Source organism: Streptomyces sp. NPDC051677, assembly GCF_044453465.1.
Taxonomy (GTDB): Bacteria; Actinomycetota; Actinomycetes; order Streptomycetales; family Streptomycetaceae; genus Streptomyces.
On the sequence record NZ_JBITCT010000027.1, the window covers coordinates 1 to 57671 of the forward strand.

At 69.7% G+C, this 57671-nt stretch carries 44 protein-coding genes and 1 pseudogene (1 of these 45 running past the window's edge); 30 read left to right on the forward strand and 15 right to left on the reverse strand.

The window, feature by feature from the left end; all coding sequences use genetic code 11:
* The first annotated feature begins 572 nt into the window (after positions 1-572).
* The 11 genes from ACIBAF_RS28345 (at position 573) to ACIBAF_RS28395 (ending at position 12131) form a co-directional block, all read left to right on the forward strand.
* A complete protein-coding gene (locus tag ACIBAF_RS28345) occupies positions 573-1004 on the forward strand; it encodes a hypothetical protein (RefSeq protein WP_399466721.1) in 432 nt (143 codons plus the stop codon).
* Entirely contained in the window at positions 1004-2584 is a 1581-nt protein-coding gene (locus ACIBAF_RS28350) for a translation initiation factor IF-2 (RefSeq protein ID WP_399466722.1), read from the forward strand. The genes ACIBAF_RS28345 and ACIBAF_RS28350 overlap by 1 nt, the downstream gene beginning before the upstream one ends.
* Before the next feature lie 29 nt (positions 2585-2613).
* Positions 2614-3975 carry a type VII secretion-associated serine protease mycosin gene (mycP, locus tag ACIBAF_RS28355; RefSeq protein ID WP_399466724.1) on the forward strand — a complete coding sequence of 454 codons (1362 nt, stop codon included), beginning with the start codon at positions 2614-2616 and terminating at the stop codon, positions 3973-3975.
* Positions 3976-4122: 147 nt separating this feature from the next.
* Positions 4123-4590, forward strand: coding sequence for a hypothetical protein (locus tag ACIBAF_RS28360; protein WP_399466725.1), 468 nt, complete (start codon positions 4123-4125; stop codon positions 4588-4590).
* Positions 4591-4598: 8 nt separating this feature from the next.
* On the forward strand, positions 4599-6422 hold the full coding sequence (locus ACIBAF_RS28365; RefSeq protein WP_399466726.1) for an alpha/beta hydrolase: 1824 nt from the start codon (positions 4599-4601) through the stop codon (positions 6420-6422).
* A complete protein-coding gene (locus ACIBAF_RS28370; RefSeq protein WP_399466728.1) occupies positions 6419-6973 on the forward strand; it encodes a hypothetical protein in 555 nt (184 codons plus the stop codon). Before ACIBAF_RS28365 ends, ACIBAF_RS28370 begins: the two co-directional genes overlap by 4 nt.
* A 259-nt stretch (positions 6974-7232) precedes the next feature.
* Positions 7233-7994 carry a class I SAM-dependent methyltransferase gene (locus ACIBAF_RS28375; protein WP_399466730.1) on the forward strand — a complete coding sequence of 254 codons (762 nt, stop codon included), beginning with the start codon at positions 7233-7235 and terminating at the stop codon, positions 7992-7994.
* The gene (locus tag ACIBAF_RS28380; protein ID WP_399466732.1) at positions 7991-9478 is read left to right on the forward strand and encodes a hypothetical protein; all 1488 of its coding nucleotides are present in this window, start codon (positions 7991-7993) and stop codon (positions 9476-9478) included. The genes ACIBAF_RS28375 and ACIBAF_RS28380 overlap by 4 nt, the downstream gene beginning before the upstream one ends.
* Positions 9403-10644 carry a formylglycine-generating enzyme family protein gene (locus ACIBAF_RS28385; protein WP_399466733.1) on the forward strand — a complete coding sequence of 414 codons (1242 nt, stop codon included), beginning with the start codon at positions 9403-9405 and terminating at the stop codon, positions 10642-10644. The genes ACIBAF_RS28380 and ACIBAF_RS28385 overlap by 76 nt, the downstream gene beginning before the upstream one ends.
* Entirely contained in the window at positions 10641-10907 is a 267-nt protein-coding gene (locus ACIBAF_RS28390; RefSeq protein ID WP_399466734.1) for a hypothetical protein, read from the forward strand. Before ACIBAF_RS28385 ends, ACIBAF_RS28390 begins: the two co-directional genes overlap by 4 nt.
* 798 nt (positions 10908-11705) lie before the next feature.
* On the forward strand, positions 11706-12131 hold the full coding sequence (locus tag ACIBAF_RS28395) for a hypothetical protein (protein ID WP_399466735.1): 426 nt from the start codon (positions 11706-11708) through the stop codon (positions 12129-12131).
* Between the two features lie 137 nt (positions 12132-12268).
* On the opposite strand, the gene ACIBAF_RS28400 is transcribed toward ACIBAF_RS28395, so the two are convergent.
* Entirely contained in the window at positions 12269-13024 is a 756-nt protein-coding gene (locus ACIBAF_RS28400) for an HNH endonuclease (RefSeq protein WP_399466736.1), read from the reverse strand.
* The gene (locus tag ACIBAF_RS28405) at positions 13021-14394 is read right to left on the reverse strand and encodes an AAA family ATPase (RefSeq protein ID WP_399466737.1); all 1374 of its coding nucleotides are present in this window, start codon (positions 14392-14394) and stop codon (positions 13021-13023) included. Before ACIBAF_RS28405 ends, ACIBAF_RS28400 begins: the two co-directional genes overlap by 4 nt.
* 203 nt (positions 14395-14597) lie before the next feature.
* Between ACIBAF_RS28405 and ACIBAF_RS28410 the strand changes: the two genes are divergently transcribed.
* From ACIBAF_RS28410 to ACIBAF_RS28425, 4 genes are all read left to right on the forward strand, one after another.
* Positions 14598-17531, forward strand: coding sequence for a DEAD/DEAH box helicase family protein (locus ACIBAF_RS28410; protein ID WP_399466738.1), 2934 nt, complete (start codon positions 14598-14600; stop codon positions 17529-17531).
* A complete protein-coding gene (locus ACIBAF_RS28415) occupies positions 17528-19081 on the forward strand; it encodes a hypothetical protein (RefSeq protein ID WP_399466740.1) in 1554 nt (517 codons plus the stop codon). The genes ACIBAF_RS28410 and ACIBAF_RS28415 overlap by 4 nt, the downstream gene beginning before the upstream one ends.
* A complete protein-coding gene (locus ACIBAF_RS28420) occupies positions 19078-20664 on the forward strand; it encodes an N-6 DNA methylase (protein WP_399466741.1) in 1587 nt (528 codons plus the stop codon). Before ACIBAF_RS28415 ends, ACIBAF_RS28420 begins: the two co-directional genes overlap by 4 nt.
* 751 nt (positions 20665-21415) lie before the next feature.
* Entirely contained in the window at positions 21416-21565 is a 150-nt protein-coding gene (locus ACIBAF_RS28425; RefSeq protein ID WP_399466892.1) for a hypothetical protein, read from the forward strand.
* Positions 21566-21869: 304 nt separating this feature from the next.
* Here the strand turns inward: ACIBAF_RS28425 and ACIBAF_RS28430 are convergent, their stop codons facing one another.
* Positions 21870-23360, reverse strand: a complete 1491-nt coding sequence (locus tag ACIBAF_RS28430; RefSeq protein WP_399466742.1) for an RICIN domain-containing protein — start codon at positions 23358-23360, stop codon at positions 21870-21872.
* A 343-nt stretch (positions 23361-23703) separates the two neighbouring features.
* Here ACIBAF_RS28430 and ACIBAF_RS28435 point away from each other — a divergent pair, with 343 nt between their 5' ends.
* On the forward strand, positions 23704-24030 hold the full coding sequence (locus tag ACIBAF_RS28435; RefSeq protein WP_399466743.1) for a hypothetical protein: 327 nt from the start codon (positions 23704-23706) through the stop codon (positions 24028-24030).
* Positions 23979-24194 (forward strand): hypothetical protein, encoded by a 216-nt coding sequence (locus ACIBAF_RS28440; protein ID WP_399466745.1) that lies wholly within the window; start codon positions 23979-23981, stop codon positions 24192-24194. The genes ACIBAF_RS28435 and ACIBAF_RS28440 overlap by 52 nt, the downstream gene beginning before the upstream one ends.
* Positions 24195-24371: 177 nt before the next feature.
* Here ACIBAF_RS28440 and ACIBAF_RS28445 read toward each other — a convergent pair whose 3' ends face one another.
* Together ACIBAF_RS28445 and ACIBAF_RS28450 are read right to left on the reverse strand one after the other, a co-directional pair.
* Positions 24372-26792 carry an FtsX-like permease family protein gene (locus tag ACIBAF_RS28445; protein ID WP_399466747.1) on the reverse strand — a complete coding sequence of 807 codons (2421 nt, stop codon included), beginning with the start codon at positions 26790-26792 and terminating at the stop codon, positions 24372-24374.
* Positions 26789-27481: an ABC transporter ATP-binding protein gene (locus ACIBAF_RS28450; RefSeq protein WP_399466749.1), complete on the reverse strand. Its 693-nt coding sequence runs from the start codon at positions 27479-27481 to the stop codon at positions 26789-26791. Before ACIBAF_RS28450 ends, ACIBAF_RS28445 begins: the two co-directional genes overlap by 4 nt.
* A 219-nt stretch (positions 27482-27700) precedes the next feature.
* On the opposite strand from ACIBAF_RS28450, the gene ACIBAF_RS28455 reads away from it, so the two are divergent.
* The 5 genes from ACIBAF_RS28455 (at position 27701) to ACIBAF_RS28475 (ending at position 41685) form a co-directional block, all read left to right on the forward strand.
* Positions 27701-29023: a sensor histidine kinase gene (locus ACIBAF_RS28455; RefSeq protein WP_399466750.1), complete on the forward strand. Its 1323-nt coding sequence runs from the start codon at positions 27701-27703 to the stop codon at positions 29021-29023.
* The gene (locus ACIBAF_RS28460; protein ID WP_399466751.1) at positions 29008-29703 is read left to right on the forward strand and encodes a response regulator; all 696 of its coding nucleotides are present in this window, start codon (positions 29008-29010) and stop codon (positions 29701-29703) included. Before ACIBAF_RS28455 ends, ACIBAF_RS28460 begins: the two co-directional genes overlap by 16 nt.
* Positions 29704-29951: 248 nt before the next feature.
* Positions 29952-34574 carry a LamG-like jellyroll fold domain-containing protein gene (locus ACIBAF_RS28465; protein ID WP_399466754.1) on the forward strand — a complete coding sequence of 1541 codons (4623 nt, stop codon included), beginning with the start codon at positions 29952-29954 and terminating at the stop codon, positions 34572-34574.
* A gap of 114 nt (positions 34575-34688) precedes the next feature.
* On the forward strand, positions 34689-41150 hold the full coding sequence (locus tag ACIBAF_RS28470; protein WP_399466755.1) for an RHS repeat domain-containing protein: 6462 nt from the start codon (positions 34689-34691) through the stop codon (positions 41148-41150).
* Positions 41151-41244: 94 nt separating this feature from the next.
* Positions 41245-41685 (forward strand): hypothetical protein, encoded by a 441-nt coding sequence (locus ACIBAF_RS28475; protein WP_399466756.1) that lies wholly within the window; start codon positions 41245-41247, stop codon positions 41683-41685.
* 33 nt (positions 41686-41718) lie between these two features.
* Here ACIBAF_RS28475 and ACIBAF_RS28480 read toward each other — a convergent pair whose 3' ends face one another.
* From ACIBAF_RS28480 to ACIBAF_RS28490, 3 genes are read right to left on the reverse strand one after another with little or no spacing between them, the layout of a single operon-like run.
* A complete protein-coding gene (locus ACIBAF_RS28480; RefSeq protein WP_399466757.1) occupies positions 41719-42555 on the reverse strand; it encodes a serine hydrolase domain-containing protein in 837 nt (278 codons plus the stop codon).
* Positions 42525-42731: a DUF397 domain-containing protein gene (locus tag ACIBAF_RS28485; protein ID WP_399466758.1), complete on the reverse strand. Its 207-nt coding sequence runs from the start codon at positions 42729-42731 to the stop codon at positions 42525-42527. The genes ACIBAF_RS28480 and ACIBAF_RS28485 overlap by 31 nt, the downstream gene beginning before the upstream one ends.
* 8 nt (positions 42732-42739) lie before the next feature.
* A complete protein-coding gene (locus ACIBAF_RS28490; protein ID WP_399466759.1) occupies positions 42740-43585 on the reverse strand; it encodes a helix-turn-helix domain-containing protein in 846 nt (281 codons plus the stop codon).
* Positions 43586-43773: 188 nt separating this feature from the next.
* Between ACIBAF_RS28490 and ACIBAF_RS28495 the strand changes: the two genes are divergently transcribed.
* From ACIBAF_RS28495 to ACIBAF_RS28505, 3 genes and pseudogenes are all read left to right on the forward strand, one after another.
* Positions 43774-44199, forward strand: a complete 426-nt coding sequence (locus tag ACIBAF_RS28495) for an ATP-binding protein (protein WP_399466760.1) — start codon at positions 43774-43776, stop codon at positions 44197-44199.
* Positions 44200-44232: 33 nt separating this feature from the next.
* Positions 44233-45104, forward strand: a pseudogene (locus tag ACIBAF_RS28500) (hypothetical protein).
* Positions 45088-45408, forward strand: a complete 321-nt coding sequence (locus ACIBAF_RS28505; protein ID WP_399466762.1) for a hypothetical protein — start codon at positions 45088-45090, stop codon at positions 45406-45408. Before ACIBAF_RS28500 ends, ACIBAF_RS28505 begins: the two are co-directional and overlap by 17 nt.
* A gap of 21 nt (positions 45409-45429) precedes the next feature.
* Here ACIBAF_RS28505 and ACIBAF_RS28510 read toward each other — a convergent pair whose 3' ends face one another.
* Entirely contained in the window at positions 45430-46389 is a 960-nt protein-coding gene (locus tag ACIBAF_RS28510; RefSeq protein ID WP_399466763.1) for a D-2-hydroxyacid dehydrogenase family protein, read from the reverse strand.
* A gap of 165 nt (positions 46390-46554) precedes the next feature.
* Here ACIBAF_RS28510 and ACIBAF_RS28515 point away from each other — a divergent pair, with 165 nt between their 5' ends.
* Positions 46555-47463: a glycosyltransferase family 2 protein gene (locus ACIBAF_RS28515; RefSeq protein ID WP_399466886.1), complete on the forward strand. Its 909-nt coding sequence runs from the start codon at positions 46555-46557 to the stop codon at positions 47461-47463.
* Positions 47464-47867: 404 nt separating this feature from the next.
* Positions 47868-51410: a BTAD domain-containing putative transcriptional regulator gene (locus tag ACIBAF_RS28520; RefSeq protein ID WP_399466887.1), complete on the forward strand. Its 3543-nt coding sequence runs from the start codon at positions 47868-47870 to the stop codon at positions 51408-51410.
* Here ACIBAF_RS28520 and ACIBAF_RS28525 read toward each other — a convergent pair whose 3' ends face one another.
* Both ACIBAF_RS28525 and ACIBAF_RS28530 read right to left on the reverse strand, forming a co-directional pair.
* Entirely contained in the window at positions 51411-53123 is a 1713-nt protein-coding gene (locus tag ACIBAF_RS28525) for a bifunctional 3'-5' exonuclease/DNA polymerase (protein ID WP_399466764.1), read from the reverse strand.
* Positions 53124-53158: 35 nt separating this feature from the next.
* Complete coding sequence (locus tag ACIBAF_RS28530; RefSeq protein WP_399466765.1) at positions 53159-53926, reverse strand: Clp protease N-terminal domain-containing protein; 768 nt, start codon at positions 53924-53926, stop codon at positions 53159-53161.
* A 99-nt stretch (positions 53927-54025) separates the two neighbouring features.
* Between ACIBAF_RS28530 and ACIBAF_RS28535 the strand changes: the two genes are divergently transcribed.
* The gene (locus ACIBAF_RS28535) at positions 54026-55198 is read left to right on the forward strand and encodes a DUF2786 domain-containing protein (RefSeq protein WP_399466766.1); all 1173 of its coding nucleotides are present in this window, start codon (positions 54026-54028) and stop codon (positions 55196-55198) included.
* A 124-nt stretch (positions 55199-55322) separates the two neighbouring features.
* On the opposite strand, the gene ACIBAF_RS28540 is transcribed toward ACIBAF_RS28535, so the two are convergent.
* From ACIBAF_RS28540 to rpmB, 4 genes are all read right to left on the reverse strand, one after another.
* Positions 55323-55880 carry a DUF4232 domain-containing protein gene (locus ACIBAF_RS28540; RefSeq protein WP_399466767.1) on the reverse strand — a complete coding sequence of 186 codons (558 nt, stop codon included), beginning with the start codon at positions 55878-55880 and terminating at the stop codon, positions 55323-55325.
* Between the two features lie 93 nt (positions 55881-55973).
* Entirely contained in the window at positions 55974-56504 is a 531-nt protein-coding gene (locus tag ACIBAF_RS28545; protein WP_399466769.1) for a hypothetical protein, read from the reverse strand.
* 198 nt (positions 56505-56702) lie between these two features.
* Positions 56703-57008, reverse strand: a complete 306-nt coding sequence (gene rpsN / locus ACIBAF_RS28550) for a 30S ribosomal protein S14 (protein ID WP_399466770.1) — start codon at positions 57006-57008, stop codon at positions 56703-56705.
* Positions 57008-57244: a 50S ribosomal protein L28 gene (rpmB, locus tag ACIBAF_RS28555; RefSeq protein WP_399466772.1), complete on the reverse strand. Its 237-nt coding sequence runs from the start codon at positions 57242-57244 to the stop codon at positions 57008-57010. Before rpmB ends, rpsN begins: the two co-directional genes overlap by 1 nt.
* A gap of 74 nt (positions 57245-57318) precedes the next feature.
* Here rpmB and rpmG point away from each other — a divergent pair, with 74 nt between their 5' ends.
* Positions 57319-57483 carry a 50S ribosomal protein L33 gene (gene rpmG / locus ACIBAF_RS28560; protein ID WP_399466773.1) on the forward strand — a complete coding sequence of 55 codons (165 nt, stop codon included), beginning with the start codon at positions 57319-57321 and terminating at the stop codon, positions 57481-57483.
* A 9-nt stretch (positions 57484-57492) separates the two neighbouring features.
* On the forward strand, positions 57493-57671 hold the 5' portion of the coding sequence (locus ACIBAF_RS28565) for a type B 50S ribosomal protein L31 (protein ID WP_399466775.1). Its footprint extends 88 nt past the window's final position; only the first 179 of its 267 coding nucleotides appear in the window; the start codon lies at positions 57493-57495; the stop codon falls past the right edge of the window.

Here is a 57671-nt window from a genome sequence, read left to right on the forward strand (position 1 = left end):
AGGACCTAGACAATCCTCATTCTCGCTGGTCAGAGGCACTTTCTGCTTTCCTGACCGCCTGCCGGACAGCCCACCTCATGAAAGCGCGAGGTTAACAGCTCATCTCATTCGGCGGTTGGTCTCTCCTGGCGCGGATGCCAGCCGGGCCCGAATGCCTCGGCGTGCCGGATACCGCAGCGGGTCAGCTGTCCCACACCTGGTCAAGGGGCGGCTCTGCGCCACCCACGGTTTTTTATCGGCCATTCGGAGCGGGTGTCCCGCTCCATCTGAGTACAAGTGCTCATGCACTTGGTCGTGCTTCGGTGTTGGGTGGGCTCATGCTCTACGAGCCGAACCTGGGCGCGGGCAAGTGATAAGCGCATGTGGCCTGATCTCGATCGCTCCTCGCGACAGGGTGACTGCGGAATGTCACTGCCGGTAGTTAGAGTTACAGGTACGGCTTCGGGTGTTCGATTGTTCTGGCGGCAGGGGGAGGCGCTGTGTTGCTGAGCGACGGCGGGTCCGCGTCGGGGGCGTCGTGGTTGCCCAGTGCGTTCGAAGCAACGCGGGACGCTGTCGGGGCGCAGGCTGACATGGCCACAGAGTTGTCGTCGTTCACGAAGTTCCGGACGCGCGTCGACGAACTGATCCGTGACCTGAAGGGATCAGACGCAGGGCCGAACAAGATCGGGCAGGAGCAGCTCGTACGCCATCAACTTGGTGGCGGCGACGGGGCGTGGGCGGAGGCAGCCGGGCTGTTCACGGCGTACGGGACGGTGATCAGCGAGCTGGAGACGCTGTCGAAGCTGTTGTCGGACTCCATGGAGGGCATGGGCATCGCCGTGCTGGCCTCGCACAAGGGCTACCAGAACATCGACCTGGACATCCGCGACCGCATGGCCGCGATCAGCGCGGAGACCACCGAGCACTACGGCAGTAGTTACCATCCCGGGCTTCCGCAGCAGAACCAGACGAGCGGTGGTGGCCAGGCATCGGTGAGCGGCGACGCGGGAGGCTCGATCTGATGTCCGGCAAAGAGACCGGTGGCGGTACGTCCTTCGAGGACATGAGCCACGAGCAGATGCTGGCTTGGCTGGATCAGGCGAACTCGGGGACCGTGCAGGCCGCCGCCGACCGGCTGGTGGCAGCGACGGAGGAGATCCGGAAGATCGCCGAGGAACTGAAGGTCCGTCCGCAGTGGGTGGAGTGGAAGGGCGAGGGCGCGGACGCCTTCCGTACCTGGGCCGACGACCTGGCCAACTCCACGCTGAGGCTGGGAGATTTCAGCGAGGGCGCTGCGAAATGGCTGGGCGAGACGTCCGGAGCAATCGCACAGGCGCAGGCGTCGATCCCTCGGGATGCCGAGAGCGCGCAGGCGAATCTGGACGCGGCGCGCTCCGCACGCAACGATCCAGACGCGGCAGCAGTGGGGGCCAAGTCCGCGAGTGAGCTAGCGGCGCTGGCGGCGCACAAGGAGGAGGTGCGCCAGCAGGCGGCGGCGCAGATGCGGAAGCTGGGGCAGACGTATGCGTGGTCGGCCACACAGATGGATGCGTTGGAGCGGCCGAAGTTTCCGCCACCGCCCAAGGCGTTTGTGCCGACGGACAGCCGCTCGATCGGCTACGACGACACAGAGACCCGCCCCGGCAGTTCAGTGACGAGCGCCTCCGTCTCCAGCACCATCTCCTCCGCACACCCGACGCAAGGCCGAGAGGGTTCCGCTGGTGCTCCGGACCTGAGGCAGTCCCCTGAGGTGGAATCATTCGCGCACCACACGCCGGTGGAAGTGGAGCAGCCCACTCGGATGGGTGTCGACTCTGTGGCCACGTTGCCTCAGAGTTTGCCGTCTCCGTCGGTCGCGGCATTCGGCCAGCCCGGCCCGGAACTGGTTCATGGCGGAGCGACTCCGCAGACCGGCATGGCTCCGCTGGTGTTCGGCAGCAGAGCCAGCGCTCCGGTCAACACGCCGGCGGTGCAGGGGCGGGCACCTGGCATGGTCCGGATGCCGTCCCAAACCGGCCAAGGCCCGACGCCGAATCCCGTGCGAATGCCGAGTGGTCCCAGTGCTGTCGGCAGCAGTCACGGCATCGTCGGCGGCCGCCCTGTCACGCCGCCCACGGGCAGGCCGGCCGGGGCCATCCCGCGCGGCACGGTCGTAGGCGGGGAGAGCGCGGCCCCGCGCGGCCCGATGGGCCCGGCCGCTGGCACGTCAAGTCCAGCGGGACGCGTGGTGGGCCAGCAGAACCTGGTTCCCGGCCGTCGTCCCCAGTTCTCGAATGGTGGGATCATCGGTGGCCGTCCGGTCCCGAACGACGCTGCGGGAAGCGGCCGTCCACAGCAGCCCGGGCGTGCGGGAACGGTGTCGTCCGGACCCAGCAGCTCAGGTACGGCGGGTGGTTCCGGCTTGGCGGGCCGCGGAGTCATGGGCGGCGCGTCCGGCGTGGCGAGCCCAAGGCAGGGTCAGGGCGTTGGTGGTGCCCATGCACCCCAGCCGACTTCCCCCACCAGCCCTGGCAGCAGGAACGGACGACCGCGCCTCGCCGTCGAGGACGAAGAGACCTGGCGGCACGGTTGCCGCCGCGCCGTGCCGCCGGTTGTTGACTGACGTATCCAGGAACGGAGACAGCGAAGTTCATGCGCACCGGCACTCGACACAGGGGCCACTATGCCGCTGCATCGGCGGTTCTCGGCCTGCTGCTGGTGACCGCCGCAGGCACGCCGGCCCACGCGGAGTCGACCCGCGAGGAGCAGTGGTTCCTCGACGCGATGAAGGCCGAGCAGATGTGGCAGACCAGCACCGGCGAGGGCGTCACGGTGGCCGTAATCGACACCGGCGTGAACCCCGACAACCCCGACCTGAAGGGGCGCGTCCTGCCGGGCAAGGACCTTGCACCGGACCAGCCCGGCGATGAACACACCGACTATGAGGGCCACGGCACTGGCATGGCCGGCCTGATTGCCGGAACCGGCGCGTACGGCGGCGGCAACGGCGCCTTCGGACTGGCCCCCGGCGCGAAGATTCTCCCGATCCGTCTGCCCAATGCGGACACGGCAGCCAACCTGGCTGAGGCCGAGGAACGTTTCAACAAGGCAGTCGCACCGGCGATCCGCTACGCCGCCGACAAAGGTACGAAGGTCATCAACATCTCCCAGGCGGCTACGGAAGGCTCACCGCAGCTGACCGCAGCGGTGAAGTACGCACTCGGCAAGGGATCGCTGATCTTCGCCGGCGTCGGGAACAACGGAGGCGGGGCCAACGAGGTGATGTACCCGGCCGCCACGCCGGGAGTGGTCGGCGTGGCGGCTGTGGGCAAGGATCTGCGCAGGACCGCCGAGTCGGAGCACGGGCCGCAGGTGGACATGGCCGCCCCGGGCGAGGACATGGTGCACGCCTGTGACAGCGAAACCGGGCTGTGCCGGGGCCACGGCACCAGCGACGCCACCGCCCTCGCCTCCGCCAGCGCCGCCCTGATCTGGGCCGAGCACCCGAGCTGGACCAACAACCAGATCCTGCGAGTCATGCTCAACACCGTCGGCACCCCCACCGATGGCGCCGAGCGCAACGACTCCATCGGCTACGGCATCGTCCGCCCCCGCGTTGCCCTGCAAGACCCCGGTGACCCGGGACCCGCCGACGCGTACCCGCTCCCCGATCTCGCAGCTGCCGCATCGAAATCACCGTCCCCCCAGACCTCGGAGACCGCAGGCACCGATGCTCCGGTAAAGGACGACGACTCCGTCGCGACGGCATCCGCGGCTACGGAGGGCAGCACCCTCTGGGTCGCGGTGGGCACCGGAGCTGTCGTACTCCTTGGAGCCGCAATCGCGGTCTTTGCTGTCGTCCGTAGGCGTCGGGCACGTTCGGCTGCCCTCCCGACCTCCACGCCCGCCGCCGATCAACTCACCCGTGCGCCAATAGGGTTCACGCCGCATTCGCACACGCCTCCGGGAACATCGGACAGCGCACCATCCGATCGAGGACCGGGCGCCACCTGAGTACAGATACTCAGACGTCATGGTGGCCGATACGGATGGGGCACGAGATGTAGGGGCGTTACGGTACGTCTCGGCCACGACAACGCTGCGGTCACAGGTTCACATTCGCTCGGTGACGCACGACCAAGACACGGGGAGGGACCGCGCATGGCGTGGGAGGAATGGGAGCAGCTCAAGGCCGCAGCCGCCGAACGGCACACCACGCAAATGCAGCTCAACCAACTGCCCGCCGACCAGGGCGCCACCAGCTCCGGTGCCAGTGCCGGCGGTGTCCTCAAACTGAGGTCCGACAAGGCGGCGTGGACCAAGGCGGGGGAAGACGTCGGGTCGTTACGGGGGGACCTCGACAAGGCGTGGGTGAAGATGGAGTTGGGCCAGACGGGACTCGGGAAGGGAACCGGGTGCCTGACCGCGGCAGCTCAGCAGGATGTCTACGACTCCTGGAAGCGCTACGTCAAGGACGTGGGCGAGGTGTGCGACGGGCTTGCCGGCGTGCTGGAGAAAGCGGGCAACGACCAGCTACGGACTGACGAGGCCATCGAGGCCGAGATTGCCAAGCTGAGGACCGACTACTACGGGGACCCGCCCGCCGACGTCCTGGTCAAGGGGCGGTGACCGGACGCATGGACCACCTGACTCTCCAGGCCCTCAAGCCGACCGAGTACGCGGAGGCAGCGGACGGGTACCGCGCGATGAGCGGTATGGCCGATGCGGCCATGGACCGCATCGACAAGCAGATCACCGCGGCCATGCAGAAGGCCAACGAGGGTGAGGCCGCGGACGCGGCACTCAAGCAGCTGCGGAAGCTGTCGGAGAACCTCCACTACACCCAGGTCGAGTGCGGACTGATCACTGGAGCTCTCGACGGCTTCTCGTCCGAGATCACCGCTCCCAAGCGGCGTCTGACTGAGGCACTGGACGATGCGGCGGCGCTGGGATACACCGTCAACACGGACGGCACCATCACGTATCCCGCCGGCGGTGAGAACGAGCTCACCGGTGAGCCGATTCCCGGTGGCACAGTCCTGGGCAACAACGGCCTGATCACCGGCAACGACACAGGATTTCAATCACCGGGGCTGGTGCCGAACAACCCTCAGCTCAAGAACCCGAATCCGCATCACACCAAAGCCGTGGACATCGCCGACCGCATTGCCCACGCCGTGCGGGAAGCCCAGGAGATCGATGATCGGTACAGCAAGGCGCTGAACAAGCTCAAGGCGGTGCCGGGGCTGAACGTCGACGCAAAGACATGGGCGGACGTGGCATCCGATGTCGATGCTGTGAGTTCAGCGGCCACTGAGTATCTTCAGGACCATATCCCGTTGGACAAGTCGCCCGCCGACCGCAAGGAGTGGTGGGACAGCCTCAGTGACGAGGAGCGCGAGGAGTACAAGACGGCCTTCCCGGAAATCATCGGCAACTTGGACGGGGTCCCGTCAACGGTCCGGGACGAGGCGAACCGGGAGAATATCCACCTGCTCATCGCACAATTGGAGGGCGAGCACGACGCAGCGTCCAAAGAGAAGCTCGAAGGACTGAAAGGTATCCAGACCAAGCTCAACGCGGGAAGCCAGCCACCAATGTTCCTCCTGGGCGTTGGTCTCGAAGGGAACGGGAGGGCGATCGTTGCCTACGGGAACCCTGACACCTCAAAGAACGTCTCGGCTTATGCACCTGGCTTGGGCACCAAACTCAACTCTGAATTTGCCGACGGTACAGTGAAGCGCGCCTACTATACGGCTATGGAAGCCCAGAAGTTCGATCCATCCTCATCGTCGATCGTATGGCTCGGCTACGATGCCCCTCAGTCGCTCGATGTGATGACTGCCACCGACGCTGAGCGAGGCGCCCCGGCCTACAACAGCTTCATGAGTGGAATTTCGGCAACCAATGAGAATGTCGATCCTCACATCACCGCCATCGGACATTCCTATGGTTCTCGGCTGGTTGGGGGCGCCACGCAGGAGGCGGGAGGGATTCCGGGCGCTGATGACATCATTCTCGTCGGAAGTCCCGGCGTCGGAGTTGACAAGGCGGCGGACCTGGGGGTGGGAAAGGAGCATGTCTGGGTGGGCGCGGCTGAGAACGACATCGTCACCAAGCTCCCATCGAAAAAGGAAGCTGTGGCAGGAACCATGGGATTCTTCGGGGGAGGGCCGGCTGGTGCGTACCTCGGAGGAGAGGTCGCTGACCAGGGTGACGACGACATCTGGTTCGGCAAGGATCCGGCGAGCAAAGCGTTCGGCGCCAACAGATTCGAGACCATGCCCGGACCGGAGCTTGTTCAGCCGTCCTTCCCCAACGTGTTGGATTCGAAATTGGATATCGAGGCCCACAGTAATTACTTCTCTCCGGAAGAAGGAAAGGATAGGGTCTCTGCGCAAAACATCGGCGCCATTGTTGCAGGGCATCCGGAATACGTCATAAGGGAGACGCCGCGATGAGGGAAAGGGTTGCAGTGGCCGCAGTAGTGGCACTGTTTCTTGCCGGATGCGGCACGACGGATTCCGCGTCCTCAAGTAAGGAAAGCCAATCGAAGATGAACCTGCAAGAGGCCGCTGATAGGGCGGATAAGATCCTGGACGAGGCGTTTGCGGCCATCAAGCCTCCCGTTGAGTGGACACATAGGTACTCCATGCCGGGTGACTGCTATGTAGACCGCGATCGTGCCGTCATGACGATCATCTCTGCCGAGCGGCGTGGCAGCTTTCTCGGCGTGCTGGAACGCCACTGGAAGAGCAAGGGCTACAAGCTTGTCGCCACGAGTCCGAACGGGCTCGTGGCCCACTTCAAGACGCAGGACAGCTTCCAGCTCGAAGTTCTGATCGGGCCCAATGGCCAAGCACACCTGAGTGTTACCACCCCGTGCGTGGAGGAGTCCGAGGTTGCTCAGCCGACCAGCAAGCCGAACGGCCCCGACTACTCAAAGCAGGAGTTGCCGGCGCCGAACGTGAAGTCGACGTTCTGGTCGAGCGACGAGCTCCTCTCGAGCTGACGCACGCGTCCGGAAGCCAAGAGTTCGGCGGAATCTTGAGGCTGCTCGGCTGTGAGAGGCACAGAGTGTCGGTGGCTCGCTTTGAGTGAAGACCCGACGGGTGAACTGGCCAGGACGAGCGCGTTCGTGACACTTCGTCGCACTGGGCACGTCCGCGTCCGATTACAGCCTGTTGTCGATCAAGTACTCGCGATAGCCTGTCCTGTGCCCTGTACGGCACAACCGGCGACACGCGAGGGGGATCGTGGAGGGGCGCGATGTGCGCGGGCACTACGAAGAGTTGGCAGGCGAGTACGACGAGCACTGGGTCTACGATCCGGGCTACGTTCCCTGGATGTCAGGCCGGATCGTCGAGACGCTGAGGCTCGGTGAGACGGACCGGATCGCTGACATCGGCTCCGGCACGGGCCTGTTCGCCAGGGAAGTGGCCCAGCAGCTCAAGCCTCGCCATCCCATCTTGTGCGTCGACCCTTCCGAGGCGATGCTCTGTCAGCTCGGGGCGCCGCCTCCGGCCGACCTGACGCCGATCGTTGCTTCTGCCGAGGACGTCGCCGAAGGACGTGCGCGTCTGCCGTACGAGCAGCTCGATGCGATGTGGCTGAAGGAGTCGGTGCACCATGTAGCCGATCCGGCGCACACGCTTCGCGGCTTGGCCGACCGGCTGGCGCCCGGAGGGCGGCTGCTGGTGGTGATGCTTCCGGCCACTATCCAGTACCCGCTGTTCGAGGCGGCCCTCGCGCGCTTCGAGGAGCTGCAGCCGGACCCGGCCGTCATCGAGGGGCACTTGCGAGCTGCCGGGCTGAAGGCCGGTCTCAGCTATGTCGAGCATGAGCTGCGCATCGACCGGGACAAGTACCTCGGCATGGTGCGAGCCCGCTACATGTCTCTGCTCTCCACGTTCAGCGACAGCGAGATCGAGAAGGGCATCGAGGAGATGCGAGTCGCTCATCCGGAGCCTGTACTGGTGTTTCCGGACCGGTTCGCGTTCGTCCTCGGTCGGCGAGGTGGGGAGTTCGAGTGAGCACCATGGTCGATGAACGGCTGCGGCGCCTGCGGAGTGAACTCGACGACCACTCGCGGATCGCCGATCGGCTGGGGCTTGATCTGGAGCGGCCGTTACGGTCCCTCAACGACGGCTATCCCGAGAACGCGGTCGCCCTGGTCGGGAAGCTGACCGAGAAGCTGCTCAAGGAGCTGTGGCGCCACCATGGCGTCGAGGGCGACCCGTCGACGAAGGCCCTGAACGACCTGGTCAAGCGCTGCCGTCCGTACATCCGCAGCAGCACGGTTCTGGATGCGCTCGACGATATCCGACGGCTCCGCAACCGGTCCACGCACGACGGGTACGACATCAGCGACGAGGACGGGTTGCTGGCGGTCCGCAGGCTTGTCGACGTGCTGGTCTGGTTCACCCATACCGGGAGTGCGGCCCTTCTCGGGGGCGAGCCCGACATGGCGCCCGAGGTGGCGCGCCGTTGCGAGTTCCTGGCCGGGCTGTACGTCACTCTCGGCTACCGGCAGGCGAAGCGGTTCGTCCTCAGCCCGGACACGGTGTACCAGCTGTTCTGCCGCGAGGCGGGGATGCGGCTGGAGTACGTGGAGTTGATGCTCTCCAGGGACGCCGACGACCTGAGTACCGTCCTGGCCTCCAGCGGTGGGGAGCTGTTGCGTACCCGGCTGCCCAAGCTCACCCGGTTCGTCGTCCTGGACGACGACGGAGGTGCGGCACCCGGCGCCCTCCATTCCATGCTGGGGCTGGACTTCCGGATCGTGCGTTACGACGGCTTCGTCGACACCCTAGTCAGTCTCGACGCCCACCTCGCCGATCTCACCTGCGCCGGCAGCCCGGAGGAGGCGAGATCGGCTGTCGCCGCCGCGGTGCTGACCACCGACCCGCGTACCGGCGAGCCGAGGATGGAGCAGTCCGGCGACGCGGCGGAGCTCCTGACGAGGATTGCGCGTGGCAGCGCGAACGTCCTGGTCACTGGGCGTCCGGGGAGCGGCAAGAGCACGCTCCTGCGCTCGCTCGCCGTCAACCCTGAGATCCGTCGCTTCCGCTTCTACTTCGACCTTGGCCTCAAGCCGAAGGACGAACCGTTCTCCGAGTACGCGGCCCGTCTTCTCGCGCCGGCCATGACGGCGGACCGCTCGCGCGCTTATGAGCTCTTCCTCTACCTCATCCGTTCGGGGACCGCGCTGTGCGTGCTGGACGCCGTCGACGAGGGCGTCGACGAATCGAGTCCGGCTGGTTTCCTGCGGCTCTTCACCGATCTCGCGGCTGTCCTGTCCGCCGAGTCAGCCGTGGTCATGAGTTCACGGGTGGCCTTCCTCGCGGACTCGCCCCAGGTACGTCAGCTGCTGGACAGCGGCGCGGGCCGCTCCGAGCAGTTGGTCGAGCAGAGTACGCGAACGGCGTCGACCCGTCACGAGTGCCGCACTTCCATGTCGTACGCCTGGCCGAACCCGAGGCAACCCCACTTGAGACGCGCCTCACCACGGCGCTGAACCTCCCTCCGGGGCAGCCGCTCGCGGACATCCTCGGCGCGCACATCGAGCGGACGCTGGCTGTGCGTGGCCGGCCCGAGCTGGAGCAGCGGCTGCCCTCCGCATTCGGACACGCTTTCCTCACCGACCGCACTGTGTTCTCCCTCCTCGACATCCACCGGCAGCTGGGGGGCGACGCGTTCACGGACGGTCGCCTCGATCTCGGCGCGTGTGTCCTCGCTCCGATGCTGCGGCCCGCCGGGCCCGAGCACGTCGCCTTCGTGCACACGGCGTACCAGGAACTGCTGGCTGCCAGGTTTCTTGCCGACCCGGCGAACCGGGACCGGGCGGCGGAGCTCCCCGGGGATGCCTTCCTGACTGAGCAGGTGCGCGCATTCCTCGCCGGTATGCGCCGCAGCCGGGAGGCCGACGACTGCGTGCTGCCCGCCGGGGCGTACGTGGTCGGTCCGGCCGAACGGCTGCTGATCCGCCGCGTCGGGCGCCCCGTGCGCTTCGACCGCCATGCCGTAACCGTCGCACGCTACCGTCGCTTCCTCAACGCCCTCGACCCGGACGGCACCTCGCAGTGGGACCATCCCGACCAGCCGGCCGATGTCACACACCGCCCCTGGACCGATCGGCTGCGGCAGCCCGACTACTACGACAATCCGCGCTACGACGCCCACCTTGCCATCTGCGTCAACTGGTGGAGCGCATATGCCTTCGCCGCGTTCGAGGGAAAGCGGCTACCGACCTCCCTTGAGTGGGAGGCCGCGGCGCGTGGCACTGATGGGCGTCTTTTTCCCTGGGGCGACACGCCTGACACCGCCCGCGTCAACTGTGCGGACAGGTGGGTCGGCCGACCTGTCGTGACGTATCAAGCGTGGTACCAGGACTTCGCAGGCGACGCTGTCCGGCGGGCAGGGGCGACACCTGCCGATGAACGGCCGGGCAACTGCTCCCCGTTCGGCATCCTCGACATGGTGGGCAACTGCTGGGAGTGGACATCCACCAGCCTGGACGACCCCGGCGAGGCGGTCATCTGCGGTGGCAGCTACGACAACCCGATGCGTGCGGTGCAGACCAGCAGCAAGGGCATCTACCGGAAGCGCGGCGGAAGTAACGCGGTCGGTTTCCGGTGTGTGCAGGACCTCGACACACCCGGGTCAGAGGGGGCGACGGCATGAGCATCGGCGGGCCGCGTCACGGAACCATCGTGGACAGGCGCCCAAGTGGCGGCGGGCTGAGTGGCGCGCTCGGCTCCTACATCGTCCGCGACGACGAGGACGAGCGGTACTACGGCTTCGACTACCGGCAGATCGTGACCGAGGGATTCCGCACCATCCGGACGGGCGAACGCGTTCGCTTTCATGTAAGTGCCGAGAGCCCTGACCGGGCGGAGTTCGTCATTCGCCTCGACCAGCCCGACCCAGCCGAGTACTACCGGTGAACACTCCTGCAGTCCCACTGCTCGAGAACGTAACAGGGGCGCGCCAGGAGCTGACCGTCGTCCTGCCGGTGCGGCTGCTCCGCGTTCCCGGCTGGTCTGAAGGCCCCTTCCCGTTCGAGCTGGGCAGCCGCCGTACCGACGCCCGGACCCGGTCCACCTACTTCGCCCCCGCCTCCGCCCGGGCACTGTACGGGGCACCCGGACGACCGCGCCGCTGGCACCTGCCGCTGGACGTCAAGAACGACGGGCTGCACCTGCTGGGCATGGAGCTTCTCCGCGCGGCCACCGCCCGGAATCCCGAACACGCCCTCGTCGTCCTGCACTTCAGTGTGGAAAGACCGCTGCTTCCCGTTCTGCGGGCCCTCGCCGGACGTCGGCCGAACCCCACCGGCGAGCTGCTCACCGGGCCCTTCGACCCAGCCGGACTTCTCGCCGGCGTTGCCGCCGTCCGCGACCCCGACACGCCGTTCGCCATAGCCCGGCCCTACACCATCGCCTTCATGACCCCCACGGCGCGGCACACCCCCGCTCTCAGAGAAGGCGGCGACGGGGCACTGCCCGCAAGCGCGGGCCAATGGCTGTGGCAATTGGCCTCACGCTCCACACCGGAGGACTTTCCTCTGCCTCCGGAGACTGTCGGCGAACAGCTCAAGGACACCGTCAGGATCTCAGCAGACTGGAGCGCCCTGGTGCTGCGCCAAGGGGCCGCTGCACTCCCGTACCGTCTACCTCGACGCCCTGCTCCTCGGCTCGCTCCAGCGCGATCACATCGACGAGCTCACCGACGAACTCTCCGAGGTGTTCAACTCCTCTCGGATCGCGCGTCGCGTCGCCACGCTGGAGCGGAACATCGCCGTCTTCCGCAGCACCTACTGGCGACAGCACCTCACGGCACACGGCGCAGCCAACGATCTGCTCCTCGCCTTCCAGAACCAGCACCGGCTGTCCGCCCGTTTCGACGAAATCCTGGCCGAAGCAGCCGACTACAGCAGGCTCGTGCAGACCCAGGAGAGCCAGCAGATCAGCGGGGCCCTGGGCGTCCTCACCATTCTCGGCCTGCCACTCGGCACCGCCCTCAGTATCCTGCAAGTCCTCGATGACCACTCCACGACTCACCTGCTCATCTCGCTCGGGCTGTCGGTCGCCGCCACAGCCGCAGCCCTCACCACACGGTATGGGCGCCTGGTTCTGTCATCCCTGCGGGGCGGGGGTGGCAAGGCGTAATAGCTGCGATCGGGAATTCCGCTGCGGTCCGGCCGCGCCTCGGAGGGGCGCGGGGCCGTATCGATTGCAGCTCCGCCACGTGGGCGCGACCGGCCACGACGGTGCCGCAGACGAAAAACGATCCGGCTACCCTGCGCTCAGGCCAGCAGTGCGGCCCGTAGTTCCGGGTCGCGCAGATGGTGGAGAGTCTCCTCGCCGAGGTCGAAGGCGAAAGCGGCGGACGCTCTTGGCAGCATGGCCTGTCGCAGCATGAACTGGGCGACGTCGGCGAAGGGCTGATTCCGGATGGTGCGTACGGCGACGGCCATCTTCCGCTCGTTTCCCTGCTCTCTGCCGGACAGCCAGCCGGCCACACACATGACAACCCCGTCCCGCGCGATGCACCGGGCCTCGGGAAGGTCGTCCCGGTTGAGTCCGCACACCCGCTCGGTCTGGCGGCCCTTCTCCGTTCGGCCGAGGTACAAGCCCGTGTCGAGGCCCAGGTATAGGTGATCGAAGGGATCCTCGGCCGTCGGATCGATCAACAGGGGTGCGCCGGTATCGGGATCGCGTGGAAACCTGTCCTTCTTGTGAGTGCTGTTGCACTCTGAGCAAGCCAGCAGATGGTTGAGCCAGTCAAAGGTCCGCAGTGGGTTTTCGGCGATCGGCTCGAAGTGATCGATGTCCGTGCTCAGATCATCGCCGCAGTACATGCAGCAGCGGTTTCCGTGCGCCATCTCCCGGAGCACCGCGCGCAGGGGAGTGACGAGGTTGCGCCGATGCGTCGTGTTCTTCCACAAGCCTCTCGCCTCGGATACACGCACATCGCTGGCGAACTCGGTGATCTGCTCGGTCAGTCGTACCGCCCGCGTGGCCAGTTGACGCGGCAGCTCGACACGCTGTACCCGGATCATTCGTCGAGGACTCCGAGGCGCTTCAGACGGGCCTGCAACTCGACGGCGCGCGTCCGGGGGGAACTACTCAGCCGAGCGCGCAGCGCCGCGTGCCGGGCCTCCTCATCGTCTGTCGCCTCCCCGGTGACGACACGCGCCTCCAGCTCCACCAACTCCTGCCGGAGGGCACGGGCTTGTTCGGAGTAGGGGGTGTCGAGGCCGAACAGTTCGGAGAGGACGGCATCGTCGCCGGTGCCGTACACGATGCGTTGCCGCAGCTCCTCGGAAACCGGCCCGGGGGAAGCATTGTCGGTTGGTCCAGGTACGCGGATCAGGCCGCCTGGATCGGAAGCCTGGCAGACGTATGGGCTGTGTGTGGTGACGATGAACTGTACTGCGGGGAAACGGGACTTCAGCCAGTCCCCGATGCGTTGCTGCCACGAGGGATGGAGGTGAGCGTCCACCTCGTCGATGAGGACGACGCCGGGGTGCGGCAGGTAGGTGTGTTGGTGCTCCGTGCGGAACGTAAGCTCCCCGTAGGCGGCGTGCATCTGGCGCACGATGTCCAGAACCAGGGCCACCACGGTCCGTTGCCCATCGCTCATGCGGCGCAGCTCGATCAGGGGTCCCTCGGTACCGTCCTCACCGCCCAGGTGCCGTAGCCACATTCCGTCGGAGTCCACATCCTCGATGTGGTACGACTCGGGCAGTAGCCCGCCGTTGAGGAATTCGATGACCCCGTACTTGAGTGCGGCGGCTCCGGGTTTGTTCTCCAGCGCCCGCAGGTGGAGAGACAGCAGCCAGTCGAACGCCTCGGTCAGCGCGGACTGTTCCTCGAACAGGGTGCGCAAGGCGGCCGTACGGTCAGGTGCCTGTGGCGTTCGCTCGTACAGGCCGGTGCCGGTGAGCCGGCGGAAGGGCCCGTACGCGGCGTGGAACCAGCCTGGGGGCGGAGTCGACGACCACAGATAGTCGAGGACGCTGCGGGCGCTTCTCTCACGGTCCTGCTGGAACACGATTTCGACCGGCGGATCGTCCTGACCGGGTTCCGAGTCCCACTCCGGCTCCCAGAGCGCCGCGGCGGTGATCTCGTCCGGCTCGCGAGCACCTGTGTCCACGCTGGGGTCGGGCAGGACGTCGACCTCCAGCTTCCCCCGGGACGCTCCATAGGACAACTGGGTCTCCAGGTCCCCGTCGAGCTGCCCGGCCCGTTTCGGTCCCGCGAGCCCGATCGCGATCGATCGCAGCAGCGTCGTCTTCCCCGACCCGTTGCGCCCCGCGAGCACCGTCCAGCCCGCGTATCCGCCGTCAGGCCGCACGAAGTCGAGGTCACAGGCACGAGGCCCGTGGAACCCACGGAACCCGTCGATCCTGAGCCTCGCCACGTACACCGGCCGGTCCTCTCCTCTCCTGGTTCTGTACGGTCACCCACCGCTACCTGCAGTGACACCGCCCACTGTACGGAGCGGCTACGACACCCGCCGCCCGGGGTGGGACCGGTGCTGGCCCGATCCTGCCGTACCCCCGCGACCCGCGTACACCAGCTGTTCTAATCGGTGTACGCGTGGTGGGGCAGGAGCAGCAGGGAGGGACCGTGAGCGGCACGGGGCCGGAGTGGGCAAGGAACGCGGAGGCGGCGCTGACCGCCGCCGGATGGCGGGTGCACGAACCGGCCGACCGCAAACTCGGCGTCGAGTACGAGGCGGTGAGGGTCCGACCAGAGGCCGATCGGGTGCTCTTCGTGCTCTATGTACGCCGCGCGATGTGCGGGATCGTCGTGTCCGGGCCGTCGGACAGTGACCCCGAGACGCTGTTCGACGCGGCGGAGGCGTACGCCGCCAGGGTCGCCACCATCGACAAGAACCGTGTATGGCGGGAGCGCGGTCTGCCGCCCTTCCAATACGTCATCCACGGCGCCGCCTGGCACTTCCGCAACATCCTGGACGGAGAACGCCTGGACGGTACGTCCGCCCCCGACGCGCCCCAGGGAGGTTCCCGCAGCCGCCGGGTCTTTGCCCCGCACCAGCCGACCACCCTGGACCGCTGGATGAGCGAGGCCGAGGAGAACCCGGACACGCCGACGCTGCGCGCCCGCCTGCGGCGGCTACCGGACGAACGTCTCGACCACAGGCGGCTCAGGGCCGCCCAGCGCCGCTCGGTCAAGGGGCTGGAGCGGTCCTTCGCCAAGGGGCAGGAGAAGGCCCTGATCGTGATGGCGACCGGCTCGGGGAAGACTTACACCGTGGTGCAGAGCAGCTACCGCCTGCTCAGACACGCGCGAGCCCATCGGGTGCTCTTCCTCGTGGACCGCAACAACCTCGGTGAACAGGCGTACAACGCCTACCGCGGTTTCACTCCGCTCGGCTCGGAGCGACCGCTCCACCAGCAGATGCCGCTCAGGCTCTTCAACAAGGGTGAGGTCGCGGAGTCCGACAAGATCGTGATCTCCACGATCCAGCGGCTGTGGTGCAAGCTCGCCGGCATCCGGACGCCGAAGCCGGACGACGCAGAGTTCAGGGACGACGAGGACTTCAAGAAGGACCTCGACGGCTTCGGGGACTTCGAGACGAAGGCGGTGGACCGGCTGGCGGGCGACGTGGCACGCGTGAGCTACTGCCCCGAGTTGCCCCCCGACACCTTCGACGTGATCGTGGTCGACGAGTGCCACCGCTCCATCTACGGGCGGTGGCAGCCGGTCCTGGACTACTTCGACGCCCATGTGGTGGGCCTGACCGCGACGCCGATCGACGAGACCTTCGGCTTCTTCGACAACAACATGGTCAGCCAATACAGCTATCCGCAGGCCGTCGCCGACAGTGTCAACGTCGACTACGACATCTACAAGATCTGGACGAACATCACCGAAAGTGGCTCGACCATCCCGGAGCTGAGCGAGAAGGTCCATCCCGACGGCCGGGTTGAGCGGTACAACTCGGTTATTGCCAAAGTGCACAAGGAGAGCAGGGTCGAACGCTGGCACACGGTGAAGGAGGCCGACCCGTACGCTCCCGTCGAGATCAACCAGCGGGTGCGTTCGAAGGACCAGATCCGCCTCGTCGTGGAGACCTTTCGGGACAAGCTGTTCACGGAGATCTTCCCGCCCGTGACCGACCGGGTGACGGGTGAGATCCAGAGCCGTGAGATCGTCCCGAAGACGCTGTTCTTCGCCCAGAACGACCTGCACGCCGACGCGATCGTGGCGGCGGTCCACACGGCGTTCGACGCGGGCCCTGGTTTCTGCCGGAAGATCACCAGCCAGGAGCCGCAGGCGAAGAAGGCGCTGAGTGACTTCCGCAACAAGCCCGGTATGCGCATCGCCGTCACCGTCGACATGATCGCCACGGGTACGGACATCCCCGCCCTGGAGTGCCTTGTCTTCATGCGGGACATCCACACCTGGTCGTACTTCGAGCAGATGAAGGGGCGCGGCGCCCGCACCATCAAGGACCACGACCTGCGGAAGGTCACCCGTGACGCCGTCCACAAAGACCGCTTCGTGATCGTCGACGCGGTGGGTGTCACCGAGCACCCGAAGGTGGACTCGCGCCCGCTGGTCCGGGACGACGAGCCCCCGGTCCCCAGTCTGGAGCGCCTGCTGACGGCCTGCGGCGAAGGCCGAGCCCTCCACGTGGACGATGTCGCCACGCTGGCAGGTCGCCTCAGCCGCCTGGGCCGCCGTCTCGACGACCAGGGCCGGGCGGTCATCGAACAGCATCTGAGCGGCCGATCGTACGAGGAGTTCGTCGTCACCCTGGTCCGGGCCGCCGACACCGACCGCAGGGCGGAGGCCCGTGCACAGGGCGAGGTGGTGGACGAGGGCTCGGAGATCGCCGCCGCCGTACGCCCCCTCACGGACAGCGAGGCACTACGGGCGGCCCTGCTGGAGGCGGCGCGCGACAGCTGGCTGCTCATCGACCACCTCAGCCGGGACCAGCTCATCGAGGCGCGTGGCCTGCTCGACGAGGAGGAGGCCCGCCAGGTCGTCGACGACTGGCACACCTACATGGCCGAGCACGAGGACCAGATCGCCCCGCTGCGCATCGCCTTCCACGAACGCCGCTCGCCGCGCGAGGTCCTGCGTGTGCTGAAGGAACTGATCGCCAAGGTCAGGGCGACGCGGCGGGAGTGGACCGAGGTCAGGCTGTGGAAGGCATACGTCGACCTGGAGATCGCCAGGGGCGGCCCGCGACGCGACGCGGGTCTGGTCGAGTTCCTGTCGATCATGCGGTACGAGCTGGGGTTCGACGGCGAGGACTTCCAGCCGTATCGCAGTACGGTAGAGAGCCGCCTGGAGGGATGGCTGGCCCGTCAGGAGACAGCCGGCGTCACCTTCGACGACCGGCAGCGCGCCTGGCTGCGCCGGGTCGCCGACGTGGTGGCCGCCAATGCCACGGTCAGCGTGAAGTCGCTGATGGAGGGACATCGGCGGATGGAGGGCGGCTACGGCGACTTCGTGGACGCCTTCAGGAACAGCCGGTGGGAGCCGGTCAAGCTGGTCGACGAGCTGGACAAGGAACTGGGTGCGTGAGCGGTAGCGGTGACGAGGGTTGCGTCAGCGGTGACGAGGGGCTGCCGGAGGGGTGGGCCTGGGCGACGGTGGGAGAGGTCGGGGAGATCGACCTCGGGCGTCAGCGGCACCCTGACTGGCATCACGGCCCTGAGATGCGCCCGTATCTGAGGGTTGCGAATGTCTTCGAGGACCGCATCGACACGGCAGACCTGAAGGAGATGGACTTCTCCGGTGTCTTCGACCGGTACCGCTTGGAGCCGGGCGACGTCCTCCTCAACGAGGGCCAGAGCCCGCACCTCGTGGGCCGCCCGGCTCTCTATCGGGGCGAACCCGCCGAGGTCGCCTTCACCAACAGCCTGATCCGCTTCCGGGCGGGCACCGGCCTCCTACCGGAGTGGGCCCTCCTGGTTTTCCGACGGCACATGCACTTCGGGCGGTTCATGCGCGAGGCCCGGATTACGACGAACCTTGCGCATCTTTCGGCGGTCCGGTTGAAGACGGTGGAGTTTCCGGTGCCGCCGACGGCTGAGCAGCGGCGGATCGTTGATGCGTTCGCGGCTAGGGCGGCGCGGCTGGACTCCATTGAGCGCACGTTGCGTAACGCACAGATAACCTTGGAACGGCTGGAGACGGTCGTTATGGCGAGGGCATCGACAGGTCTCCTCGGTTCTCCCGGCCCCTCCGTCCCCGCAGACCCTCCACCAGCTCTCGGAGTCATCGACAGGGCGCTGCCGGACACGGCACCAGGTTGGACATGGGCACGTCTTGACGAGATCGCCGCCGTGGTGAGTGGTGTCGCCAAGGACTCCAAGAAGCAGGACGACTCCGGACTTCCAGAGGTTCCCTACCTCCGCGCCGCGAATGCACAACGCGCTAAGCTCGACCTTTCGCACGTCACCCGCATTCGTGTGCCGGACAAGACACTCGACAAGCTTCGCCTTCGCGCGGGTGATGTACTGATGACAGAGGGCGGAGACCGGGACAAATTGGGGCGCGGCTGGATCTGGGAAGATCAGATCGAGGACTGCATCCACCAGAACCACCTCTTCCGTGCGCGTGTTCAGGAGGGAGCTACTCACCCCAAGCTGCTCTCCTGGTACGTCAATTCGGCAGCCCGCAGATGGTTCGAGGTGAACGGGAAGCAGAGCGTCAATCTGGCCTCGATCAGCATGTCCAAGGTGAAGAAGTTGCCAGTGCCGATCCCGCCGCCGGACCCCTCAAGTGCGCAGGAGGAGGCCGTCGCGGTGGGAGAGAGAGCTCTGCGCCATATGGCCGTGCTGTCCAGCGGGTGCCGAGAAGGCATTCGGCACGTCGCGGGCCTCCGCCGCGCCCTCCTCGCCGAAGCCTTCTCCGGCCGCCTCGTCCCCCAGAACCCGGACGACGAGACCGCCGAAGTCCTCCTCAAGCGCATTCGCGCCGAACGCGAGGACGCCGAGGCCGAACGAAAGGCAGCCCGACGTGCCGCCCGCACGAAGGCAAGGCCGGCGTTGTCTCCGGCACCCCCACCCCACCGCGCCCCCGCCCTCGACGGCGAACAGACCGCCCTCCCCCTGGAGTTCAGCTCGTGAATCAGGAAGCCCGCCGGCTTGTCGATCGTCTGTGGAGGTTCTGCAACGTCCTCCGCGACGACGGAGTCTCCAGCATCGACTACCTCGAGCAGCTCAGCTTCCTGGTCTTCCTCAAGATGGCCGACGAGATCGAGAAGCTGAATCCGTACCTGCCCGCCGACGAACACGAGCACGTCCTCCCAACCACGGACGACTGGAAGACACGCGGCTGGTCCGAACTTGTCCGCCTGGAAGGCGACCCCCTGGAGCAGGCATACACCAAGCTCCTCACCGACCTGGGCCACCGCAGCGCCGAAGACGACCACACCACCCTGAGCCTGATCTTCAACCGGGCCCGCAACCGCATCGAGAACCCGGCCAACCTCCGCCGCCTGATCGTCGATCTGATCAACGAGGAGAAGTGGTACGAGGGCCGCTCCGACATCAAGGGCGCCGCCTACGAGGCACTGGTGCAACGCACTGCCCAGGACACCAAGGCGGGTGCCGGGCAGTACTTCACACCGCGCGTCCTCATCGAGTCGATCGTCCGCTGCATGCGCCCGACCCCGCAAGACACGATCACCGACCCCGCCTGCGGCACGGGCGGGTTCCTTCTCGCCGCGTACCAGCACATCATCCGGGAGTATGGCAAGGATCTTCCCGACGAGGACCTGAACCACCTGCGCACGAAGGCGATCTGGGGTACGGAACTGGTGCCCAGCACGGCTCGCCTGGCTGCCATGAACCTGCTCCTGCACTCCCTCGGTGACCCGGTCGGCAAGCCCCTCATCGAGGTCCGGGACGCGCTGGAGAAGCCGTCGGAACGGCTCGCCTCGATGGTCCTCGCGAACCCGCCCTTCGGCCGCGCCTCCAAGCTGGCCATCTCGGGAGGGAACGGCGATGAGGACGACGGTGGCCGCGACGATGTGGCGTACTACCGTCCGGACTTCTGGCTGGGGGACACCACCACGACCAACAAACAGCTCAACTTCCTTCAGCACATCGGGACTTTGCTCACAGACCGGGGACGGGCCGCCGTGGTCCTCCCGGACAACGTTCTCTTCGAGGGCGGGAAGAAAAGTCCGGGAGCCCAGATCCGCCGCGAACTCCTGACCAACTACAACCTGCACACCATGCTGCGCCTGCCGGACAACATCTTCCTCGCGGGCGGCGTGAAGGCGAACGTCCTCTTCTTCGACGCGGTCCCCGACCACCGCGAGGACGACGACCCGCCGAACACTGGCCAGCTGTGGGTCTACGACCTACGCACGGGCAGCAACTTCACTCTCAAACAGCGCCCGTTGAAGGCCGAGCACCTCGCCGACTTCGAGCACCGGGCCTTCCCCGCCGACGACCCGCACCGCCAGAGCCGCAAGGAACGGCAGTCCGACCTCTTCCGCCCCTTCGACGCCAGCGAACTGCTCGCCGACGAGAGGGTGAATCTCGACATCGGCCTGCTCGACCCCTCCGCCTCCGAGGCCGGGGAGCCACCCTCCATCGAGCAACTGACGGTCTCTGTCGCCGGCGACCTGAGGCGGGCGCTGGCCGAGATCGAGGCGTTCGCTCAGGAACTGGGGGTGGAACTGCCCGCCCAGGCCGATTGACCTGGGCGGATACCGGTGTCCTGAGCGAGGATGGGGCTGCTCCTTCGGGGCTAGGCGGAATTTCGTCACGGTCACGGCCCACGTTCGTAGGACAACCAACCGGGGCGGAGAGAGATTTCCCTAGTAGCGAGTTCGGCGGCGCCGGGGCCGGACGGCGGACAGGGTCTCACCGGCGACGATGCGACTGGCCACCGACTTCTCTCGGAGATGCCGCTGCCGATGCGTGAGCGCTGCGTGAGCGGACGGGGTGGTACAGGATGGACCGGACGGCACGCGGGGCTTGATCTCACCTGGCCGACCTGGGAAAACGGGATTCGGTGGTACCTCCCACCCTCATCCGTCACGATCATGCAGGCCCTCGTAATGCGTAGGTCTCGGGTTCGAATCCCGAAGGCGGCTCTGCCGAAGCCTCAGGACTCACTCGCCGTGACCTGGGGCTTTTGCTTTTGTCGGATGCGGCGACGGCGCTGAGCTTGGGCCGCGCGGCTGCCCCTGGTCTCAGTTCTGGTCTCAGTTGCAGGTTCAGGGCCAGGCATGAAGGTGCCTCCCATGCGGCGCATGGCGTCCTTCTGGGTGGGCCGGAGGATATCCATGATCATGGGCATGTTCTGGTGGGGTTCAGCGGGCGACGCATCTCGTCGGTGGTGCGCGAGCTGGGTGTCGACCCGGAGTCGCTGCGCCAGTGGGTCGTATGGTCACGCGCCGCCGCGGTGCCCTCGGGCGCGGACGGTGAGGACGCGGGACCGGACCCATGGGCCGAGTCGGCTCCAGCTACGACAACGCCCTGGCGGAGTCCTTCTTCGCCACGTTGAAGCGCGAACTGCCTTACGGCTCACGGTGGCTGACCAGGCCCGAGGCCCGCGGCCGGCATGGCGGGCTTCGGGGCTGGGCGAAGTCGTAGGACGAAGGGGGGCGGCCAGATCGACGGTCTTGGGTGTTCTGCGTACCCGGTTGGGGAGGCGCGGGGGCGAAGTTCAGCCGAGTCGGGTGCGGATCGTCGCCGGGTCCGCGCTTCCCGGCGCAGAGTCCTCGCCCCGGGCGGGGATCATCTCGTCGCCTGCACCGCCTCACGTATCCGGCGTGACGGGTCGCCGCTGGCTGGACGACGACGGCGACCCGTACGGCAAGGTGGGGCGCCGTCGTCCGTCTGTGCGCAGACCGATGCTGCGCTCCCGGCTAAGGCAGGCTCGGGCCGGGGGCACCTGTCAGGAAAGGCTCCACTGCTGGCCGGTCGCGCCGGTGCCGGTCTCCTGGTCCACTGCGGCCCCGCCGGTGGTGGAGCTGCCCGAGACGCCGATGTCCAGGTCGCTGCCCACGCCGGCGAGCAGGTAGGTGCTGCCGGTGTAGCTGCCGACCAGGTCGAGGAACCACTGTTGGTTGGTCCCGCCGTTGCAGGTCCACTGGTCCAACTGCAGGCCGGTGGCGGTCGACTGGTTCGGTACGTCCAGGCACAGTCCGCTCTTCACGCTCTTCAGCGTGTAGACGTTGTCCGCCACCTTCGTGAGCGTCCACTGCTGGTTCGTGCCACCGTTGGACGGCCACTGGATGATCTTGGCGCCGTTCGCGGTGGAGCCGCTCGCCACGTCCATCAGCATGGAGCTGTTGCCGTTGGCCAGGGTGTGGACTCCCGCTGAGGGCACCCCGCTGTCGGGCGTCCAGGTGCCGGCGGCCGGGTCGAGGGACCAGGTGGGGTACTGGCCGACGTTCACCGTCGTCCCCCTGATGGTCATCGGCAGCCAGATCAGCTTCGAGGAGCCCAGGTCGGAGGTGTTCCACCGGTCGCCGGCATAGATGTAGGCGGTCCCGGCGGAGCCCTGGACGGTGATGACGTTCGCCGTCTGGCTGCCGTAGGTGTGGGTGCCGGGAGCGGCGAAGTTGCGGAACGACGACCATGCGCCGCCGAGTGACGTGGCGGTGGCGTAGATGTTGTCGTTCAGGCTCCATCCGGTCAGATGCGAGCCGAAGACGTAGTAGGTGCCGTTGACTTTCACCATGGCGGGCGCCTCGACGCTGCCGCTGCCGCTGCTGCCCAGCACCGCCACCGCGCTGTCCACGGACAGGTAGTCGGCGGACAGTTTGTCGATGCGCAGGCCGTTGTTGCGGTCCTCGCTCAGCAGATAGGCGGTGCCGTCGGTGTCCTGGAAGAGTCCGAGGTCGCGGCTCAGGTTGCCCAGCGGCCGGAAGCTGCCCCGGTAGGCGTAGGGGCCGCACGGAGTGCTGCTGGTCGCCACACCGACCTTGGCCTCCGAGTAGTTCGTGCTGTCGATGTGCATGTACATCACGTACGTGCTGGTCGACGCGTTGTAGATGACCTTGGGTCGTTCCACGACGCGGCTCGGGCCCAGGTCGCCGCCGGCTTGCTTGGCCAGGGCGACGCCCTGGTAGGTCCAGTTGGAAAGGTCGGTCGAGGTGTAGCACGGGATGTCCTGGAACGACGTGTCCGACGACGTCTCGCCGGTCTTGTCCTCCCCGAATCCGTACCAGGTGCTTCCTGCCTTGATGATGCCGAGGCCGTGCAGTTGAAGCGTGTTCCCGTTCTGGTCGGTGCGTGCGGCGCCCGTCGTGAACGACACCGAGGCCGCGTGTGCTTCGGTGGCCGGGAGCAGGAGCGCCGCAAGGCCTCCCAGCAGGCTCAGGAACACGGCGGCTCTGCGCCGCCATCGGCCGGCGGGTGGCCGAGGAACTTCCTCGAACATGTGCGTGCCCTCTCTTCCGAGGTCTGACGATCCCTTGGTGCCGGCGGGCCAATGAGAGTCGCGGTGCGTTCATGGCGTCAAGGATCGCGTTCGAGTTTGTTTAATCTTGACCGGCTTGCGGCGGCCGAAGCCGGGCTCGGCGGCCCGTGAAGTCGCCCGGACTGTCCCGGATTCCGGACATGTGAAGGGTGCCCGTGACACGTTGACCTTTCGGGCGGGTGGGCGTAGAAACTTCGCGACGGTCGGGATCTGTTACTTGCTGGTTGGGTTTGTTTGAAACCAGGTTGAGCGAGGTGGCACGGCAGTGGATGTTTCACGGCGTCAGGAACCCTCCCGTCGTGGGGTGCTCAGGGGCGCGGCGGTCGCCGCCGTGACGGCGGGGCTGGGCATCGGCGCCACGCGTCCGGCCGAGGCCGCCGACGCCTCGGTCACCGCGACGTCGCTCGACGGCGCCGACGCCTCGGTCACCGCGACGTCGCTCGACGGCGCCGACGCCTCGGTCACCGCGACGTCGCTCGACGGCGCCGACGCCATCACCATGTCGCTGACCGGCGGGGCGCTCGGGTGGTCGGCCCGGCGCGACGGCGCAACGGCGCGACGGCCGTGGCCGGTTCGGCCATGGGCCTGCGACTGGGCGACGGAACCGTCCTCGGCGCCGACGCCGTCCTGACGGGCTATCAGCACTGGCGCGTCGAGACCCCCTGGATCCCGGTGTACGGACGTAGTGCCACCGTCTCCGACACCTACGAGGAGAGGCGCTGGAACCTCCGGGACAACGGCAGCTCCATCAACTTCGGTGTCCAGATCCGCGCCTACGCGTCCGGCGTCGTCTGACCGCCCGGACCCTCGCCGATCCCGCTGTCCTTCCTCGGCAGCGGCGCCTGCACCGCGACGATCTACGCCGACGGAACACCTGGCAGCAGCCCCCATCAGACCCCCGTCACCGCCAACACCCGGACCGTGACCTCGGCGACCGGCGCCGCCCCGCACCCGGAGGGGCGCGCCGGCGGCCTACTCCGTGCGGAGCGCCGTCGCCGTGCGGGCCCTGGCCGCCCAGCCGGCCGGGAGCAGCGCACCCAGCACGGCTGTCGCGATGCCGGCCAGCCCCAGCAGCACCAGCTGGGGAGCGTCGTACACATCGAGGATCGACGGCGGCAGATTCGTGCCCGCCGCGTGCCCCATCACCGGCAGCACGAAACCGTGCAGCGCGACCCCGAGAGGTACCCCGATCAGTCCGCCGAGCACGCCGATCGCGGCCACCGAGGCGAGTACGAGGCTCACGGTCTGCCGCGGCGACATGCCGAGTGCTTTGCAGACGCCCAGGTCGTGGACGCGTTCACGGGTGTCGAGGACGACGGAGTTGAGCACGCCGAGGCCTGCCACGGAGACCAGCATGAGGGTGAGCAGCGCCGCGATCGCGTCCAGGACGAGGATCATGTTCTCTTGTTGCGAGGCGGAGTTGGCCATGACGTCGCCGCCGAGGGGCTCCACCGCCGCGTGGAGCTTCTCGGCGTACGCGGCGGGGGAGACGCCCGGCTTCACCTCGATCTGGAAGACCTGGGGCTCGGCCCCGGCGAAGTCGGCGAGGTCCGCGTGGATCGACAGGCCGTCGTTCGAGGTGTCGAAGGCCTCGCCGACGATCTTCAGGGTCCGGGTGTCCTTCCCGAGGGTCACCCGGACCGTGTCGTCGATCTTGGCGCCGGCCCGTTCCAGGAAACCTGTGGGCACGACGGCCTGCCCGGCGCCGGTGAGCCAGTGACCGGAGATCATCTCGTAGCTGCCGGGGCGTGAGTCACCCTGGTAGAAGGTGGCCCGGACCGAGCCGGAGATCCCTGCCACGGTGACGTCGTCCTTGGACATGCCGTAGTACGAAGCGGTGCCGGCCTGCGCCTCGATCGCGGCGCGGACCTTCGCCGGGTCGGCGGACGGAGGGCTGTCACTCCCTTCCTGGGGGCGCATGCGGCGAACTCCGCCTCCGGCGCCGCCCGGGACGGTCGGCCCGCCGACGATGGCGGTGACCGCTGCGCGGTCCTCGGGATCCGACGCGCCGCCGATCGCGTTCAGGGACGAGGTCAGTCCCACCGCGAAGGTCGCCGCGACCGTGCCGAAGGCCACCGCGAGCAGCATCGCGGCCGTACGGACCGGATGCGCGAAGGTGCCGGCGAGGCCGTAGGTCACCGCCCGCGGCAGCGGCAGCCGGCCGGCCGCCCGGTGCGCCCACTGGCCGCGACCTGTGCGGGGCGCCCGGCCGACCGCGATGGCCTCGACCGTGCGCAGCCTCCCGGCCCGCAGCGACGGGACCAGCGCCGCGATCCCGACGACCAGCAGTGCCACGGCCGGCACGACGACGTCCACCCACCAGGCCACCGTCAGCGAGGCGGCGCCGTACGCCTGCTCGGTGTCCTTCAGCAGCGGAATGGCCAGCACATGGCCCAGCACGACCCCGAGCGCGATCCCCGCGCCGGCCGGGATCAGCGCCTGGGCCACATAGGCCCGCACGACCTCGCGCGGGGTGAAGCCGATGGCCTTGAGGATGCCGATCCGGCGCAGACCGGCGCCGACCGCGCCGCTGATCACACTGCTGACGATGATCACGGACATCACGATGCCGAGCACGCCGAAGGCCACCATGAACGGGATGGTCGCCGCCGCGCCCTTGTCGGCGGCACGCTTGGTGTCCAGGTAGGACTGGACGCCCACCAACGCCCCGGCCGGTACGGCGGCGGTGAGCTTCTCGCGGTCGGCCAAGATCTGCGCCTTGGTTCCCGCGGAGTCGAAGCGGTAGAGCATCTGGCTCGTGACCGGTGTGTCCTGCGAGGCCAGCGCGCTGACCTGCTCCGGGGTCGCCCAGGCGTCGGCGGTCCGGCCGGCCGACACCGCGAAGCCCACGACCTTGAGGGCCGCGCTCTTCAGGGCCGCGCTCTTCAGGGTCGCGCTGTCGGCGGCGTCCGACGTCCTCAGGGTGGAACCGACCTCGAGGAAGGGGCCTTCGAACGACGCGGAGAGAACGACCTCGCCCGGCTTCGCGGCCCACCGGCCGGACTTCAGGTCCAGGTCGTCCACGTCGCCGTGCGGACCGGACCGCCCGACCAGACTCACCTCCGGCAGGTGCCCGCCGTTCGAATCCACCGGGCTGATGGTCGTCGAGGGATACGGCCCCGCGCTCGCTGTGACGCCGTCCAGCCGCGTCGTCGCCTTCAACTGCGCCGCACTCACCTTGGCCGGATCGAACTGCGCGGTGAGGTGCGCACCGTGCTGCTTCGCGAAGGCGTGGTCGAAGGGGGCGTTCGAGGCGACGATGAGCGACCCGGCGATCACGGCCGCGGCGACGGCCATCATGGTGGCCACGGCGATCACCACCGTCTGCACCCGGCGCCGGCCCACCCCGGAGCGTACGACCCGGCCGAGCGCGCCGGCGCCGAAGAGGCTCATCGGACGGCCTCCGCACGCGTGTCGAGGGAGAGACGGCCGTCGACCAGCCGAACGGTGCGGCTCGCGCACGCCTGCGCCAGCGCCATGTCATGCGTGACCAGCACGACGGTCTGCCCGCCGCGGTGCAGCTCCACCAGCAGCTCCCGTACGTCGTGCCCCGAGGCGGTGTCGAGCGCGCCGGTCGGTTCGTCGGCGAGCAGCAGCGCCGGCCGGTTGACCAGCGCCCGGGCGACCGCGACCCGCTGGCGCTCGCCGCCGGACAGCCGGCCCGGGTAGGCGCGGGCGTGCTTGGCGATGCCCAGCAGTTCCATGAGCTCGTCGGCGCGGGCCGCCGCCTTGCGCCGCGCGGTCCCGGTCAGTTGGGCGGGGAGCTGGATGTTGTCGGCGACGGTGAGATCGTCGAGCAGGTTGAAGAACTGGAAGACCATGCCGATCTGCTCGCGGCGGAACCGGGCCAGCGCGTGCTCGCTCAGCTGGTCGATCCGCTGCCCGGCCACGGTCACGGCGCCCTCGGTCGGCTTGTCGAGGCCGGCGACGAGGTTCAGCAGTGTGGACTTGCCGCTGCCGGAGGGACCGGTCACGGCAAGCGCCTCCCCCTGGGTGATGCCGAGGTCCAGCGGTCCGAGTGCGGGCGCACCGGCGCTGTCGTAGCGCTTCGCCACGCCCGCCAGTTCGATCACGTGAGTCATGGGTGTGGTCCGTCCTTGCGGTCGAGCGGGAGATGTCTGTGCAAGCCCAGTGAAGGTAGGGCCGTGGTCCGGTGGGGCGCGTCGGCCGCGGCGCCGACGTCCGGGCCTCCTCGCGAACGAGGCGCCCTCGGCCTCATCCCTGCGAAGTACGCCTGAGGTACGGCGAATCGACCGCGCAGGGGGACGCCGGAGAGGGCCCGGGGTCCGCACAATGAGCCGGTGGAGACGGAGGACCGGCAAGGCTGGCGTCGGCAACTGCGCGACGCGCTGCGGTCGGAGGCGCGGGACGCCCCGCGGTCGCGGCGGGCCGTGCGCGCCGATGTGGTGCTGGCGGTCCTGCTGACCGTCGTCGCGCTGATCGTGGCGTCGCGCTATCCCGGCGACGGGCCGGTTCGGATCAGCTCGAAGGTCGAGTCCTCGTATGCCGGGGAAAGGCTGCCGGACCCGCGCCCGCCGACGCCCCCCGTACCGGGTGCGCGGGTCGCGGAGGACGAACCCTCCTCCCCGGCCTGGCCGCTGGTCGTCCTGTCCGCGCTGCCGCTGGCGGCCCGGCGCCGGTATCCGCTGGCCACGTTCGGGGTGGTGCTGGGCGCGGCGCTGGCCATCGGCGACGACGCCTCCTGGATCAACGTGCTGACCTGCGTCATCGGCGCCTACAGCGCCACCATGTACAGCCGTCACCGGGCGCGGGCGACGGCCGGGCTGGGCGTCGCCGCCGTGCTGGCCGGCCTCGCGTTCCGGGACACGGAACCGGTGCTGCCGGGATGGTCGAGCCCAGCGGTCGTGCTGCTGGTCGCCGGGGTGCTGGCCAGCACCGTCCGCTTCTGGCAGCGGCGGCTCGCGGCCAGCCGGGACCGGTACACACGGCTGCAGCAGGCCCAGGAGGAGAGCATGTGCCGGGCCGTGGAGGAGGAGCGGGCCCGGATCGCCGCCGAACTGCACGACGTCGTGACCCACAATGTGAGCGTGATGGTCATCCAGGCGGGCGCGGCGCGCAAGGTGATGGACGCGGCGCCGGAGCGGTCGAAGCAGGCCCTGCTGGCGGTCGAGGCCGGAGGCCGGGCCGCGATGGCCGAACTGCGGCATGTGATGGGCCTGTTGGCCGCCCCGGACACCGGCCGCCCCGACAGCCCCGCCGACGGTCTCGAACCGCAGCCCGGCCTCAAGCAGCTCGACGCCCTGATCGAGCGGGTACGTGCCGCCGGGACACCGGTCGGCGTCGCGATGTCGCTGCCGCCCGACCCGCTGCCGCCCGGTGTGGACCTCGCGGCGTACCGCGTCGTACAGGAGGCGCTGACCAACACCATCAAACACGCGCCCGGCGCCGATGCCTGCGTCACCGTCGGATACACCGGAGACTCACTGGAGATCGAGATCACCGACACCGGAGCCGCCCGCACCGCCCCTCGGGCGGACGGCAACGGCCGCGGGCTGATCGGGCTGCGCGAACGGCTGGCGGTCTACGGCGGCGAACTCACGGCCGGTCCGACCCTCGCCGGCGGCTACCGGATCAAGGCCCGAGTCCCGTGGCGGACGGCGTGAACCGGCCGGCGCTGCGCGTCGTCATCGCCGACGACCAGGCCCTCGTACGCACCGGCTTCGGAATGATCCTCGCCGCGGACGGCATCGAGGTGACGGCCGAGGCGGCCGACGGAGCCGAGGCGTTCGCCGCGGTCCGGCGCACCCGGCCCGACGTCGTGCTCATGGACATCCGGATGCCGCGGATGGACGGCATCGAAGCGACCAGGCGGATCCTCGCCGACGGCGGGTCGGCGGGCACCAGGGTCATCATCCTGACCACATACGATCTCGACCACTACGTGTACGCCGCGCTGACCGCCGGCGCCAGCGGCTTCCTGCTCAAGGACGTCACTCCCGAGCATCTCGTCGCCGCCGTACGCCTGGTGCAGTCCGGCGACGCCCTGCTCGCCCCCGCGATCACCCGCCGTCTGATCGAGCGCTTCGCCCAGCGGGAAGAGGACCGGCCGGCCGCTCTCCGCCACGACCTGTCCGGCCTGACCCCGCGCGAGCTCGAGGTGCTCAGCCTGCTCGCGACGGGCCTGAGCAACGCCGAACTCGCGGACCGTCTGCTGCTCAGCCCGACCACGATCAAGACCCACATCGGCCGCATCCTGTCCAAGCTGGATCTGCGCGACCGCGTCCAGGCCGTCGTCCTCGCGTATGAGACGGGGCTTGTCTCTCCGGGCGGCGGAGCCTCCTGACTGCTGGCCTGTTATGGAGAGTTCAGTGTCGGCCATGGCGTTCGCAGCGGCCCTCGACCTGCGGCGTTCGTGTTCTGCGATGTCAATGCAGGCCTGAGAACGGACTGTTGTAGCTGCAGAGTGCCTGACGTTGATTCAGATATGAACAAAAAAAGGTGATTTGAGGCTCACACAAAGCTGATTGACAGCTTGAATGACGTGGCCGGATAGTGATCTTCACATTTGAAGAATGCGTGAAGGGTGCTGGAGTGGCTGAAAGAAATCGGGGGAGAGCAGCCGTCGGCGCGATCTCTCTGTTGGTCGGGGCGTTGCTCACGGGGCAGCTACCGGGATCGTCCCTGGCCACCGCGGTGGCGCAGACCTCGGATGCGGCCCGGACCCAGTCCCCCGCCGCCGACGATCCCACCCCGGACACCCTTTCCCCCGACATCGACCGGGCGCGGGAGCAGGCCCGTCGAGTCGGGCATCGAGTGGAGGTCGTCTCCGAACGCGGCGCGAACCGCGAGGTGTTCGCCAATGCGAGCGGCAGCCTCACGGAGATCACGCATCTGGAACCGGTGCGCACCCGCCGGGCAGGCAAGTGGGTCGACATCGACACCGGCCTGCGGCGGCTGGACGGGGTCGGCATCGCGCCCGTCGCCTCCGCCGCCGATGTGGTGTTCTCGGCGGGCGGCAGCCGGGATCCGCTGGTCAGGATGGTCAAGGCGGGCCGGGAGCTGTCCCTGTCGTGGCCCGGCACGCTGCCCGCGCCGGTGCTCTCCGGGTCGTCCGTGACCTATCCGGAGGTCCTGCCGGACGTGGACCTGCGGATGACCGCGGAGCCCGACGGCTTCTCCCAGGTCCTGGTCGTCAAGAGCGCCGAGGCCGCGGCGAACCCCGCGCTGTCCCGACTGAGAATGCCCATCGCCGGCAAGGGGCTCACCGTCCGTTCCACTGCCGCCGGAGGCCTCGAAGCGGTCGACACCGAGGCGGGAGGCGTGGCCTTCGAGGCGGCGCAGCCGGTGATGTGGGACTCCCGCGAAGCGGGCGCGGGTGCCGGCGCCGGCACCGGTTCGGCTGCGAACACGGACGCGGGCGCCCAGACACAAACATCGCCCACCAGCCCCGCCGGCCCTGCCAGTCCGGCCGGCCCCGGGACCCCCACTGGCCCCAGCACCCCCACCAGCCCCGTCGGCACCGCCAAGTCGGCCGTGTCCGGCAGCACCGCCAAGTCCGCCGATTCGGCCGTGCCCGGCAGCACCGCAGCGTCCGCCAAGTCGGCCGTGTCCGGCAGCACCGCCAAGTCCGCCGATTCGGCCGTGCCCGGCAGCACCGCAGCGTCCGCCAAGCCGGCCCTGCCCGGCAACATCGCCAAGTCCGCCAAGTCGGCCCTGCCCGGCAACACCGCCGCCTCCGCCAAGTCGGCCGCGGCGAACGCCGGTTCGCGTATCGCGCCCCCCGCCGACCTCTACGAAGGTCCCGGTGACGCCTCCACGCGGGCCGACGTGCACGCCTCCGTGGCCGGGAACGCCCTCCTCCTCACGCCCGACCCGAAGCTGCTCTCCGGTGAGGACACCCAGTACCCGGTGTTCATCGACCCGGCCTGGTCCTCGCCGCGTGCGTCCGCCTATGCGATGGTCTCCCGCGCGTACCCCGACGCCGACTTCTACAAGTTCGACGGCGCCGACGACGCGGGCCTGGGCTTCTGCCCGCCGAACTTCACCGGCCTCAAGTGCGCGCCGAACGACGCCAAGCGGCTGTTCTACAAGCTGCCGGTGACCAACTTCGCGGGTAAGAGCATCACCAGCGCCGAGTTCGTCGTCCGCGAGACGTTCGCGTACAACTGCACCAAGCAGCCGGTGGAGTTCTGGCGTACCAAGCCGCTCACCTCGACGACGTCCTGGAACGACCAGAAGGCGTCGGGCTACTGGATCGACCAGATGCCGACCGTGACGGCGGCGAAGGGCGCGACCGCCTCCTGCCCGGACGGCGACCTGGAGTTCAACGCCAAGGACGCGGTCGTCTGGGCCGCCGCCAACAAGCAGACCTCGCTCACCTTCGGGCTGAAGGCGCCCAACGAGAGCGCCGAGACGCAGTGGAAGCGTTTCGCGGGCAACGGCTTCCTGCGCGTCGAGTACAACAACCCGCCGAACCAGCCCAAGCAGTCGCAGCTGACCATGAACCCCGGCGGCAGCTGCACGGTGACGCCCAAGGCGGTGAACGTCATCCCCAAGGCGACCGCCGTCCTGTCGGACCCCGACAAGGACCAGGTGTACGCGGAGTTCAAGGTCGACTGGGACTCGGGCGACGGCTGGAAGGAGCACTGGAACTCCGGCCGTATCGGCCCCAAGGCCTCCGGGCAGCCGTTCACGATCACGCTGCCGTCGAGCATCCCGCAGAAAGTCAAGGCCGCGTGGAGCGTGCGCGCCTCGGACGGCAAGCTGTGGGGGCCCTGGAGCTACGCCGGTGACACCCAGACGGCCTGCTACCTGACCTACGACTCCAAGCACCCGGCCGCACCGACCGTGAGCTCCGCGCAGTACCCCGTCTCGCACACCGACGACCCGCTCGACCCGTGGCTGGACGGCGTCGGACGGTACGGCCGCTTCACCATCGACTCGACCGCGACGGACGTCGTCAAGTACTGGTTCGGCCTGAACGTGGACCCGACCGCGGCCAACGAGCGCAAGCCCGCGACACCCGGAGCGCCCGTCTCGATCGACGTGATGCCGACCCGGCCGGGGCTCAACACCCTCTACGTCATGGCCTGGGACGCCAACAACAACGACAGCACGATCGCGAGCTACCAGTTCCGGGTGGCCACCGGCCAGCCCGAACGCGCCGCCTGGACGCTCGACGCGCCGGCCGGCTCGACCGAGGACCCGGGCAGCGGCGGCGCGCGGCCCGCGCTGCTCGACGGCGCCGCGGCGCTCGGTGAACCGGGCGTCCGCGGCACGGCCCTCGGCCTGAACAAGGCGGGCGCCACCGACGGCTACGCGGCCGCCGGCCCCCATCTGCTCGACACCGACGGCGACTTCACCGTGTCTGCCTGGGTGCGTCTCGACTCGGACGCCGCCACCGGCACCGCGGTCAGCGTCGACGGCACCTCGCAGGCGGGCTTCTACCTCGGCTACGAGAAGGGCAGCGGGCGCTGGGCGTTGCGCGTGCCCGCCAAGGACGCCTCCGGGGCCGACTTCGCCGCCCAGCGGGTGCTGTCGCAGGCCGCGCCGGAGGTCGGCAAGTGGACCCACCTCGCGGCCGTCCGTGACGCGGCGGCCGGCAAGTACACCCTGTACGTCGACGGTGTCGCGGCCGGCACGTCCACGATCACCACCCCCTGGCACGCCGCTGCCAACCTCCAGTTCGGCCGTGCCAAGTACAACGGCGCCTATGCCGAGCCGTGGCAGGGCGCGATCGACGAGACCGCCGTCTACGACCGCCCCCTGGGCGCGGCGGACGTCGCTCGGCTGGCGCGCCAGGAGGCCGTGACCGCCGGCCGTCCGGCCAAGGCGGTCTGGGACTTCGACGACGCGGCCACCTCCCAGGTGGCGAAGGGCGAGAGCCAGGTGAACCCGCTGGTCCTCAAGGGCGCCGGCGGCAGGTTCGGCGTCCCGGGCAACGTGGCCGGCGCCCTGGACCTCAGCTCCACCGACAACGGTTACGCGAGCACCGCCGGGCCGCAGCTCAACACCCTGCGCAGCTTCTCGGTGTCGGCCTGGGCCAGACTCCCCAAGGCGGAGTCGACGTCCGCGCAGATCATCGCCACCCAGGCAGGCGCGCAGCAGAGCGGCTTCGAGCTCTACTACTCGGGCTCGTACCGCCGCTGGGTCTTCAACCGGTACAACTCCGACGCGGCGGGCGTCCAGCCGACCCGGGCCATGGCCAACCTCGGCAAGCCCGCCGCCGACCAGGTCTACCCCGGCGACAGCTGGCACCATCTGCTCGGTGTCTACGACAGCACGCTGAAGGAGCTGCGGCTCTTCGTGGACGGCGCTCTCGTCTCCACGGTGCCGTTCACGCCCGCTCCCTGGGACGCCACCGGTCCGGTGCAGGTCGGCGCGGGATCGTACGGCGGCCGGCCCGACTCGTTCTTCAAGGGGCAGATCGACGACGTCCGCATGTACGACCGGGTGGTCTCCAAGGACGAGGCCGGTGACCTGTTCAAGCAGCACCCGCAGGTGAAGGGGCGCTGGAAGTTCGACGCCACCACGGCGGGCACGCCGGCGTCCAGCCCGGACGACAGCGCCGGGAAGCGGCCGGCGGTCCTGGGCGCGCAGGCGTCGGTGCAGCCGGGCGCCGGCTGGGTCGGCGGGGGCGGTCTGGTCCTGGACGGGGTGGACGACTACGCCGCCGCCGCGACCGTCCCGGTGAACACCAAGGAGAGTTTCACCGCGACCGCCTGGGTGAACACCGCGGCCCGCCCGCAGAAGAAGGTCACCGTCCTGTCGGCGGAAGGGGCCGTCAACAGCGCCTTCACCGTGCGCTACGCCCCGGACCCCACGGACCCGCAGAACCAGGGCGGTTACGAACTGGAGCTCCCGAGCGCGGACACGGCGAACGCGACCCGGCCCGTGGTTCGGCATTCGAGTTTCCAGTCGGACTTCGAGTGGGACCACCTGGCGGTCGTGTACGACGCCTTCGCCGACGAGGCACGGCTGTACGTCAACGGCCACCTGGAGCAGGTCCTGGACGCCATGTCGTGGCGGGCCAACGTCCAGCCGTTCCAGGCGACCAAACAGCTCCAGTTCGGACGCAACAAGGAGAACGGGACGACCGGCGAGTACTGGCCGGGCGTGATCGACGACGTGTGGCTGTTCTCCGGCGTGGCCAGTGACGCCCAGATCGTCAAGCTCGGCAACGGGGAGTCCCTGGACACGGTCCCAGGCCCGTAGACCCCGCCTTCGACCCGTGGGCCCGCGACCAGGCGGGCCCACGGGTCCTGCAAGCGACCGGACCGCCCCCCGATCTTCTCGACCCCCCACCCACCGACGTAAGGAACTCTCGGGTTGTCCAGACCCATACGACCGCCTCGCGCGTCTCGCGCGGCCCGCTTCCACCGGCACACCGCCCGGTACACGGCCCTGATGGTGGCCGCGCTCATGGCCGGCTCCCTGTTCCAGGCCGAGCCGGCGCTGGCCGCTTCGCAGCCGGGCGGCACCCGGCACACACCGGCCGTCGAGGCCGACCAGCCCGTGCCCGGCAAGGCGCTCAAGGTCACTCCGCGCAAGCGGGACGGGCTGGCTTCCGGCCCCCGCCGTGCGCCCCACGCCAGCTGGCCGAAGGCCGGCGCCGCGCAGGTCACCCTCCCTGCACATCTGCCCGCCGCGGCCGCCGCCGTCGGCAAGAAGCCGACGGCGAAGCAGGCCGGGCGCACCGCGGTCGCGCCGCTGCCCGCATCCGGTCTGCCCGTGCCCGGCCTGCCCGTCCGGCTGCTCGCCGACCCGGCGGCCACCGGCTCCACCCAGGCCCAGGTGCGGCTCCTGCCGAAGGACACCGCCCGCGGCCTCGGCCTCGACGGAGTCCTGCTCTCCGTCAGCGCCGCCGGTCCCGCGAGCACGTCCTCGGGCGCTCGGCGCGTCGGCGTCAGCCTGGACTACTCCGCGTTCGGCGAGGCGTACGGCGGTGACTACGGCGCCCGGCTGCGCCTGGTCGCCCTGCCCTCCTGCGCGCTGACCACGCCGAAGCTGGCCCGCTGCCGTACGACGACGCCGGTGGCCGGCCGCAACGACAGCGAGAAGCGCACGGTCTCCGCCGACTCCGTCGCGCTGCGCTCCGCCGCGTCCGCCGTCGTCCTCGCGGCCGTGGCCGACTCCGACGGCGGCTCCGCGGGCGCCGGCGACTACACCGCGACCCCGCTGTCGTCGTCCGCCGCCTGGCAGACCAGTCTCCAGACCGGCGACTTCTCCTGGTCGTACCCGCTGGCCGCGCCGACCGTGCCCGGCGGACTGCTGCCCAAGCTGTCCGTCGGCTACTCCTCGGGCGCCGTGGACGGCCAGACCACCACGAGCAACAACCAGTCCTCCTGGGTCGGTTCGGGCTTCGACATGAACACCGGCTTCATCGAGCGGCGCTACAAGCCGTGCGGCGAGGACGGCGACTGGAGCAAGGACGACGCCCCCGGCGACCAGTGCTGGGGATACGACAACGCCACCATCAGCTTCAACGGCCGTGCGGGTGAGCTGATCCCGGCCGGCAAGGACGTCTGGCGGATCCGCAACGACGACGGCACCCGCGTCGAGAAGCTCAGCAACGCCGCCGAGCGGGCGAACGGCGACAACGACGGCGAATACTGGAAGGTGACGACCACCGACGGCCTCCAGTACTTCTTCGGCTACAACCGCCTCCCCGGCTGGAGCACGGGCAAGGCCGAGACGAAGTCCACCTGGACCGTGCCGGTCTTCGGCAACAACACCGGCGAGCCCTGCCACCAGGCGACCTTCGCGGCGTCCTGGTGCCAGCAGGCCTGGCGCTGGAACCTCGACTACGTCGTCGACCTCCACGGCAACGCGATGTCGTACTGGTACAACCCGGAGACCAACTCCTACGGCCGTAACCGGGTGGCGGCGGACGACACCCCGTACGAGCGCGGCGGCGTCATCGACCACATCGACTACGGCCAGCGCAGCGACACCCTCTTCACCGCCAAGGCGGCCGGCAAGGTCGTCTTCACCAACGCCGAGCGGTGCATCCAGCCCACGGCCGCCGACTGCGCCGCCGCGGAGATCGAGAAGAACCCCACCCGGTGGGAGGACACGCCGTACTACCTGAACTGCAAGGCGGGCGCCGACTGCGACAAGGGCCGGTTCGCCCCGTCGTTCTGGTCCCGCAAGCGGCTCTCCAAGATCACCACCCAGGTCCTCCAGCCCTCGGGCGGCTACCAGGACGCCGACGCCTGGGCGTTCACCCAGAAGTGGGGCGACGCGGACATCGACCGCTCCCTGCTCCTGGAGTCGATCCAGCACACCGGCCTGTCCGCCACCCCCTCGATCACCCTGCCCAAGGTGACCTTCGGCTACAAGCAGGGGCCCAACCGCCTCGACCGGCTCGGTGACGGCATCGCGCCCTTCATCAAGTACCGGCTCGCGAACGTCTCCGACGAGTCGGGCGGTTCCATCGACGTCGCCTACTCGGAGCCCGAGTGCGACTTCGCCGCGCTGCCCACGCCGGAGACCAACACCACCCGCTGCTTCCCGCAGTACTGGCAGCCCGCCGGCGCCCCGGACCCCGTCCTGGAGTGGTTCAACAAGTACGTCGTCACCCAGGTCACCGCGACCGACCGCACCGGCAAGGCCGACGACATGGTCACCCGGTACGCGTACCTCGACGGCGCCGCCTGGCACTACGCCGACGACGACGGCCTGACCAAGGAGAAGTACAAGACCTGGTCGCAGTGGAACGGCTACGGCCGGGTCCAGGTGCAGACCGGCGGCTGGGACGGCATGCGCTCGCTGAACGAGCACTGGTTCCTGCGGGGCATGGACGGCGACCGCAAGAACGCCGCGGGCGGCGCCAAGTCGGTGACCGTCTCCGACGGCGAGGGCGGCAGCCTCACCGACCACGAGGCTTTCCAGGGCGCCGAGTTCAAGACGATCGCGTACACCGGGCCGGGCGGCACGGTGGAGAGCAAGACCGTGAGCACGCCGTGGCGCAAGGAGACCGCCAAGCGGGTCCGGGACTGGGGCACGGTCACGGCGAACCTGACCGGCACGGCCGCGACCCGCACCTGGGACCGCAAGCACGACGGCAGTTGGCAGCAGACCTCCACCGCGACGACGTACGACGACCTGGGACGGGTCATCGAGGACAGCGACCTCGGTGAGGCCGCGTCCGGCGACGAGCAGTGCACGACCACCTCGTACGCCGACAACGCCACCACCTGGCTGCGCTCCCTGCCCAAGCAGGTCGAGGTCCTCGACGTGGCCTGCGGCACGGCCGTCACCTACCCCGCGCACCTGCTCTCCCGCAAGCGCAACACCTACGACTCCCTCGCCTTCGGCGCCGCCCCGACCCGGGGCCTGGTCACCAAGCAGGAGGAGCTCGTCGGCTACACCGGCAGCACGCCGAACTACCGGTGGAAGAGCACCGGTTACGACAGCTACGGGCGGCCCAAGTCCACCTCCGACTCGTCGGGCGCCAGTAGTACGACCGTCTTCACCGCGGCGACCGCCACCAAGCCCGGCACCCTCACCGTGACGGGGACCGAACTGGTCGCCGGCACCCCGTCCAGCGCGCAGTCCGTCGTGACGGAGTTCGACGGCGTCCGCTCGCTGCCCACCGCCACGATCGACACCAACGGCAAGCGCACCGACGCCGAGTTCGACGCGCTCGGCCGGCTCACCAAGGCCTGGCTCGCCAACCGGCCCAAGGCCTCCAGCCCGACGCCCAGCCTGGAGTACGGCTACCGCATCGCGGAGAACGAGATCGCGGCGGTCGTCGCCAAGAAGCTGATGAACGACGGCAGCCAGCAGGCGTCGTACATCCTCTACGACGGCTGGCTGCGGCCCCGGCAGTCGCAGTCCGCCGGACCCGACGGCGGCCGGCTGATCGACGACACGTTCTACGACGAACGCGGCCTGGTCGAGCGGAAGTACGCGCCGTACTACGCCGCCAAGGCGCCGGAGGCCAAGCTCTTCGGCGTGACCGAACAGGGCGCGGTCGACACCCAGACCGTCAACGAGTACGACGGCCTCGGCCGCCCGACCGTCACCAGGACGCTCCGGGGCAACGGCGTGGGCGTGGAGCTGTCCCGCACCACGACCACCCACAGCGCCGACCTGATCACCGTGGACCCGCCGGCCGGCAGCACGCCGACCGCGACGGTGCTCGACGCCGAGGGCCGGACCAGGGAACTGCGCGAGTTCCACGGGTCGTCGCCGACCGGCGCGTTCGACAGCACGCTGTACGAGCACGACAGCTCCGGGCATCTGACCAAGGTCACCAGCCCGGACAAGACGGTCCGCTCCTACACCTACGACCTGCTCGGGCGTCAGCTCACCTCCACCGACCCCGACTCGGGCACCACGAGGACGACGTACGACGACGCGGACCGGGTCACCACCGCGACCGACGAGGGCCGTCAGAAGAAGATCGCTTTCGTCTACGACCGGCTCGGCCGGCACACCGAGACCCGGGAGAACTCCACCACGGGCCCGCTGCTGGCCTCCTGGACCTTCGACACCGTGCGCAAGGGCTACCTGGGCAGCTCCACCCGCTATGTCGGCGGCGCGGACGGCGCGAAGTACACGCAGACGATCAACGCGTACGACAACCTGTACCGGCCGCTGCGCACGACCGTGTCGATCCCGGCCTCGGAGCCCGGACTCGGCGGCGCCGCGGGCGTCAGCTACCAGACCAACACCACGTACAACCTGGACGGCACCGTCAAGTCCGCCAGCTACCCGGCGGCGGGGAACCTGCCCGCCGAGGTGGTCGCGCCGACCTACGACGGGCTCCAGCGCGTGGTGAAGGCCGAAGGCCTCGGCACCTACGTCGGCAACGCCCGCTACAGCCTCACCGGCAAGCTCGAGGAGCTGGAGCTGGGCGACGCCGGCAAGCGGGTCTGGATCAACAACACGTACGAGCCGGGCACCCAGCTGCTGTCCACGAGCCGCACCGAGCGCGAGGGAATCGCCGGGGTCGACCGCGCGGTCACCTACGACTACGACGACTCGGGCAACGTCGACTCGGTCACCGACGCCTCGCGCCAGGGCACCGACCGGCAGTGCTTCCGCTACGACTACCTGCAGCGGCTGACCGAGGCGTGGACACCGGCCGGTGACTGCGCTCCGGCCCCGGGCACGACCGCGCTCGGCGGTCCGGCGCCGTACTGGCAGTCGTACACCTATACGACGGGCGGGAACCGCGACACCGACACCCGGCACGATCCCACCGGGAAGACCGCGGGGGACGTCACCCGCACCTACCGCTACAACGAGAACGGCAAGGGCCAGCCGAACACCCTGACGTCGGTCACCTCCGCGGGCGCCGTCACCGGCAAGGACACCTACACCTACGAGGGCGGCGGCGGCACCGAGTCCCGCACGCCGAGCGGCGGGGCGAAGCAGTCGTTCGTCTGGGACTCCGAGGGCAACCTCGCCTCGGTGACCCAGGGCCCCTCGGTCACCGACTACCTGTACGACGCCGACGGAAAGCGCCTGATCAGCCACGGCCCCGGCGGGGTTTCCACGCTGTACCTGGGCGCCACGGAGATCACCTGGACGAAGGCCACCGGCAAGACCACGGCGCGGCGGTACTACGACCTCGGCGGGGCGGGCGCGGTGCGTCAGGACGACGGCTCGCTGTCGTTCGTCGTCGCCGACCACCACGGCACCGGCGAACTCGCCGTCGACGCCGCGACCCAGGTCATGGTGCAGCGCCGCAACATGCCGTTCGGCGAAGCACGCGGCACGGTGCCGCAGGCCGGAAGCTGGCCCGGCACCAAGGGCTTCATCGGCGGTACGCAGGACCCGACCGGCCTCACCCACCTCGGAGCCCGCGAGTACGACCCGGCGACGGGCCGGTTCCTCAGCGCCGACGCGGTGGTCGACCCGGCCGACCCGCAGCAGCTGAACGGCTACGCCTACGGGCACAACAACCCGCTGCGGCGCAGCGACCCGACCGGCAACTACGACCCGGACATGATGGCGTGGTGCCAGGACAACCCCGGCAGGTGCCAGGGCGGAAGGATCATTCCCAGCAAGCCCTCGAAGCCCAAGAAGAACCCGAACCCGGGGATGGACAAGAAGCGCGCCCATATGCCTTCGGTGCAGAACGAGCGCCTCGAAAGGATTATCAAGGAGCTCTACATCAGGCCGCAGGTCGCGGACAAGGACGTGGTGGGCGACGGTAAGACGGGCACGGCCCTGATCGAGGAGATGAACGAGGGCAAGGCCTTCGGAGGTAAAGGAACGAGTTGGCACATCGAGAAGACCGTCGATAAACTGGCGGGTCTGCGTGACCTGCTGGAGGATGATCGGAAGGCCAAGGTGAAAACCGGAGACGGGATTCTCTCCGACTCCGACAGAAAGGTCGCGCTCAACGAATCAAAGGAACTCTGGACGGCTCTCAACGCGGACGACGTGGCCGGGGAGGTCACGAAGAAAGTGAAGGCGGAGGGGCTCACGAAGAAGGTGTCCAATCTCATCAATACCGTCATCTCGGCGGAGTCGATGAGCGAGGTCACGGGGCAGAAGTTCGCCGTCCCTGAGAATCTCCATCCGAAGGCGCCGCAGCGGGCCGTGCCCTCGGGTGAGAAGATCAAGGGCCGGGGTTTCGCCAAGGCTTTCGGGGTGGTGGGCGGTGCCGCCAGCGTCGCGCAGTTCCCGGTGGACGCCTATAACTACGGCTTCGAGGAAGCGACGAAACAGCTCAGTGAATCCCTGACGGACCCGCTGGACGTGGTTCCCGACGGCCAGGGCGCGGGGTGCCTCTTCTTCGGTGACTGCTATGTGGTGAGCCCGATGGCCTGACCGCACCGGACCGCCCACAGGCGGTGCCGCCGGCCGGGAGGAATTCCCGGCCGGCGGGGCGGTGTTATTCAGCGCAATGCGAAGGTGAATGGGTATGCAAGGAATCTCCTCGGACGAACTGGTCACGCAGCTCATGCGACTGCTCCCGGAGGTAAAGCCCCATTTTGAAAAGGCGGCCGAGCGTCACGACCTGCGTATGTCGCAGGTGACCCACTGGGAGCAGGTCAATACCAGCCCAGGGGCGTTCCTGTCCGACGTGCTCGCTTATCCTCTGTTTCAGCCCCTCATGGAATCTCCGGAAATCAACGCAGAGGGAGAGGAATTCCTCAAGCGTTGTTTCGAGTTCATTGAGGCGCTTGAGGAAGATCCCACAGGTTGGCTGGTGGACACGGCCTACTTCACTTTCATAGAATTCTTTCTGGAGAGCAGGGAAGTGTGCGACCGCGCCTTTCGGTACGCCTGGCCGAAGACCCGGGCGAAGATCCTGGCGATGCTGAAAGGCTGGAACATCCCCGTGGACCCCGCCTGGGAATAGGTGGACCCGCCTGGGAACAGCCCGCTGTCGGCGTCAGGAGGCGGGGCGGCTGCGCTTGAGCACCTCGATGCCGGCCCGGTCCGTTTCCTCGGGTGCTCCGTTGAGGCGGTGGATCAGCACCCAGCGGCCGTCGTCCATCGCCCCGGCGAAGAGCGAGGCGTCGCGCGTCGCGCCGTTGTGCCAGTGCAGGGGGCCGGCCGTCTGCCAGGACGGCGCCGGATCCCCCAACCGGCGTTCCACTGCCAGCCGCACGAGCAGATCGGCCGCCGCGCGGGGGGTGGCCCACAGACCTCCCGCGGGCAGGATCGCACCCCGCATCGTCCACGGCCTGCGCGGCCCTCCGAACAGGCCCGGCGCGGCCAGGAGCCTGTCCGGGTCGGGGCTCGCGGTCACCTCCGCCACATCCAGCGGACGCAGGACGTACTCGGTCACCACCTCCTCGTAGCCGGCGCCCGCCGCGACGGTCAGAGCCTCCCCGAGGAACGCGTAGCCGAGGTTGGAGTACTCCTCCTCCTGACCCGGCGGGCGGGTGGCGAGCGTGTCGAGCCGGCTCAGCAACCGGTGCACCGCGGCCCGGTCGAACGCCGCGTACGGGTCCCGGCGCGCGACCCCGGGCGGCAGGCGGGGGAGGCCGGACGTGTGCCGCGCCAGGTGCAGCAGCGTGATCCCGGTCCCGGGAACCGCGGGCAGCCACCGCTCGACCGGATCGTCGAGCGAGAGGACGCCGGCCGCGGCCATGCGGGTCAGCGCGGTGCCGGTGACGACCTTGGTGAACGAGCCGATCTCGACGAAGCGGTCCACGGCATGACCGCCGCTGACCTCGGGCGAAGCCGCGTCGCTCAGGACACAGATGGGAGTGCGGCGGCGCACGAGCGAGCCTTTGCCAGAAGGTGGGCGACGGCGGCAGGGGTGGTGGTGAGGACCGTGGCCGGGGTGTCGCTTTCGCGGAGGCGGAGGGTGGTGGGGGTGGAGGCGAGTTCGAGGCAGGCATTGCCGTCTCCGCTGCCGGAGAACGAGGACTTCTGCCAGTTGTCGGGAGCGTTCATCGGGCTCCTCACACTTCCTTCGCCAGCCTGCGGATGAAGTCACGCGAGCGCCCAGGGTCGAGCGACGCGGCTTCCATCCTATGAAAGAGCGTTCGAAAACGGCCGAGTTGGGCCTCGGAGTCGATGAAGGCCGTTCCGTGCGGTCCGTCGCGTACGACCGTGTCCAGCTTCGGGACCACTCCGCCCACGTACACCATGGCGCTGTCGGCGCCGGCGAAACCGTCCAGGTCGAAGGGGATGACGCGAACGGTGACGTGGTCCCTTTCCGAGACGTCCAGGACGCTGGAGAGTTGCGCTCTTGCCGCCACCCGGTCGCCCACCCTGATGCGTAGCGCCGCCTCGTGGATGACGGTCGTGAACGGAGTCGGGTGCTCCAGGACGACGCCCCGTGCCAACCGGTGGCGGACGCGCAAGTCCAGCTCGGCTGACGGTAGTTCGGGTACCCGGTGGCCGAGGATCCGACGGGCGTAGTCCTCGGTCTGGAGGAGCCCGGGGATGTGGAGGAAGCTCACGTCGCAGTAGTGGGTCGCATGGTGTTCCAGCTCGGACAGGTCCAGGAAGGCCGTGGGCAGCCGCCCCCGGTACTCCTCCCACCACCCCCGTGTCCGCTCGGTCGCCATGGCTGCCAGAGCGTCGGCCAACTCCGTGTCCGTACATGCGTAGTGGGCGACGAGCCGTCGTACGGTCTCCTCGCTCACCCCGGCGACGCCGGACTCGATCTGGCTCAACCGCCCCGCGTCTGTTCCCAGTAGCGCGGCGGCCTCCCGCCCCTTGAGTCCTGCCGCCTCGCGCAGCTTCCGCAGTTCGGTGCCCAGGCGCTCCTGGCGGGCGGTCACCTGTGTTCTGCGCGCCATGACGTCCTCCTTGACTCGTTCGGGGTCAGATTAGGGCAGTCGGTTGCATCGGACCAAGCTTGGACCCTACCGTCAGTGACGCGATCTTCACGCTGCGGAAGCGCACCGCTCCGTCCTGCCATGACGGCTGAGGCATGCCACCGCCCGCAATCCCAACACCCCACCCCGCACCGACTCGGAGCTGCCCCATGCCCGAAACCGCTCCCGCCCCCACCCCTGACTCCTGGGAGTACTCCCTGTACATCGCGACCGACCTGAGAGCCGTCACCGTCTCCCGTCACACCCTCCGCGCGATCCTGACCGTCCACGGCCTCGCCCTCCTCATCGACACTGCCGAACTCCTCGCCTCCGAGTTGATCTCCAACGCGATCCTGCACACCAAGGGCCCCGCCTGTCTGCGCCTGCGCTACCGCGACGGCGTCCTCCAGATCGGCGCATGGGACGCCGACCCCGAACCCCCGGAACCCCCAAGCCGGTTGGAGGAGCCCGGCGATGCCGAAAGCGGCCGGGGCATGGCATTGGTGCGGGCCTGCTCGGACCTCTGGCACTGGCAGCCACTGTCCCGCTTCGGGCGCCGCGGCAAGCTCGTGTGGTGCGAACTGAACGCGGCGTAGCTCGTTGATCACGTCGGACAGATAGAAGAGCCGATAGTCGGCTCGTCATACGAGGCGCTGCACCGGATCTTCCAGAAGGACCCGGCGCTACTCACCCGTGCGCTCCAGCAGGTGTTACAGGATCCCTTCCCTACGACTTCGCCGGCATGAACGTCGACCGCACCGAGATCGAGCCCATTGAGCGGCGCGTGGACACGCTGCTGCGGGCCGAGACCGACGAGGGCACGTACCTCCTGGTCGTGGAGTCGCAGGGCCAGCCGGACGACAGGAAGCGCGGCAGTTGGCCGTACTACCTCAGCTACCTCTACGAGAAGTACCGCTGCGAGCCCGTCCTCATCGTCGTCACCCAGAGCAGCGCCACGGCCCGCTGGGCGGCACAGCCCATCCACTTCGGAGTGCGGGGTATGCCCTCGCTCACGGTGCGGCCCTTCGTGCTGGGGCCGGACAACGTACCTGTGATCGCCGCCGAGCAGGAGGCCATTCAGGACCCACCCTTGGCCGCGCTCTCGGCCATGACACACGGCCGGGGACGGCAAGCCCCCGCCATACTGGAATCGCTGGCAGCCGCCCTGCGGACCATCGACCGCGACAGTGCCGCGGTGCTCGTGCAGTTCGTCGACTCGTGCCTGGCGGATGACCAGGTCCGGCAGATGTGGAGGGACCTGATGACGGCGATGCAGTACTTCTGGCGACACCCGCTCGCCGAGGAGGTACGCAAAGAGGGGCGTGTCGAGGATCGCGCCGAGATGACCCTGAACATCCTGCGCTGGCGTGGCATCGATGTTCCCGACCCCGTACGGGAGCGCGTTGAAGCCTGCACCGACTTCGACCAGCTCACCATCTGGTCAGAGCGTGCCGTACACGCCGCCACCGCGGAAGATCTCTTCGATGACGAACGTTCCTGACGTCGCCGCCGATGGTCAGGGAGAGCGGAGGGAACCCTGGCGCCTGCCCGAGTACATCTGGCACGAGTACTACCGCCGAACGTGGCTCGAATGGGCGGAAGAGGCCTTCAGAGAGGGCTACGAGGAAAGCTTCCGTACGCATCTCGAGCAATCGGTGATTCTCCGGCTCTTCTTCTGGCGGAGTATCGATGTGCCGCCGTCCGTCGCGAAGAAGCTGCGGGAAACCGAAGACCTGGCGCAGCTCCAACTCTGGCGTGAACGTGCGTACCACGTCACCGACCCGGAGCACCTCTTCCAGGACTGACAGCGTCGGGTGCTCGGGCCCTCACCCCAGCACCCGCACCGGCGCCCCCGCCAGAAACGCCCGGATCCCCTCCACCGCCTGCCCGTAGTACCGCTCGTAGTTCGCGCGGGACACGTACCCCAGGTGGGGAGTGGCCAGCAGGCGCGGAGCCGTCCGCATCGGATGGTCGGCCGGCAGCGGCTCCACGTCGAAGACGTCGACCCCCGCACCCGCGATACGCCCCTCCCGCAGCGCCGTCAGCAGCGCGTCCTGGTCGACGATCGCCGCGCGAGACGTGTTGACCAGGTACGCCGTCGGTTTCAGGAGAGCCAGTTCGGCGGGGCCGATCAGCCCGCGCGTGCGGTCGCTCAACGCCAGGTGGACGGAGACGAAGTCGCTCTCGGCGAGCAGTTCCTCCTTCGAGGCGGCCAGCCGCACACCGACCCCCTCCGCTCGCTCCTCCGTCAGGTTCTGGCTCCACGCGCTCACCTCCATGCCGAAGGCCGACCCCACGCGGGCGACCGCGCTCCCGATCTTCCCCAGGCCCAGCAGCCCGAGTCGCCGCCCGTGCAGGTCCGCGCCGACCGTGGACTGCCAGGGGCCGCCCTCCCGCAGCGCGGTGCTCTCCTCGACCAGTCCGCGTGCGAGGCCCAGCAGCAACGCCCAGGTCAGCTCGACCGGCGGGGTCGACGAGCTTTCCGTGCCGCACACCGTCACGCCGTTCGCGTTCGCCGCCGCGTAGTCGATCACCGAGTTCCGCATGCCGGAGGCGATCAGCAGCCGCAGCCGGGGGAGTCGGTCGAACACCGACGCCGGGAAGGCGACCCGCTCCCGCAGGGTGATCGCACAGTCGAAGTCGGCGAGCGTCGCGGCGAGTTCGTCCTCGTCGCCGAAGTGCTCGGTGAAGGACACCACCTCCAGCTCCGCACCAGGGACAGACCAGTCTGCGAAGGTCGTCGCGACGTTTTGGAAGTCGTCTAGCACGGCACAGCGGAAGGGCACGGTGTTTCCTCCAGGAGGGACGGTCCGGTCCGAGACTAGGCAAAATATGGAGGTGCCGGAGCAACGTCCGCACCTGAGGCAACATCTAGGTGAACGACGAGGCCGCGAGAGGCCGCGCATGGACGGACGCGGCTCTGTCGAGGGCCGGATGGAGTGAGGGACGTGGTGGAGTCGGTGAAGCCGGTGGAGCCGAGGATCGCCGTTGCCGTGGTCACCATGGGGAACCGACCCGCCGAGGTCGACGCCCTGCTGGAGTCGGTGGCCAAGCAGGACCTGGCCCCCGCGCGCATCGTGATCGTAGGCAACGGCTGCCGCCTCCCCGAGTTCACGCACCGCCTCTCCCTGCCCGGCGAGGTCACCACGATCGACCTCGACGAGAACCTCGGCTGCCCCGGCGGCCGCAACGTCGCCCTCGCCCGGCTCCGTGAATTCGGGGACGTTGACGTCGTCGTGGAACTGGACGACGACGGGCTGCTCGTCGACGCCGACGTCCTGCGCCGCGTCCGCGACCTGTACGCCGCCGACCCCGGCCTCGGCATCGTCGGCTTCCGCATCGCCGACGAGCACGGCGAGACCCAGCGCCGGCACGTGCCGCGCGTCGGCGACGCCGACCCGATGCGCGGCGGATACGTCACCGGCTTCCTCGGCGGCGGCCACGCCCTGAGCATGACCATGCTCGCCGAGACCGGCGACTGGCCCGCCGAGTTCTTCTTCGCGCACGAGGAGACCGACCTGGCCTGGCGGGCCCTCGACGCCGGCTGGAAGATCCTCTACGCGCCCGAACTGCTGCTCCAGCACCCCAAGACCTCGCCCGCCCGGCACGCCATCTACCACCGGGTCACCGCCCGTAACCGGGTCTGGCTCGTCCGGCGGAATCTTCCGCTGCTGCTGATCCCCGTTCACCTGGGCGTGTGGATCGCCGTCACCCTGCTGCGCACGCGTTCCGCGGGCGGCCTGAAGGCCTGGTTCGCCGGGTTCGCGGAGGGCGTGCGGAAACCGGCGGGCGCGCGGCGGCCCATGAAGTGGCGGACGGTGTGGCAGCTGACCCGACTCGGCCGACCGCCGATCATCTGACCACCATCACGCGAAACGGAGTGCGGGGCCCGGTCGTTCACCTCCGACGACCGTAGCCCCGCACGCCTCCGGACCCGGCCGCGGCGGCGACACTCCCCCGAGTTGCGCGTCGACACGCGCGCACCGTCGGGCCGGTTCCGATGTTGTGATCACATCAGGTCGCGCCAACGAATCGCTAACATGTGGCCAACGGTTCTCCGCGTCATCGCTGGTCACTTGGCCTGAAGTCGTCGGACGAACACGGGAGTCGGCCGTACCTACAGCAAATTCCCGGGGAACCGTCAGGAACAGGGTGGCGGAATACCGGCGGCCGGGGGCGGAATTCCGCCAGCCCGGCGGGGTACTCGCCGTGGCATGCGAGCGACCCGGCACGGGCCGGGCGCGGGAGGGCGACGGGCGGCGTGATGCGGCGGTACGGGCTGCGGTTCGGACTGCTGGGCCCCCCGGTCCTGTACCTGGACACGACCGACGCCCCGGACGCGCCCGACACCTCGACGGCGGCCGACACCCCGGACACGACTCCCGTCCCGACGGCGGCTGACATTCCGGATGCGGCTGACGCCCCAGGCGCGGCCGGAGTCCCGACGGCGGCTGACATTCCGGACGCGGCTGACGTCCCAGGCGCGGCCGGAGTCCCGACGGCGGCTGACATCCCGGACGCGGCTGACGTCCCAGGCGCGGCCGGAGTCCCGACGGCGGCTGACATCCCGGATGCGGCTGACGTCCCAGGCGCGGTCGGAGTCCCGACGGCGGCTGACATCCCGGACGCGGCCGGCGTCACGACCGCGGCTGACGTCCCAGGCGCGGCCGGCGTCACGACCGCGGCCGATCTCCCGTACGACACCGTTCGCAGCCCCAAAGTGCGTGTCCTGCTCGCCGCCCTCCTGCTCGACGCGGGGCGGATCGTCCCCGTCGAGTCGCTCAAGGAGGTGCTGTGGGGCGGCGCGCCGCCCGCGTCCGCGCAGGCGTCGCTGCACAATCACGTGACCCGGCTGCGCCGGCTGCTCGACGACCCGGAGCGGCTGCGGGCCGTGCCGCCCGGCTACCAGCTCAGGGTCGAACAGGGCGAGCTCGACGTCCACGTGTTCGAGCGGCACGTCGCTGCGGCGCGCGGCGCGCACGCCGCCCGGAACTGGGAACGGGTCGTGCGTGAGTGCGCGGCGGCGCTCGCGCTGTGGCGGGGCGCCCCGCTCAGCGGCCTCCCGGTCGACCTGGGCGGATACGCCTTCGTGCGACGTCTGCGGGAGGCCCGGCTGCTCCTGCTGGAGTGGCGCTACGACGCCGAACTCGCCTTGGGCGGAGTGCGGTTCGAGCGCATCGTCCCGGAGCTGTCGGCCCTGGCCGCCGAGTATCCGCTGCGCGAGGCGTACCACCGCCAGCTGATGCTCGCCCTGCACCGCACCGGCCGCCAGGCCGAGGCCCTCGCCGTCCACCGGGACCTGCGCACCCGCCTCGTCGAGGAACTCGGCGTCGAACCGGGCCCGGCGGTCCGCGAGGCCCATGCGGAGGTGCTGGCACCTATGGCCGACGACCTTCTCCCGACCCCGCCCGCGACCCCGACCCCACCCGCGACCTCGACCCCGCCCTCCACCTCGACCCCTGCCACGTCCCCCGGCTCGACCCCCGGGTCCGTCCCGGCCGCCCCGCACGGCAACCCGGCCCAACTCCCCCCACCGCCCGCCCACTTCATCGGCCGCGGCGAAACCCTGCGCCTGCTGCACCGCACCCTCGCGACCACCCCTTCTGCTTCCCCTTCTGCTTCCTCCTCTGCTTCCTCCTCGGCCTCTGCTTCCTCCTTGGCCTCTGCTTCCTCCTCGACCGCATCCGCCCCCTCCGCCCCCTCCACCCCCTTCGCCTCCACCCCCGGCAACGGCGCCACCCCGGTCGTCGTCGTCCTCAGCGGTATGGCCGGCGTCGGCAAGAGCGCGCTCGCCCTGCACGTCGCCCATGCCCTGAAGGAACGTTTCTTCGACGGTCAGCTCTACCTCCACCTGCACGGCGCCACACCCGGCATGGCCCCCCTCGCCGCAGGCCAGGCGCTCGCCGCCCTGCTGCGCGACCTCGGCGCCGAGCCCCGGCACATCCCCGAACGCCCCGACGCCGGCGCCGCGTTGCTGCGCACCCTGCTCGCCCCGACCCGTACGCTCCTCGTCCTGGACGACGCCGCCACCGCCGCTCAGATCCGCCCGCTGCTGCCGGCCGGTCCCGGCTGCGCGGTGATCGTGACCAGCCGTTCGCCGCTGACCGTCCTCGACGGCGCCCACCGCTTTCCGCTTGCGCCGCTGTCGGGCGAGGACAGCGCGGCCCTGCTGCGGGCGGCCTCCGGTCCGGGCGAGGGGCGTGCCGACCTCGACGCGGGCCACCCTCTCGTCGACCTCACCGGTCGCCTTCCCCTCGCCCTGCGCGTCGTCGCCGCCCGGCTCGCCGCGCGCAGCGCCCTCACGCCGGACGCGCTGGCGGGCCAACTGGCCGCGGCGGAGAGCAGGTTGTCCCACCTGGAGTACGACGACCTCAGCGTCCGCCGTTCCCTCGCCGTCGCCCACGACGCGCTCGCCGCCTCCGGACGCGAGGTCGACCGTGACGCGGCCGGCGCCCTCCGCCGGATCGGCGCCCTCGACCTCCCCGCCTACGGCGCCCCCCTGCTGGCCCGCCTCACCGGCGCCGGCGAGGCCCGCGCCGAGGCCGCCCTGAACCGGCTCGTCGACGTGGCGCTCCTGGAGGAACGGGCCTACGGCCGCTACACACCGCACGACCTGGTACGGGACTTCGCGCGCGAACTCGCGGAGTCCGAAGCGGGGGAGCCGGACGGCGGCCCCGAGGCCGTGGACGCGATGCCGACGGCTCTGCACTGGTACGCGGCCATGGCCGAACGCGCCCTCGCCGCCATCGTCGAAGGGGGCCCCGACCAGGACGACCGCCGCCGTCCGACCGCCGCACAGCCGTCCGCCCACGCGACACACGTCGCGGCCGCACCCCCCTTCGCCGGCCCCGAAGAAGCCTTCGCGTGGTGCGACACGGAGCTGGAGAACATCGTGGCGCTGGTGAAGGGCGACGCAGGCGCGACCCCCCTCGTCTCCACCCTCCTCCGCCTCCTCTTCCCCTACCTGCAACGGCGGGGCCGGGTCGCCGAGATGGAGGTGCTCGGGCGGACCGCGCTACGCGTGGCGCGACGGCTCGGGGACGAGGCCGCCGAGGCCTACGCCCTGGGCGACCTCGCCGGCCTGCATTTCCTGACCGGCCGTCAGCAGGATGCCCTCGACCTCAACGACCGGGCCCTGGCGATCTGGCGGCGGCTCGACCGGCTTTCCTGGGTCCGGCGCTGCCTCAACAACCGGGGGCTGCTGCTGGAGGGCCTCGGACGGTACGAGGAGTCTGGTGCGGCGCTGCGCCAGAGCCTCACGTACTCACGGCAGTTGAACGACCCGCACGGCGAGGCCGTCACCCACAGTCACCTCGGCAACCTGTACGAGCACACCGACCCGAGGGCCGCCATCGAGCAGCACCGGCGTTCCCTCGCGATCGGGGACGCGATCGGCGCCGTCATCGTGCAGCACTCGGCGCACTGCAACATCGGCTACGCCCACCTCACCCTCGGCGAACCCGCTGCCGCCTGGCCGCACTTCGAGGAGAGCCTGCGCATCCTCGGCGGTCTCGGCGACTGGCACGGCGAGTCCCAGGCCCGGCTGGGGCTCGTCCGCGCCCTGCGACCGCTGGGCCGCACCGAACGCGCGCTGGCGGAGTGCGCCGAACTGCTGCGCCGCGCCGACGCCCGCGCCGACCGCTACACCGGCGGTCTCGCCCGGCACCAGCACGGTCTTCTGCTGCGGGACCAGGGGCGTATCGAGCAGGCGTACGAGGAGTGGCGGGCGGCCCTCGCCGCGCTGGCCGGGACGGACGAGCAGGCCGTCGTACGGGAGCTCAGGGAGCTGCTCGCCGGTGAAGGCTGATCACTTCGCGTCGGCATAGCACTCCACCACCGCCGTAGTGAACGGAAACCGTACCGGCGTCTCCCCGAACGTCAGCCGCCCGGCCAGGTCGGACGCCTCCCGGATGGCGGCGACGACCCGTTCCGCCTCCTCCTCGGGACAGTGCACGATCACCTCGTCGTGCTGGAAGAAGACCAGTTCCGCCGCCATCCCCGCGCAGGCCTGCCGCAGTGCGGCGAGCAGCAGCAGCGCCCAGTCGGCGGCGCTGCCCTGGACGACGAAGTTGCGGGCGAAGCGGCCCCGCGCGCGTGCGTTGGTCGAGGCGTACCCGGGAACCCACTGCCGGTCGTCGGAGAGCTCCTCCTCGCCGGCCGGGCCACCGGAGTCGACGGGGATGCCCGCCTCCTCCGCCGCGCCGTCGCCCGCCCCGGCCGCCGGCGGGCAGGTCCGCCCCAGCCAGGTGCGCACGAGCCGGCCCTCCTCGCCGGCCTTGGCCGCCTCGTCGACGTACGCCACCGCGCGCGGGAAGCGGCGGCGCAGTGCGGCGAGGTTCTTCAGACCGTCCCCGGAGGTCTGGCCGTAGACCGCGCCGAGGACGGCGAGCTTGGCCTGGGCGCGGTCGCCGGAGAAGGCGCGGTCGGAGACGGACTGGTAGAGGTCGCTCTCCCGGCCCGCGACCTCCATCAGCCCGGGGTCGCGGGAGATCGCCGCCAGCACCCGCGGCTCCATCTGGTCGGCGTCGGCCACCACCAGCCGCCACCCGGGGTCGGCGACCACGGCCCGCCGGATGACCTTGGGGATCTGCAGGGCGCCCCCGCCGTTGGTCACCCAGCGCCCGGTGACCGTGCCGTGGGCCAGGAACTCCGGCCTGAACCGACCGTCGCGCACCCAGTCCTGCAGCCAGGACCAGCCGTGGGCCACCCAGATGCGGTACAGCTTCTTGTACTCGATCAGCGGCTTCACGGCCGGGTGGTCGAGGGACTCGATCTCCCAGCGCCGGGTCGATTTGACCCGGATCCCGGCCTGCGCGAAGGCCTTGACGACGTCGGCGGGCAGGTCGGGACGGACGCGGCGCCCGAAGGCGGCCGACACCTCGTCCGCCAGCTCGGCCAGCCGCCGGGGCTCGCCCCCGCCCGCGTACCGCTCGCCGAGCAGGTCCTGCAGGACCGCGCGGTGCACGTCCGCGCTCCACGGCAGCCCGGCCCGGTTCATCTCGGCGGCCACCAGCATCCCCGCCGACTCGGCCGCCGTCAGCAGCCGCATCCGCGCCGGGTGCTCGGCCCGCTCGTGCCGCCGCTGCTGCTCGGCGTAGACGGCGAGGAGGTCGTCGAGGGGCAGCCGGACGGCGGTGTCCTGCGCCTCGAACAGCGAGGACTGCGCACCAGGGGCGGCGGAGCGCTGCGGCGGATCCGGCGGTACGGGGCCGCCGCGCAGCCGGGCCAGCGCGGCGGCCGCCGAGCGGGGCTCGCCGGAGTGCCCCTCGTGGCCCAGGAGGAGGGTCTCGGCGTCCTCGACGTCGTAGCACCGCTCTACTCGCACCCCCGTGGCGAGCAGCCGCGGATACACCTCGGCCGTGGAGCGCCAGACCCAGCGGGTGACGTCGGGCCGCTCGCGTACGGCCCGCGCCAGGTCCGCCTCCCGTAGCACCGGACCGGCGGGCAGCCCGCCGGGACCGAGGGGGGCGAGTTCCACGCCACCGTCCTCGGCCGGAGCGAGTGCCCACCGGTCGGCCATGCTGCGAGTGTGGCAGGGGGGTCTGACAACGGCCCTCAGCCGCCGTCCTGCTGTCCCTTCTCCTCCTGCCCCTCCTCCTGCTGCTTCGAGGTGATCAGGGCCAGGACCTTCGCGATGTACCGCTCGGTGCCGGGCTTGTCGACGCCGAGGCCGCTGAGGACGCCCTCGCCGTTCTCGAACTCCAGCAGCGCCAGCAGGATGTGCTCGGTGCCGATGTAGTTGTGGCCGAGGCGGAGCGCCTCGCGGAAGGTGAGTTCCAGGGCTTTCTTGGCGTCCGGGCCGTACGGGATCAGCTCGGGCACCTCTTCGGCGGCCGGGGGGAGCGCGGCGGTCGCGGCCTCGCGGACCGCGTCCAGGGTGACGCCCTGGTCGACGACGGCCTTCGCCGCGAGGCCCTCCGGCTCGGCGAGCAGCCCGAGGACCAGGTGCGCGGGCAGTCCCTCCGCGTTGCCGGCGGCCTTGGCCTCGTTGTGGGCGGCCATGACCACGTTCCGCGCGCGCGGGGTGTAGCGGGCGAAGCCCTGGCTGGCGTCGAGGTCCGCGGACTCCTTCGGCACGAAGCGCTTCTGCGCGGCCTGCCGGGTGACCCCCATGCTGCGGCCGATGTCGGTCCAGGAGGCGCCCGAACGGCGGGCCTGGTCGACGAAGTGCCCGATGAGGTGGTCCGCCACGTCGCCCAGGTGGTCGGCGGCGATGACGGCGTCCTGGAGTTGGTCGAGCGGCTCGGGGTGGACCTTCTTGATGGCGTCGATGAGGTCGTCCAGACGGACGGATGAGGTGGTGACGGGCCGCGGATTCGTCATGTGTCAACCCTAGGTTGACAGCGCACGGGTGTCAACCCGAGGTTGTCACCCACTCGCCCGCGCGCGGGAACCGCCGCGCCCCCGTGGCACGATCGACCGGTGAGCAGCACCAGCACCGGCGACAACCCGCCCGGCACCGTCGACCGCGCCTTCCAGGCCGCCCTCTACGACGCCGCCGACGACGCCCTCGACACGGGCGCGTCGCTCCTGGCCGCCGACCCCGCGGCGGACGCCGAACTCGCGCGGCGGGGCGCGGAGTTCGTGGCGGCGCTCTGGCGGCGGGGCTGGCAGCCCGCGGACGTCGTGCGGATCGTGCGGCGCGACCTGGACGGCGTCCACGTCATCCTTGCGGCGGAGCTGATGCGTGCCCACGCGCGGGACGACCGGCCGCGCGGCGGGCGCTGGGCGGCCCAACTGGCGGAACTGCCCGCCGGCGGCCCGCCGCAGACCGACCGCTTCTCGCAGGCCACCGCGGTCCTGGAGCTCTACCGCCTGCTGCTGCGCCTGCCCGCCCTCGAACCCCTCCAGGAGCGGGAGGCCCACCGAGCTCACCAGGCTCACCAAGCCCACCGGGGGCAGTCCGGCCGCAGTGACCACTCCCGCATGCTCACCCGTATCCGGGCGCTGCTCGCCAAGGCCGAGGCGACGGGCTTTCCGGAGGAGGCGGAGGCGCTCACGGCGAAGGCGCAGGAGCTGATGGCCCGGCACAGTGTCGACGAGGCGCTGCTCGACGCCCACGCGCCGGCCCCGGACGCCCCGGGAGCCTGCCGGATCGGCGTCGAGCCGCCGTACGAGCAGGCCAAGGCGGTGCTGCTGGACGCGGTCGCCGACGCGAACCACTGCCGGGCGGTGTGGAACGAACCCTTCGCCTTCTCCACGGTCGTCGGCTTCGAGGCCGATCTGGAGGTGGTGGAGTTGCTCTACACCTCGCTGCTGGTGCAGGCGCAGTCCGCGATGGCGAAGGCGGAGGCCGCCCAGCGGGCGGGCGGCCGCAAGCGGACCAAGACGTTCCGGCAGTCCTTCCTCGCCGCCTACGCCCACCGCATCGGCGCCCGTCTCGGCGAGGTCACCGCCGCCGCCGAGACGCAGGTGGCGGACGAGCTGCTGCCGGTCCTCGCCTCCCGCGAGGTCGCGGTCACCGCGGCGACGGACCGGATGTTCCCGGAAACGGTCTCCACCCGCCTGCGCGGCGTCACCGACGGGGCGGGCTGGGCCGAGGGCGCGCTGGCGGCGGACCGGGCCCGGGTGCAGTCCCGGCCCCGGCTGCGCTGAGGCCCCTTGGGCGGTCTCCGGCGGGGCGGGCTGGGCCGAGGGCGCGCTGGCGGCGGACCGGGCCCGGGTGCAGTCCCGGCCCCGGCTGCCCTGACGCCCCCGGCGCGGGTCAGTACGCGACGGGTCAGTCGCCGGCCTGCTGGAAGGCGCTGACAGTCGCGTCCGGCACGCCCTCGCTCTTCAGCGCGACGTCGCCGTACGACCACGGGAAGCTCTCGGTGGCCGAGGCGCCCGGCAGGCCGTACTTCACGGTCTTGACGGCGAGGCTCTTGTCGCCGCTGCCCTCGCCGCGCACATAGGTGATCGTGAAGGAGGCGGTGCCCTGCGCCGGGAGGGTCAGCGGCTGCGCCTCGGCGGCCGCGTCCTTGGCCACGGTCGCGGAGGCGCCGTCGGCCTGGAGGTCGACCGCGGGGAAGCCGGTCAGGGTGCACTGTTCACCCTTGTTGGTGAACGTGACGGTGACGTTGCCGGTGTCCCCGGCGGCGGGCGCGGCGTTGACGGGGCCGACCTCCCGGCCGAGGTCGGCGGCGGCGCAGGCAGATCCGGCGGCGCCGCCGGAGGAGGCGGAGCCGGACGCCTTGCTCTTCTCGTCGCTGCCGGAGCCGCTGTCGTCCCCGCCTCCGCAGGCGGTGAGGAGCAGGGCCGCGGTGAGAGCGGTGACGGTGATGGGAACGGCGCGCATGAGTGGTCCCTCGGGTTTCGTGACGGTGCTCGAAGGATCATCACGCACGCGCGCGGGCATTCCGCGCGCGCCCCCGTCCTTGTGACCGCTTCGCTACGGGAGCTGTCCGATGCCGGTCGTCGGCAGCCCCGACGGCCACTGGCCGCCCTCCGCCTTGGTGAACGTCTCCTTGCCGGCCGCGCCCGACCAGGTGACCTCCAGGGACTTGCCGTCGACGGCGTCGACCATGCCGGTCGTGCGGTCGTCCTTCCCGGTGGTGCACTTGAGATGGATCATCCGCATGCCCGCCTCCTCACCGGCGGTCCCGCTGCACACGGTCCCGCCGGTCACGAAGAGGGCGGCCTGCTTCCCGGTGATGATCAGGGCGACGGGCTTGCCCTCCGTCGTGGCGAGCCAACTGCCCTCCAGCGCGCCGGAAGCGGAGACGGGGGCGGAGCCCGTCGCACCGCCCGTGCCCCCGCTGTCCGCGGTCGCCGCCGTCGTCGGCGTGGCCGAGGAGGCGTCGTCGGACCCGCCGTCGCCACTGCACGCGGTCAGCGCGAGCGCGCCCGCCAGCGTGACGGCCACGGCCGCTGCCCGCACCGGCCGACGGGACGCGCCCCGCGAGAAGATCGCCGAAGTCACTGCAAGCTCCCAAGCTGTAGCCGGCCGGCCCGGCGGGCCCGATCGGCCCGGCCGCTTCCGGTCGTCGACTGGAAGCGGCCGCAGGGACCGCAGGAACCACCGTGCCGGTATGACCGCAGCAAGCTACCAGCAAGCCTCAGCAGCACCCTGGGGGCGGCCTGTGATCCAAGGCCTGCGGCATGATCCACACGACGGGCCCTACCAGGACGACTTCCGTACCCCCGGCAGATACCCCGCGTGCGCCTGCTCCCGCAGACCCACGCGGGACAGCCCGAACGTCCGGAAGTACCCGCGCGGGCGCCCGTCGACCTGGTCGCGGTTGCGCACGCGCGTGGCGCTGGCGTCGCGCGGCTGGGCGCGCAGCTCCCGCTGTGCCGCCTCCCGCTCCGCGTCGGTCGACGACGGCCGCCGGATGATCTCCTTCAGCTCGGCCCGTCGCGCCGCGTACCGCGCGACGATCTCCTGCCGCCTGTCGTTCTTCGCGATCTTGCTCTTCTTCGCCATCAGATCCGCACCCCCCGCGCGCGGATGCGCGCCACGGCCGCCTCGACGCCGATCGCGTCGACGGTCTTGATCCCCTTCGTGCTCAGTCGCAGCCGTACGTACCGGCCCTCGCTCGGCAGCCAGTACCGCTTGGACTGGATGTTCGGGTCGAAACGGCGCGAGGTGCGCCGGTGGGAGTGGGAGATGCGGTTGCCGAAGCCCGGCTGGGCGCCGGTCAGCATGCAGTGCGCGGACACGGGTGACGTACCTCTCCTCGATCGATGTCGGGATCCATGGTGCTAATGGAATTCATTTTCAGTAAGATAGCAGCATGGCACGCAACGAACTCCGCCCGGTCATCAAGCTCCGGTCCACGGCGGGATCGGGCTTCACCTACGTGACCCGCAAGAACCGCCGTAACGACCCGGACCGCATGACCCTGCGCAAGTACGACCCCGTCGTCGGCCGTCACGTCGACTTCCGAGAGGAGCGCTGAACCACCGCCATGCGCAAGGGAATCCACCCGGCCTACGGTCCCGTCGTCTTCCGTGACCGCGCCGCGAACCACGCCTTCCTCACCAACTCCACGTTGGCCGGCGGGACGGCGACCGAGAAGACGATCGAGTGGGAGGACGGCAACGCCTACCCGGTCGTCGACGTCGAGATCTCGAACATCAGCCACCC

Excerpts from the sequence above, each read along its gene's own strand:
- ACIBAF_RS28475 (WP_399466756.1), top strand. The coding sequence starts at position 41,245 with ATGCAAGGAATCTCCTCGGACGAACTGGTCACGCAGCTCATGCGACTG.
- ACIBAF_RS28520 (WP_399466887.1), top strand. The coding sequence starts at position 47,868 with ATGCGGCGGTACGGGCTGCGGTTCGGACTGCTGGGCCCCCCGGTCCTG.
- ACIBAF_RS28505 (WP_399466762.1), top strand. The coding sequence starts at position 45,088 with ATGACGAACGTTCCTGACGTCGCCGCCGATGGTCAGGGAGAGCGGAGG.
- ACIBAF_RS28440 (WP_399466745.1), top strand. The coding sequence starts at position 23,979 with ATGGGCCTGCGACTGGGCGACGGAACCGTCCTCGGCGCCGACGCCGTC.
- ACIBAF_RS28525 (WP_399466764.1), bottom strand. The coding sequence starts at position 53,123 with ATGGCCGACCGGTGGGCACTCGCTCCGGCCGAGGACGGTGGCGTGGAA.
- ACIBAF_RS28350 (WP_399466722.1), top strand. The coding sequence starts at position 1,004 with ATGTCCGGCAAAGAGACCGGTGGCGGTACGTCCTTCGAGGACATGAGC.
- ACIBAF_RS28345 (WP_399466721.1), top strand. The coding sequence starts at position 573 with ATGGCCACAGAGTTGTCGTCGTTCACGAAGTTCCGGACGCGCGTCGAC.
- ACIBAF_RS28400 (WP_399466736.1), bottom strand. The coding sequence starts at position 13,024 with ATGATCCGGGTACAGCGTGTCGAGCTGCCGCGTCAACTGGCCACGCGG.
- ACIBAF_RS28365 (WP_399466726.1), top strand. The coding sequence starts at position 4,599 with ATGGACCACCTGACTCTCCAGGCCCTCAAGCCGACCGAGTACGCGGAG.
- ACIBAF_RS28495 (WP_399466760.1), top strand. The coding sequence starts at position 43,774 with ATGCCCGAAACCGCTCCCGCCCCCACCCCTGACTCCTGGGAGTACTCC.
- ACIBAF_RS28540 (WP_399466767.1), bottom strand. The coding sequence starts at position 55,880 with ATGCGCGCCGTTCCCATCACCGTCACCGCTCTCACCGCGGCCCTGCTC.
- rpsN (WP_399466770.1), bottom strand. The coding sequence starts at position 57,008 with ATGGCGAAGAAGAGCAAGATCGCGAAGAACGACAGGCGGCAGGAGATC.
- ACIBAF_RS28370 (WP_399466728.1), top strand. The coding sequence starts at position 6,419 with ATGAGGGAAAGGGTTGCAGTGGCCGCAGTAGTGGCACTGTTTCTTGCC.
- ACIBAF_RS28450 (WP_399466749.1), bottom strand. The coding sequence starts at position 27,481 with ATGACTCACGTGATCGAACTGGCGGGCGTGGCGAAGCGCTACGACAGC.
- mycP (WP_399466724.1), top strand. The coding sequence starts at position 2,614 with ATGCGCACCGGCACTCGACACAGGGGCCACTATGCCGCTGCATCGGCG.
- ACIBAF_RS28425 (WP_399466892.1), top strand. The coding sequence starts at position 21,416 with ATGGGCCGAGTCGGCTCCAGCTACGACAACGCCCTGGCGGAGTCCTTC.
- ACIBAF_RS28360 (WP_399466725.1), top strand. The coding sequence starts at position 4,123 with ATGGCGTGGGAGGAATGGGAGCAGCTCAAGGCCGCAGCCGCCGAACGG.
- ACIBAF_RS28530 (WP_399466765.1), bottom strand. The coding sequence starts at position 53,926 with ATGACGAATCCGCGGCCCGTCACCACCTCATCCGTCCGTCTGGACGAC.
- rpmG (WP_399466773.1), top strand. The coding sequence starts at position 57,319 with ATGGCACGCAACGAACTCCGCCCGGTCATCAAGCTCCGGTCCACGGCG.
- ACIBAF_RS28485 (WP_399466758.1), bottom strand. The coding sequence starts at position 42,731 with ATGAACGCTCCCGACAACTGGCAGAAGTCCTCGTTCTCCGGCAGCGGA.
- ACIBAF_RS28490 (WP_399466759.1), bottom strand. The coding sequence starts at position 43,585 with ATGGCGCGCAGAACACAGGTGACCGCCCGCCAGGAGCGCCTGGGCACC.
- ACIBAF_RS28445 (WP_399466747.1), bottom strand. The coding sequence starts at position 26,792 with ATGAGCCTCTTCGGCGCCGGCGCGCTCGGCCGGGTCGTACGCTCCGGG.
- ACIBAF_RS28430 (WP_399466742.1), bottom strand. The coding sequence starts at position 23,360 with ATGTTCGAGGAAGTTCCTCGGCCACCCGCCGGCCGATGGCGGCGCAGA.
- ACIBAF_RS28390 (WP_399466734.1), top strand. The coding sequence starts at position 10,641 with ATGAGCATCGGCGGGCCGCGTCACGGAACCATCGTGGACAGGCGCCCA.